The 54,764-nt window shown below is 61.2% G+C and carries 56 protein-coding genes and 5 pseudogenes (1 of these 61 running past the window's edge); 34 read left to right on the top strand and 27 right to left on the bottom strand.

Annotated features, from left to right (window positions below):
• Positions 1-752 carry the 3' portion of a GlxA family transcriptional regulator gene (locus NKJ72_RS22080; RefSeq protein ID WP_352479382.1) on the top strand. The gene continues 250 nt to the left of window position 1, outside the view, so the window shows 752 of its 1,002 coding nt (coding positions 251-1,002); its start codon lies off the left edge, out of view; its stop codon occupies positions 750-752.
• A gap of 601 nt (positions 753-1,353) precedes the next feature.
• On the opposite strand, the gene NKJ72_RS22075 is transcribed toward NKJ72_RS22080, so the two are convergent.
• Positions 1,354-2,412, bottom strand: a complete 1,059-nt coding sequence (locus NKJ72_RS22075; RefSeq protein ID WP_352479381.1) for a LacI family DNA-binding transcriptional regulator — start codon at positions 2,410-2,412, stop codon at positions 1,354-1,356.
• A 160-nt stretch (positions 2,413-2,572) separates the two neighbouring features.
• Between NKJ72_RS22075 and NKJ72_RS22070 the strand changes: the two genes are divergently transcribed.
• The 8 genes and pseudogenes from NKJ72_RS22070 (at position 2,573) to NKJ72_RS22035 (ending at position 9,821) form a co-directional block, all read left to right on the top strand.
• Entirely contained in the window at positions 2,573-3,562 is a 990-nt protein-coding gene (locus NKJ72_RS22070; protein WP_352479380.1) for an autoinducer 2 ABC transporter substrate-binding protein, read from the top strand.
• An 87-nt stretch (positions 3,563-3,649) separates the two neighbouring features.
• The gene (locus tag NKJ72_RS22065) at positions 3,650-5,164 is read left to right on the top strand and encodes a sugar ABC transporter ATP-binding protein (RefSeq protein ID WP_352479379.1); all 1,515 of its coding nucleotides are present in this window, start codon (positions 3,650-3,652) and stop codon (positions 5,162-5,164) included.
• Entirely contained in the window at positions 5,157-6,158 is a 1,002-nt protein-coding gene (locus NKJ72_RS22060) for an ABC transporter permease (RefSeq protein ID WP_352479378.1), read from the top strand. Before NKJ72_RS22065 ends, NKJ72_RS22060 begins: the two co-directional genes overlap by 8 nt.
• Positions 6,155-7,150 (top strand): ABC transporter permease, encoded by a 996-nt coding sequence (locus NKJ72_RS22055; RefSeq protein ID WP_352479377.1) that lies wholly within the window; start codon positions 6,155-6,157, stop codon positions 7,148-7,150. Before NKJ72_RS22060 ends, NKJ72_RS22055 begins: the two co-directional genes overlap by 4 nt.
• A gap of 5 nt (positions 7,151-7,155) precedes the next feature.
• Positions 7,156-8,004 carry a sugar phosphate isomerase/epimerase family protein gene (locus NKJ72_RS22050; RefSeq protein ID WP_352479376.1) on the top strand — a complete coding sequence of 283 codons (849 nt, stop codon included), beginning with the start codon at positions 7,156-7,158 and terminating at the stop codon, positions 8,002-8,004.
• 33 nt (positions 8,005-8,037) lie between these two features.
• Positions 8,038-8,478, top strand: a pseudogene (locus tag NKJ72_RS22045) (alpha/beta fold hydrolase); the annotation flags it as partial.
• Positions 8,479-8,562: 84 nt separating this feature from the next.
• Positions 8,563-9,279, top strand: coding sequence for a pentapeptide repeat-containing protein (locus NKJ72_RS22040; RefSeq protein ID WP_352479375.1), 717 nt, complete (start codon positions 8,563-8,565; stop codon positions 9,277-9,279).
• A 74-nt stretch (positions 9,280-9,353) separates the two neighbouring features.
• Positions 9,354-9,821, top strand: a complete 468-nt coding sequence (locus tag NKJ72_RS22035) for a recombinase family protein (protein ID WP_352479374.1) — start codon at positions 9,354-9,356, stop codon at positions 9,819-9,821.
• A gap of 158 nt (positions 9,822-9,979) precedes the next feature.
• On the opposite strand, the gene NKJ72_RS22030 is transcribed toward NKJ72_RS22035, so the two are convergent.
• Positions 9,980-10,369: a helix-turn-helix domain-containing protein gene (locus NKJ72_RS22030; protein ID WP_352479373.1), complete on the bottom strand. Its 390-nt coding sequence runs from the start codon at positions 10,367-10,369 to the stop codon at positions 9,980-9,982.
• Between the two features lie 1,216 nt (positions 10,370-11,585).
• Between NKJ72_RS22030 and NKJ72_RS22025 the strand changes: the two genes are divergently transcribed.
• Positions 11,586-12,359, top strand: a complete 774-nt coding sequence (locus tag NKJ72_RS22025; protein WP_352479372.1) for a DUF4336 domain-containing protein — start codon at positions 11,586-11,588, stop codon at positions 12,357-12,359.
• 466 nt (positions 12,360-12,825) lie between these two features.
• Here NKJ72_RS22025 and NKJ72_RS22020 read toward each other — a convergent pair whose 3' ends face one another.
• Positions 12,826-13,770 carry a LysR family transcriptional regulator gene (locus NKJ72_RS22020; RefSeq protein WP_352479371.1) on the bottom strand — a complete coding sequence of 315 codons (945 nt, stop codon included), beginning with the start codon at positions 13,768-13,770 and terminating at the stop codon, positions 12,826-12,828.
• A 143-nt stretch (positions 13,771-13,913) separates the two neighbouring features.
• On the opposite strand from NKJ72_RS22020, the gene NKJ72_RS22015 reads away from it, so the two are divergent.
• The 5 genes from NKJ72_RS22015 to NKJ72_RS21995 all read left to right on the top strand — a co-directional run bounded on the left by NKJ72_RS22015 (position 13,914) and on the right by NKJ72_RS21995 (position 18,300).
• Positions 13,914-14,822 carry an alpha/beta fold hydrolase gene (locus tag NKJ72_RS22015; RefSeq protein WP_502901884.1) on the top strand — a complete coding sequence of 303 codons (909 nt, stop codon included), beginning with the start codon at positions 13,914-13,916 and terminating at the stop codon, positions 14,820-14,822.
• A gap of 996 nt (positions 14,823-15,818) precedes the next feature.
• Positions 15,819-16,124, top strand: a complete 306-nt coding sequence (locus NKJ72_RS22010; RefSeq protein ID WP_352479369.1) for a DUF982 domain-containing protein — start codon at positions 15,819-15,821, stop codon at positions 16,122-16,124.
• A gap of 21 nt (positions 16,125-16,145) precedes the next feature.
• Positions 16,146-16,430, top strand: coding sequence for a DUF982 domain-containing protein (locus NKJ72_RS22005; protein WP_352479368.1), 285 nt, complete (start codon positions 16,146-16,148; stop codon positions 16,428-16,430).
• A gap of 354 nt (positions 16,431-16,784) precedes the next feature.
• Positions 16,785-17,423 carry a DUF1326 domain-containing protein gene (locus tag NKJ72_RS22000; protein ID WP_352479367.1) on the top strand — a complete coding sequence of 213 codons (639 nt, stop codon included), beginning with the start codon at positions 16,785-16,787 and terminating at the stop codon, positions 17,421-17,423.
• Between the two features lie 4 nt (positions 17,424-17,427).
• Complete coding sequence (locus NKJ72_RS21995; protein WP_352479366.1) at positions 17,428-18,300, top strand: DUF2182 domain-containing protein; 873 nt, start codon at positions 17,428-17,430, stop codon at positions 18,298-18,300.
• 5 nt (positions 18,301-18,305) lie between these two features.
• Here NKJ72_RS21995 and NKJ72_RS21990 read toward each other — a convergent pair.
• Positions 18,306-18,486 (bottom strand): annotated as a pseudogene (locus NKJ72_RS21990) (multicopper oxidase domain-containing protein); the annotation flags it as partial.
• A 124-nt stretch (positions 18,487-18,610) separates the two neighbouring features.
• Positions 18,611-19,363 (bottom strand): TetR/AcrR family transcriptional regulator, encoded by a 753-nt coding sequence (locus NKJ72_RS21985; RefSeq protein ID WP_352479365.1) that lies wholly within the window; start codon positions 19,361-19,363, stop codon positions 18,611-18,613.
• Between NKJ72_RS21985 and NKJ72_RS21980 the strand changes: the two genes are divergently transcribed.
• On the top strand, positions 19,362-20,237 hold the full coding sequence (locus tag NKJ72_RS21980; RefSeq protein WP_352479364.1) for a class I SAM-dependent methyltransferase: 876 nt from the start codon (positions 19,362-19,364) through the stop codon (positions 20,235-20,237). The genes NKJ72_RS21985 and NKJ72_RS21980 overlap by 2 nt on opposite strands.
• Before the next feature lie 489 nt (positions 20,238-20,726).
• Here the strand turns inward: NKJ72_RS21980 and NKJ72_RS21975 are convergent, their stop codons facing one another.
• From NKJ72_RS21975 to NKJ72_RS21945, 7 genes are all read right to left on the bottom strand, one after another.
• The gene (locus NKJ72_RS21975) at positions 20,727-21,281 is read right to left on the bottom strand and encodes a hypothetical protein (RefSeq protein ID WP_352479363.1); all 555 of its coding nucleotides are present in this window, start codon (positions 21,279-21,281) and stop codon (positions 20,727-20,729) included.
• Positions 21,278-22,066: a DsbA family protein gene (locus NKJ72_RS21970; RefSeq protein ID WP_352479362.1), complete on the bottom strand. Its 789-nt coding sequence runs from the start codon at positions 22,064-22,066 to the stop codon at positions 21,278-21,280. Before NKJ72_RS21970 ends, NKJ72_RS21975 begins: the two co-directional genes overlap by 4 nt.
• A gap of 44 nt (positions 22,067-22,110) precedes the next feature.
• Positions 22,111-22,863 carry an SCO family protein gene (locus NKJ72_RS21965; protein ID WP_352479361.1) on the bottom strand — a complete coding sequence of 251 codons (753 nt, stop codon included), beginning with the start codon at positions 22,861-22,863 and terminating at the stop codon, positions 22,111-22,113.
• Positions 22,863-23,411: a TlpA family protein disulfide reductase gene (locus NKJ72_RS21960; RefSeq protein ID WP_254819350.1), complete on the bottom strand. Its 549-nt coding sequence runs from the start codon at positions 23,409-23,411 to the stop codon at positions 22,863-22,865. Before NKJ72_RS21960 ends, NKJ72_RS21965 begins: the two co-directional genes overlap by 1 nt.
• Positions 23,412-23,418: 7 nt before the next feature.
• Positions 23,419-23,859, bottom strand: coding sequence for a DUF411 domain-containing protein (locus NKJ72_RS21955; RefSeq protein ID WP_352479360.1), 441 nt, complete (start codon positions 23,857-23,859; stop codon positions 23,419-23,421).
• A 28-nt stretch (positions 23,860-23,887) separates the two neighbouring features.
• A complete protein-coding gene (locus NKJ72_RS21950; RefSeq protein WP_352479359.1) occupies positions 23,888-25,324 on the bottom strand; it encodes a multicopper oxidase family protein in 1,437 nt (478 codons plus the stop codon).
• Between the two features lie 139 nt (positions 25,325-25,463).
• Positions 25,464-25,850 (bottom strand): hypothetical protein, encoded by a 387-nt coding sequence (locus NKJ72_RS21945; RefSeq protein WP_352479358.1) that lies wholly within the window; start codon positions 25,848-25,850, stop codon positions 25,464-25,466.
• A 180-nt stretch (positions 25,851-26,030) separates the two neighbouring features.
• On the opposite strand from NKJ72_RS21945, the gene NKJ72_RS21940 reads away from it, so the two are divergent.
• Positions 26,031-26,381, top strand: a complete 351-nt coding sequence (locus NKJ72_RS21940) for a hypothetical protein (protein WP_352479357.1) — start codon at positions 26,031-26,033, stop codon at positions 26,379-26,381.
• Between the two features lie 56 nt (positions 26,382-26,437).
• Here the strand turns inward: NKJ72_RS21940 and NKJ72_RS21935 are convergent, their stop codons facing one another.
• A complete protein-coding gene (locus tag NKJ72_RS21935) occupies positions 26,438-27,106 on the bottom strand; it encodes an ArsR/SmtB family transcription factor (protein ID WP_352479356.1) in 669 nt (222 codons plus the stop codon).
• Positions 27,107-27,176: 70 nt separating this feature from the next.
• On the opposite strand from NKJ72_RS21935, the gene NKJ72_RS21930 reads away from it, so the two are divergent.
• On the top strand, positions 27,177-27,914 hold the full coding sequence (locus NKJ72_RS21930) for an MBL fold metallo-hydrolase (RefSeq protein ID WP_352479355.1): 738 nt from the start codon (positions 27,177-27,179) through the stop codon (positions 27,912-27,914).
• Between the two features lie 78 nt (positions 27,915-27,992).
• Entirely contained in the window at positions 27,993-29,183 is a 1,191-nt protein-coding gene (locus NKJ72_RS21925) for an MFS transporter (RefSeq protein ID WP_352479354.1), read from the top strand.
• An 89-nt stretch (positions 29,184-29,272) separates the two neighbouring features.
• On the opposite strand, the gene NKJ72_RS21920 is transcribed toward NKJ72_RS21925, so the two are convergent.
• Together NKJ72_RS21920 and NKJ72_RS21915 are read right to left on the bottom strand one after the other, a co-directional pair.
• Positions 29,273-29,437: a hypothetical protein gene (locus NKJ72_RS21920; RefSeq protein WP_352479353.1), complete on the bottom strand. Its 165-nt coding sequence runs from the start codon at positions 29,435-29,437 to the stop codon at positions 29,273-29,275.
• 160 nt (positions 29,438-29,597) lie between these two features.
• Positions 29,598-29,854 (bottom strand): annotated as a pseudogene (locus NKJ72_RS21915) (KUP/HAK/KT family potassium transporter); the annotation flags it as partial.
• Between the two features lie 122 nt (positions 29,855-29,976).
• Between NKJ72_RS21915 and NKJ72_RS21910 the strand changes: the two are divergent.
• Positions 29,977-30,621: a hypothetical protein gene (locus NKJ72_RS21910; RefSeq protein ID WP_352479352.1), complete on the top strand. Its 645-nt coding sequence runs from the start codon at positions 29,977-29,979 to the stop codon at positions 30,619-30,621.
• A 167-nt stretch (positions 30,622-30,788) separates the two neighbouring features.
• Here the strand turns inward: NKJ72_RS21910 and NKJ72_RS21905 are convergent, their stop codons facing one another.
• The 10 genes from NKJ72_RS21905 to NKJ72_RS21860 form a co-directional block, all read right to left on the bottom strand.
• Positions 30,789-31,700: an ABC transporter permease gene (locus tag NKJ72_RS21905; protein ID WP_352479351.1), complete on the bottom strand. Its 912-nt coding sequence runs from the start codon at positions 31,698-31,700 to the stop codon at positions 30,789-30,791.
• Positions 31,697-32,797 (bottom strand): ABC transporter permease, encoded by a 1,101-nt coding sequence (locus NKJ72_RS21900; protein ID WP_352479350.1) that lies wholly within the window; start codon positions 32,795-32,797, stop codon positions 31,697-31,699. The genes NKJ72_RS21905 and NKJ72_RS21900 overlap by 4 nt, the downstream gene beginning before the upstream one ends.
• On the bottom strand, positions 32,794-34,317 hold the full coding sequence (locus NKJ72_RS21895) for an ABC transporter ATP-binding protein (RefSeq protein ID WP_352479349.1): 1,524 nt from the start codon (positions 34,315-34,317) through the stop codon (positions 32,794-32,796). Before NKJ72_RS21895 ends, NKJ72_RS21900 begins: the two co-directional genes overlap by 4 nt.
• Before the next feature lie 2 nt (positions 34,318-34,319).
• On the bottom strand, positions 34,320-35,414 hold the full coding sequence (locus NKJ72_RS21890) for a BMP family ABC transporter substrate-binding protein (protein ID WP_352479443.1): 1,095 nt from the start codon (positions 35,412-35,414) through the stop codon (positions 34,320-34,322).
• A gap of 27 nt (positions 35,415-35,441) precedes the next feature.
• The gene (locus NKJ72_RS21885; protein ID WP_352479348.1) at positions 35,442-36,821 is read right to left on the bottom strand and encodes an amidohydrolase; all 1,380 of its coding nucleotides are present in this window, start codon (positions 36,819-36,821) and stop codon (positions 35,442-35,444) included.
• A 1-nt stretch (position 36,822) separates the two neighbouring features.
• Positions 36,823-37,482: a glutathione S-transferase family protein gene (locus NKJ72_RS21880; protein WP_254819361.1), complete on the bottom strand. Its 660-nt coding sequence runs from the start codon at positions 37,480-37,482 to the stop codon at positions 36,823-36,825.
• The gene (locus NKJ72_RS21875) at positions 37,479-38,324 is read right to left on the bottom strand and encodes an aromatic ring-hydroxylating dioxygenase subunit alpha (protein ID WP_352479347.1); all 846 of its coding nucleotides are present in this window, start codon (positions 38,322-38,324) and stop codon (positions 37,479-37,481) included. Before NKJ72_RS21875 ends, NKJ72_RS21880 begins: the two co-directional genes overlap by 4 nt.
• Complete coding sequence (locus NKJ72_RS21870; protein ID WP_352479346.1) at positions 38,321-38,971, bottom strand: aromatic ring-hydroxylating oxygenase subunit alpha; 651 nt, start codon at positions 38,969-38,971, stop codon at positions 38,321-38,323. Before NKJ72_RS21870 ends, NKJ72_RS21875 begins: the two co-directional genes overlap by 4 nt.
• Positions 38,972-39,112: 141 nt before the next feature.
• The gene (locus NKJ72_RS21865) at positions 39,113-39,382 is read right to left on the bottom strand and encodes an acylphosphatase (RefSeq protein WP_352479345.1); all 270 of its coding nucleotides are present in this window, start codon (positions 39,380-39,382) and stop codon (positions 39,113-39,115) included.
• Positions 39,383-40,200: 818 nt separating this feature from the next.
• The gene (locus tag NKJ72_RS21860; RefSeq protein ID WP_352479344.1) at positions 40,201-41,235 is read right to left on the bottom strand and encodes a LacI family DNA-binding transcriptional regulator; all 1,035 of its coding nucleotides are present in this window, start codon (positions 41,233-41,235) and stop codon (positions 40,201-40,203) included.
• Positions 41,236-41,401: 166 nt separating this feature from the next.
• Between NKJ72_RS21860 and NKJ72_RS21855 the strand changes: the two genes are divergently transcribed.
• The 12 genes and pseudogenes from NKJ72_RS21855 (at position 41,402) to NKJ72_RS21805 (ending at position 50,715) form a co-directional block, all read left to right on the top strand.
• A complete protein-coding gene (locus tag NKJ72_RS21855) occupies positions 41,402-42,448 on the top strand; it encodes a sterol desaturase family protein (protein WP_352479343.1) in 1,047 nt (348 codons plus the stop codon).
• Positions 42,449-42,546: 98 nt separating this feature from the next.
• Positions 42,547-43,508: pseudogene (locus NKJ72_RS21850) on the top strand (sugar ABC transporter substrate-binding protein).
• Between the two features lie 134 nt (positions 43,509-43,642).
• Entirely contained in the window at positions 43,643-44,653 is a 1,011-nt protein-coding gene (locus NKJ72_RS21845; protein WP_352479442.1) for an ABC transporter permease, read from the top strand.
• A gap of 9 nt (positions 44,654-44,662) precedes the next feature.
• Positions 44,663-45,655, top strand: coding sequence for an ABC transporter permease (locus NKJ72_RS21840; RefSeq protein ID WP_352479342.1), 993 nt, complete (start codon positions 44,663-44,665; stop codon positions 45,653-45,655).
• 88 nt (positions 45,656-45,743) lie between these two features.
• Positions 45,744-46,538: an ATP-binding cassette domain-containing protein gene (locus NKJ72_RS21835; RefSeq protein ID WP_352479341.1), complete on the top strand. Its 795-nt coding sequence runs from the start codon at positions 45,744-45,746 to the stop codon at positions 46,536-46,538.
• A 138-nt stretch (positions 46,539-46,676) separates the two neighbouring features.
• Positions 46,677-47,681 carry a Gfo/Idh/MocA family oxidoreductase gene (locus NKJ72_RS21830; protein ID WP_352479340.1) on the top strand — a complete coding sequence of 335 codons (1,005 nt, stop codon included), beginning with the start codon at positions 46,677-46,679 and terminating at the stop codon, positions 47,679-47,681.
• Positions 47,678-48,637 (top strand): sugar phosphate isomerase/epimerase family protein, encoded by a 960-nt coding sequence (locus tag NKJ72_RS21825; RefSeq protein ID WP_352479339.1) that lies wholly within the window; start codon positions 47,678-47,680, stop codon positions 48,635-48,637. The genes NKJ72_RS21830 and NKJ72_RS21825 overlap by 4 nt, the downstream gene beginning before the upstream one ends.
• A 12-nt stretch (positions 48,638-48,649) precedes the next feature.
• The gene (locus NKJ72_RS21820) at positions 48,650-48,958 is read left to right on the top strand and encodes a MocE family 2Fe-2S type ferredoxin (RefSeq protein WP_352479338.1); all 309 of its coding nucleotides are present in this window, start codon (positions 48,650-48,652) and stop codon (positions 48,956-48,958) included.
• Positions 48,959-48,963: 5 nt separating this feature from the next.
• Positions 48,964-49,050 (top strand): annotated as a pseudogene (locus NKJ72_RS31020) (hydroxypyruvate isomerase); the annotation flags it as partial.
• Between the two features lie 49 nt (positions 49,051-49,099).
• Positions 49,100-49,924 carry a 3-methyl-2-oxobutanoate hydroxymethyltransferase gene (locus NKJ72_RS21815; RefSeq protein WP_352479337.1) on the top strand — a complete coding sequence of 275 codons (825 nt, stop codon included), beginning with the start codon at positions 49,100-49,102 and terminating at the stop codon, positions 49,922-49,924.
• Positions 49,925-49,929: 5 nt separating this feature from the next.
• Positions 49,930-50,280 (top strand): MurR/RpiR family transcriptional regulator, encoded by a 351-nt coding sequence (locus NKJ72_RS21810; RefSeq protein ID WP_352479336.1) that lies wholly within the window; start codon positions 49,930-49,932, stop codon positions 50,278-50,280.
• A gap of 51 nt (positions 50,281-50,331) precedes the next feature.
• Positions 50,332-50,715, top strand: coding sequence for an MBL fold metallo-hydrolase (locus tag NKJ72_RS21805; protein WP_352479335.1), 384 nt, complete (start codon positions 50,332-50,334; stop codon positions 50,713-50,715).
• Between the two features lie 207 nt (positions 50,716-50,922).
• Here NKJ72_RS21805 and NKJ72_RS21800 read toward each other — a convergent pair whose 3' ends face one another.
• Positions 50,923-51,792, bottom strand: coding sequence for a LysR family transcriptional regulator (locus NKJ72_RS21800; protein WP_352479334.1), 870 nt, complete (start codon positions 51,790-51,792; stop codon positions 50,923-50,925).
• An 82-nt stretch (positions 51,793-51,874) separates the two neighbouring features.
• On the opposite strand from NKJ72_RS21800, the gene NKJ72_RS21795 reads away from it, so the two are divergent.
• Positions 51,875-52,183 (top strand): YjiS-like domain-containing protein, encoded by a 309-nt coding sequence (locus tag NKJ72_RS21795; RefSeq protein ID WP_352479333.1) that lies wholly within the window; start codon positions 51,875-51,877, stop codon positions 52,181-52,183.
• Between the two features lie 10 nt (positions 52,184-52,193).
• Positions 52,194-53,177 (top strand): aldo/keto reductase, encoded by a 984-nt coding sequence (locus NKJ72_RS21790; protein ID WP_352479332.1) that lies wholly within the window; start codon positions 52,194-52,196, stop codon positions 53,175-53,177.
• Between the two features lie 109 nt (positions 53,178-53,286).
• On the opposite strand, the gene NKJ72_RS21785 is transcribed toward NKJ72_RS21790, so the two are convergent.
• The coding region (locus NKJ72_RS21785; protein ID WP_352479331.1) for a hypothetical protein at positions 53,287-54,764 on the bottom strand (1,478 nt) is incomplete at its 5' end.

Below are 54,764 nucleotides of genomic sequence, written 5' to 3'. Positions count from 1 at the left end.
CGATGGTCATCGTCTGCACCGGCATCAACATCGAGCGCTATTCAAACAAGTCGGCCTTTGCCTGGTTGCGCGAGGAACATAATCGCGGTGTTGCGATCGGCGGGCTCTGCACCGGTGCGCATGTGCTCGCGGCTGCCGGGTTGCTCTCTGGCAAACGCTGCGCCATCCATTGGGAAAACCTGCCTGGCTTCGCCGAGGCGTTTCCGAACGCCAACGTTTTTGCCGACCTTTTTGAGGTCGACCAGAACATCTATACATGCGCCGGCGGGACTGCTGCTCTCGACATGATGTTGAAGCTGATCGGCGATGATTTCGACGACACTCTGGTCAGGCACGTATGTGAGCAGGTGCTGACCGATCGAGTACGCAGCCCGAGCGATCGCCAGCGACTTCCTCTGCGAGCACGGCTTGGCGTTCAGAACTCCAAGGTGCTGACGATCATAGAACTCATGGACGCCAATCCGTCCGAACCGATATCGATTGGTGATATTGCCGACCATGTCGGGCTCTCGCGACGGCAGATCGAGCGTCTGTTCCATCTCGAAATGGGTCGCTCCCCGGCCCGCTATTATTTGGATATCCGCCTTGAGCGCGCGCGGCATTTGCTGATCCAGTCAGCCTTGCCCATAGTCGAAGTGGCCATCGCGTGCGGCTTCGTTTCGGCGTCGCATTTTTCCAAATGCTACCGGGAACTCTACGCCCAGACGCCGCAGCAGGAACGATTGAACAGGAAACATCCCGTCGCTGTCTAAAAAGTCACCGGCATTGCCACATCCGCATCCGGTTCGACCAAAAGGGCTTCGACGGCGTGGCCGCACTCAGTCTTGCGATGGGGCGCATCTCAGCCCGCGTGTTTTCGTTGCCGCCTCCATTGCACACCGCACGACGTCCGCAAGTCGCGGCAATAAAACGTGGGCCCTTTGGTCGAGTTGCCATTCACCCGAATGCGATCAGCGGATCCGTGGCATCGAGCCAGTCGCCGGCCAGCACCTCGGCTATGGTGCCGTCGCGTTTGGCATCATCGCTTCGACAGCAGCACGTCGCCAGCCTTCACCGCCCGGCCGCGCGCAACCGAAGGGCGCCGAGACGACGCCAGGTTTCATTCTCAACTTTCTCCTGAGGCTACTCAACAGATAACGAGTCCGGCGAGCTTGCGTATCCAGAGCAAGGACGCGAGCCGATCGGAGCAACTGATCCAGCAGCAATACTGTGAGGAAAGGTTTGCTGCGAGCGCCGAACTTCCCTGCGCGCCACTGTTCCGCTGCCGCCGCTGACTTCCATAAAGACGCTACATGTGCCAGGCGTTGATGCCTGGATGAAGAGAGCTGTGCAAAGACCGGTTCTTGGGGCGCTTCACGCCATATCCTTCAACGTGTCCAGCGGCCCTTTCAGGGCAGACCTGGGCTGGATCAACTCCGGCGCAATCAGGAAAATCTGCGGGGCCGTGGGAGGTTCATTGATCAGTTCGAACGCCTTCGCAATCATCGCCTCAAAATTCTGCCGCACCATGATTACGGGGAAAGGCAGGAAAGAGGCGAAGGGGTCATAGTCGTAGCAACCGACGACAAGCTCGCTAAACATCTCCGCCGGCCGGCCCGCCATGAAACGCAGCAGACCCTCCATATTGATCGACGAATTGATGAACAATGCGCGGGGCAACTTGCCATGGCGTTGGCAAAATGCCTCGAAGGCACGCAATGTTATGTCGGGCGAATAGCCGGAGGACTGTACTCCGTCATCAGGGTCGGCGCCCAACAGTGCCTTTTTGGTCGCATGGAAGGCGGCGATGCGCTCGCGGCTTGCGTGGTCGTTGCGGCCACCAAACAGAAACAGCTCGTCCGGTCGCAGGGGGTCATCATTGCCGAACTGGCGGATGATTGCCTCCGTCAGCATCCGCGCACCCTCATAGTTGTCGCTGATCACCGAATGCGCCTTTGCTCCCGGGAGGTCGATGTTGACATGCCTCAGTCCCGCCGCCTCGCAGACCTCGTGCACGCCGTCGGGATCGGTGGCGCCGACGATGAAGAGCTGGTCGATTGAGTAGGAAATCAGCGTCTCCGCGGTCCGGCGTTCCTCTTCCGGGTCGCGGCTGGCACTGACCACGACCGGGCATTGACCGCGGCTGCGCACATGTCCCTCAAATGTCTGCGCCATTGAGGAGAAGTAGCGATTGTCGTGGATGGGCAGCATCAGGCCGACGAGGCCAGATCGCGACCGTCGCAAGCCTCGCGCCTGCAGATTGGTGGTGTACTGGTGGCGTTCGGCGAGGCTGAGAATTGTTTCCGCCGTACTTTCCTTGATGCGGCGCTTGCGCCAAGTGCCATTCAGCACTGCGCTCACGGTCGACGGCGAACTGCCCGATAGCACGGACAGATCATAGATCGTCGCCTTCTTCTTGACCTGCTGATCCATCTGGCCTCCGGAGGGTCTCTTTAGAGCAATATTCGGTTGGAGCAATATCTCCCTTGACGAGCGCACCCTGATGCAAGATAGTCTTTGCACCATCGATTGTGCAAGCGCAAATCGGTGGCGGAGGTATGTTCCCAAGGGGAACGTTATGGGAGGAGTTCAGATGAAAAAGTTGATGATCGCGGCGCTCGCCGCGACCCTTGTGCTTGGCGGCTCAATCGCTGCCATGGCTCAGCAGGCCGGCAAGGTCGGCGTCGTCGTCAAGATCGGCGGCATTCCCTGGTTCAACGCAATGGAGGCGGGCATCAAGGAGCGCGGCCAGAAGCTCGGCGTCGACGCATTCATGGTTGGCCCGACCAGTGCCGATCCGGCACTGCAAGTTCGCGCCATCGAGGATCTGATCGCACAGGGCGTCAAGGTCATAGGTGTCGTGCCGAATGACGCGAAGGTGCTTGAACCTGTCCTGCAGAAGGCGAAGGACGCCGGCATCATCGTCATCACGCATGAATCGCCCGGCCAGAAGGGCGCCGACTGGGATTTCGAACTCGCGTCCGCGACCGGCTTCGGTGAGGCTCATGCGAAGCTCTTGGCGGACAAGATGGGCGGCAAAGGTGAATATGCAGTCTTCGTTGGTTCACTGACAGTGCCGCTGCACAATGCCTGGGCCGATGCGGCAATCGCGTATCTGAAGAAGAACCATCCGGACATGAAGCTGGTCGGCGATCGTTATGGCGTCGCCGAGGATGTGGACAAGAGCCGCAGCACTGCACTTGACCTGATTTCCGCCAATCCCGGCTTGAAAGGCTTCCTTGCCTTCGGCAGCCAAGGCCCGATTGGCGCTGGTCGTGCAATCGAAGAGCGCCGGAAGGTGGGCCAGATATTCGTGCTCGGCCCATTCTCGCCGGGGCAGGGCCAGAAGCTCATCAAGAGCGATGCGATCTCCGGCGGCTTCATGTGGAATCCAAAGCAGGCGGGTGAGGTCTTCGTCACGCTGGCCGACCAACTCATGAAGGGCAAAGAAGTCAAGGATGGCGATACGATCGAAGGGCTAGGGACAGTCAAGCCCGACTTCGAAAACCATAACATCATCGTCGATCAGCTGGTCCCGATCAACAAGGACACTGTCGACGGCCTCGCGGCGATGGGTCTGTAAAGCCTCCCAAGGCTGTGGCAGCCGGGCTGGCCTCGAGCCTGCCCGGCTGAGGATGTGTTAACGCGATTGGATCCAGGGTTCAACTCCATGGCTGATCAGGCACTCGATGGCGTCGCATCACGGCCGTTGCTGTCGCTCCGCAACGTCAACATGACGTTTGGCGGCGTGAAGGCGCTGAAGAATGTAAGCTTTGAGGTGCTGCCGGGCGAGGTGCATTGCCTGGCCGGCGAGAACGGCTCCGGCAAGAGCACGCTGATCAAGGTCATCACCGGCGTTTACAAGCCCGAGGCGGGCGCCGTGATCGACTATGACGGCCAGAGCTACTCCCACATGTCGCCGGTAGCGGCGCAGGCCGGCGGGATTCAGGTCATCTGGCAGGACCTCGCCCTGTTTCCCGAGATGACTGTCGCCGAGAACATCGCGTTCCAGACTGTCATCGGCCGCTGGCCGCGGCTGGTGAACTATGCCGAAATGCGCCGTGTCGCGACCAACGCCTTGCAACGTCTTGGTATTACCCTCGATGTCGATCTCGCCCTACACCATTTTCCCATCGCACAGCGGCAGATCGTGGCAATCGCGCGCGCCCTCGTCGGCCAGGCGAAGCTCGTCTTCATGGACGAGCCGACGGCGTCGCTCACTCAATCTGAAACCGACTATCTGCTGGACATTGTGCGGAACCTGTCGGCGTCGGGCGTTGCCGTTGTGTTCGTCAGTCATCGCCTGGCGGAGGTTCTCGAAATCTCCAGCCGTGTGACGGTGCTGCGCGACGGCGCCTTGGTTGGCGTCTTTCCGACCAAAGGTCTGACCCAATCGCGCATTACAGAGCTGATGACCGGCAAGACCTTCGACTATTCCGTCCTGCATCGCGATTTGAGCACGAGCCCGGTTACGCTCGAGGTCAAGGGGTTGTCGCGGCCTGGCGAATTCGAGGATGTGTCATTGACGGTCCGCCGCGGCGAGACGCTCGGCGTCACCGGGTTACTCGGGGCAGGGCGCACCGAGCTGGCGTTGACCTTGTTCGGCATGCGCAAGCCGAGGTCCGGCTCTGTTGTGCTGGATGGCAAACCGGTCCGCTTCGGTTCCAACCGTGACGCGATCGCCGCCGGTGTCGCCTATCTTTCGGAAGACCGGCTGTCGCTAGGTCTCATTCAACCCCAGGCAATTGCCGACAACATGGTCATTGCCTCGCTGGACAAGATTCTCTCTGGCGGTTTCATTTCGAGCGATCGCAAACGATCCCTAGTCACTAGTTGGATAAGGGATCTCGGCGTTAGGATCGGAGAGCAGGAAGACGCGGTCTCGACCCTGTCGGGGGGAAATCAGCAACGTGTCGCCATTGCAAAATGGCTGGCGACTGAACCGAAACTGCTGATCCTCGACGGACCGACGGTCGGTGTTGATGTTGGCGCGCGTGCCGGCATATTCGATATCGTTTCCAAGCTGGCCGACAGCGGCCTGTCGATTATCCTGATCTCGGACGAGGTCCCTGAAGTCTATTTCAACGCGGACCGTGTGCTGCATATGGCTCAGGGGCGCATTGTCGGCGAATATGTTCCCGGCGTCACGTCCCTACAGGCGATCGAAGCGGCGGTCTATGCGTAGGTTTGTCCGCTCTCACGCAACGGAGCTGGCTTTGCTCGCCGTGATCGCGGTCATCTGCGCCTTCCTGTCGTTTGCGACAGACCGGTTCTTCACCCTCGGCAATGCGTTTGACCTCCTGAACACAAGCTCGGTCAACATCATCTTCGCCGTCGGTCTGCTCGTCGTGCTGATTGCCGGCGGCATTGACATCTCCTTCGCGGTTGCAGCCTCCGTCGTGCAATATCTGACGGCAATCGTCCTTGGCTGGATAGGCGGCGGGAATTGGATTGTCGGCCTCACCATCGCTGGCGCATTGGGCATCGCGTTGGGCAGCATCAATGCTTTCCTGATCCACAGGTTCAGGATCATCTCGATCGTCGCCACGATTTCGACTTTCAACATTTTCTTCGGCTTGCTGATGTTTTTCACAGGCGGCGTTTCAATCTACAATCTGCCGGACTGGCTCACCGCCCGCGTGGTCCTGTTCGAGCGCGAGATGGCTGATGGCACGTGGGCGGAGATCACCCTACCCGTGCTCATTATGGCGATCTGCGTATTCGCTACCTGGGCGTTGATCACGCGCACGACCACTGGTCGCCAGCTCTACGCTTTCGGCGACAATCCGGAAGGCGCGCGCCGCTTCGGCATCAATGTTGGGGCCATGCAATTTATCGCGTTCGGCTGGCTTGGCCTGATGGCGGGCATCGCCGGTCTCGTCCAAGCGCATTACGCGCAGGAAGTGGTGCCCAACGCCCTATATGGGCGCGAACTCGACGTCCTGGCAGCCGTGGTCCTTGGCGGTGCACGGCTTGGCGGCGGCAAAGGCAGCGTGCTCGGCTGCATCCTTGGCGTTCTGTTGGTCTCGATCACCCAAAACGGACTTAATTTGATGGGCGTGTCGCCTTTCGCGTTCAAGATGATCGTCGGCACCATCATCCTGGCCGCCATTACCCTTTCGAACACCAGCATTGAACGGCTGCTGCCGTTCCTGAAAAGCCGGCGGATGCCTTCATGACGGTTGTGATTGAACGCGTCCGCAACTTGCTCGGCCCCGAACTGGCAGGTCCGCTTGCCGCGTTTGCGGTAGTCATGATCGTGTTCGGCATTGCCGCACCGAACTTCCTTTCCCGGGCTACTTTTGGCTCCGTCGCCTACCAACTGCCGGAGCTCGGCCTGCTCACACTCGCCATGCTGCTCCCGATCCTGACCGGCGGCCTGAACCTGGCCATCACCTTCACGGCCAACATCGCCGGGCTGACGCTCGCTTGGATCCTTCAAAGCCAGGGCGGCGTCGACGCGGGCATCGGTGCCTTTTTCCTTGGCTCGATCCTTGCCCTTGCGGTCGGAGCACTTAGTGGACTGATCATGGGGCTCGTCATCGCCTACACCAAGGCTCACCCGATCCTGGTCTCGCTGTCGATGATGATTTTCCTGCGCGGTCTTGGTGAGTTCCTGACCCACGGCGGCGACGTGTCCGGCTTTCCCAGTTTCCTGGCGCCGATCGGCTACGGTTCGATTCTTGGGATCCCGGTTCCGTTGCTCATATTCATCGCGTGTGTGCTGATCTGGCACCTCCTGCTGACGCGCATGAAGCTGGGCTTCAACACCTATATGATCGGCTCCAACATCGAGGCCACGCGCTACTCCGGCATCAATACGCGCAAGGTGCAGGTTCTGGTCTACACATTGTCCGGTGCGATGTGTGCGGTCGCCGGCATCATCATGCTGGCCCGCTTCAATTCGGTGCGTGTCGGACACGGCGAGTCCTACCTGCTGATCACTGTGCTTGCCTGCTTTCTTGGCGGGGTCAATCCATTCGGCGGCTTCGGTCGCGTGATCCCTGTCTTCGTCGCGCTCGTGGTGCTCCAGTTACTGTCCTCGGGACTCAATCTGATGGGCGCCAACCAGCATCTGGCGACGGCGGTCTGGGGCATTTTGATGATCACGGTGATGATCCTGCGCTGGCTTGCCGGGCGCCTAAAGTTCCTGAACACAAACAAAGGGTGAGTTAGATGCATGGTTTTGGGGTCCACACCTCGATGTGGACGATGAACTGGGATCGGGCCGGCGCAGAGAAGGCGATCGCCGCTTCTGTCAAATACGGCATGGACTTTATCGAGATCGCGCTACTGAACGCGCCGGCGGTCGATGCCGCGCATACGCGCGCCTTGCTCGAAAAGCACAATCTTCCAGCTGTTTGTTCGCTTGGCCTGCCGGAGCGGGCCTGGGCCTCGGTGCGGCCGGATGCCGCTATCGAACATCTCGAAGTGGCGATCGACAAGACTGCAGAGATGGGCGCGCTGGCGCTTTCCGGCGTGATTTTCGGCGGTATTGGCGAACGCACCGGCCTGCCCCCCACCGAAAAGGAATACGACAACATCGCGCATGTGCTGACCGTCGCTGCCAAGCACGCCAAGATCCGGGGCATAGAGCTCGGAATCGAGGCGGTGAATCGCTACGAGAACCACCTTATAAATACTGGCGCGCAGGCCGTCTGGATGCTCGAGAAAGTCGGCGCCGACAACATCTTTGTTCATCTCGACACCTACCACATGAACATCGAGGAGAAAGGGGCCGCCAATGGTATTCTGGCCGCTCGCGATCACCTGAAGTATATTCACTTGTCAGAGAGCGATCGCGGCACCCCGGGCACCGGCAACTGCCCCTGGGACGAGATCTACGCAACGCTCGCGGCGATCGGCTTCAAGGGCGGACTTGCCATGGAAAGCTTCATCAACATGCCGCCGGAAGTCTCCTACGGCCTCTCCGTCTGGCGGCCAGTCGCGAAGGACGAGGCCGAAGTGATGGGCAATGGCTTGCCATTCCTGCGCAACAAGGCTCGCCAATACGGTCTGATCTGACCCAATGGATGACGGGCTGGAGGCGGACGGCGCCTTGCGAAAGGCAGCCGCGGGCCCGACTATCCGTTCGCCCTGACCGCCGCGCAATACGATCTGTGGAGGCAACGGCTGCTCGCCAGCTGGGGTGGGCCGGCGGAAATCGAAACTTTCGGCTCGAGCCTGGCCGCAGACCGCCAGGCGCAGATCTGGTGGGCTGGGTTGCTGAGGGCAGCCTCCAGTCCCGACGCGGTCGCGGGCCTACTGGAAGCGCTGCGTGATACCGATGTCCGTCATCTCCTTGCAAAAGTTTCGGTAAGGACGATGGTTCTGCATCGTTCCGGCGACCGCGCCGTTCGCATCGAAGCCGGGCGCTTCCTCGCGGCCAACATCCCAGGCGCGAAGTTCATTGAGGTCGCCGGTAACGATCATTGGTTCTGGGTCGGCGGCCAACAGCCGCTGCTTAAAAGCATTGGCGCGTTTGTACGACGTAGCTGATCGCTCAGCCAAAACGCAGTCGCTTTCGAGTGTCAGCAGATGTGGTAAGGGTGAGTGTCGGCGAGTAGCAGAGGTCCAGCAACAATGACTTTGAGGCGAACCAGAGCTTACGGCACATCCGGCTTGGTTCTAGCGGTTTGCACTGTGTTTGCTTGGCAGAACGCCGCTGCCGCTCAAAATTGCGACGCAGCCGCGACACCTGGCGTCAATTGGCAAGAGTGTGACAAGAAGCTTCTCATCCTAGATGGACAGGACCTGAGCGGGGCGAACCTGTTCGGTGTTGATTTCACTTCGACCGACCTCAGGAACAGCAATCTCGTTGCCGCAAATCTTGAGAAGGCAACGCTTGTGCGTGCTTCACTGGCCGACTCGACCGCCAAAGGCGCCCGGTTCGACAGAATCGAGGGCTACAGGACCGACTTCAGCCGTATGGACGCGCAGGGCGCTGTGTTTGCGAGCGCGGAAATGCAGCGTTCGAATTTCCAGGACGCCAATCTGACCAATGTTGATTTCACAAAGGCAGAACTGGGGCGTGCGCAGTTCCATGACGCCGATATCAGCGGCAGCCGCTTCTCGTTTGCCAATCTCGCACGGGCGGACTTCCGAGGAGCGACGTTCACCGCGCCGATAGACTTTGACCGCGCCTTTTTCTTTCTGACCCGTATCGAGGGCCTCGACCTTTCCAATTCGGTGGGTCTGTCCCAGTGGCAGCTCAACATGGCTTGCGGAGACGCCCGGACCGAGTTGCCTTCTGGCTTGACGAGGCCTGAAGATTGGCCCTGTCAATTCCAGCAGGAATAGTTGTCGGCAAGCCTGCGATGATCCTGAGACTCGCCGCTCGTTCATCGGAGAGGCTATTGGACATTGGAGAGCGGATGCAGGTCCGCTACGCACGAACTTCAACAGAAGAGCAGGTCGCGGAACTGGAGGCCCAAATACGTGACCTCAAAGCCCCTGGTTGCGATGAGGTCTTTTCAGAGCAGGTATCAGCCCTGGGGGATCGGCGGGAACTCGATCGTACGCTCAAGTTCCTCCGCACTGGCGATACGCTGATGGTCACCAAGATCGATCGCTTGGCGCGTAATACGCGGACCCTTGGTGATATTGTCGATGGCCTGCATGGACGTGGTGTAGGTCTGAAGGTCTTACAGTTCGGCAAGGAGGTGCTGGACACGACCGGGGCGTACGGTCGGCTGATGCTGAACATGTTCGCTGCTCTCGCGGAGTTCGAGCGGGGCCCAATAAAAGAGCGACAGAAGGCATCGCGAAGGCGAGGGCAGACAAGAAATACAAAGGGCGGAAGCCCACGGCGCGAGCAAAGGCCGGCGAAGCAGTCGTCTTAGCCGCTGGAGAAGTTAGACGCTCGAAGGACGTCCGGACGGTCGGAAGAGGACCAGCTTCTTCGATCCGCCAGGAATCGAGGTGGACACAACAGCCGGCGGGTCGCTTGCCGGGAAAGAATCCTCCAGACCCGCCTGCAACTGAGCAACAGAAGTCCGTGTCAGAAATCGCCGCATCCCTGGGCATCGGCTGCTGGCCTCAGATAGCCCACGGCCTGCAAATGTGTCCCGGAATTTCCGGGCCAATGACTGCTAATCCTCAGCGGATCGATGGCCTCGATCTGGTGCAAGACTTCATAGGGATCGAACCCTACCACCTTTGCCAGATCGAGAAACTCAATGAGATCCACGCGACGATCGGCGTTCTCTATGTTTGCAATGAAAGGTTGATGACGACCGAGAGCTTTGGCGACCGCTGCCTGCGTCAATCCTGCCAGCTTTCGCTTCTCGGTCAGCAGCTCAGCAAGTCGCCTATGGCGGTCCGAATGCAGGGTTTTGGCCATCCGCTCGTCGAGCATTTTGCACTTCGACGTTGCGGTTCCGAATTTCATATTATCCAAAAATTGGATTTCGTTTTACTCTCACCTGTGTGGATCTGGCAGCAATGTGAGGTTGGATGAGGCAGCGTTTGGCAACACCGGTGGCCGCACCCCCAAGGGACATGGAGTCGCGGCGATCATGCTGCTGTTTGTCGCGGCTGGCCCGGTACTAGGCTTCTCGGCTATTACCTCGAGCTGCCGATTGTGTTCTGGATCGGCGTGATCTCGGCAATTGCGAACCTTGGACCTCGCATCGGGGGTTATGGACTTTCCCTTGATACCGTTGGTGTTGATCGTGATCTGCGTGGGCATTCTTTCACCGTGGTGGTATGGCGCCGCCATCGGCGTCTTGGCATGGTCAGTGTTGGGCGGTTCGGCATGCTGCTGGCCAGAAAGTAAGCCGGGCCGTGGGCTGGTCAGTCGGAATCTGACGTCCGGCCCTTCTCTACAGATGGACCGGAAATGCTTAGCGCCCCTTCGTTTAGCCGTGAAAGCTGCATCGATGCCTCGTTTCACTCCTGAGCAAAGGATCAGACTGGCCAAGGCCCACAAAATTCGGGCGGAGAATGGCAAGGGTCTCACCTCGGAGCAAAGAGACCAACTTTATCGCTCGGCGCATAACCTGCTCGCGTTGAACGCTATGGAGAGCGCAAGAACCATTCGAAGCCCTCGGCAGATGGACTCGCAAGCATATTCGATCAAGCTGCAGAGCTAGCCTGGTCGGAGGACGTGCGCGAGGAGCTCGGCTACCGTCTTATGATACACTTAGCCGACGTGTTCGAGGGATGGAGCATTCGACAGCCGAATGACACCTGAAAGGACGGCCAAGCTTTCGTGATGGGCAGGGTCAATGCGCACCTTGGCGGAGGGAGTCGGGGCGACTTGGGAGCCGCCAAGACCAGCGGGTTCACTCTCCCTTGTCGGATTTGTTGGTCGTAGCCTGATGGAGGAGTAGAGGAACCGGTTCGAATGTATGCCTTCGGCCTGCCTGGTGGTGACAGTGGTCCCGTGTCCGCTTTGCGCCTCATGTCTGCCGTAGGGTCAGCTTTGCCGCTTCCTGAAAGCAGACATTGTCGGCGATACGCTGGAGGTCGAGGGTGCGCCATTTCCTGACATTCATGGCGCTCCTCCCTTGCGGTCGTTCACGCGGCGACCTGATGCGAACCCTATACGGACGTTCGGCAAATGTAGCCAGCCTGTGCGAAAATACAGTAGGTTCGGCGCCAACATGGGCGCCTCTCTTTACGAGCCAATTAACGTCTACAAGCCGCTCGCGCCGGACATTGGTATTGTCGATGGCCCATTCGAATATTTGACGGTGGGCGGAACCAGGCTGCCGCTTCCGTTCACGACGCGAATGACGGTGGCGCACCTGTCAAACGGTGACCTATGGCTTCATTCGCCGATCAAGTTCGATGAGAAATTGGCCCGGGAACTGCAGGGGTTGGGGAGGGTCCGGCATCTCGTGTCGCCCAACCAGTTCCACTATGCGCATATCGGGGAATGGGCGAGGGCGTTTCCCGAAACGATCGCTTGGGCATCACCACGTGCGCGCCAACGAGCAAGGGCACGGCACATCGAAGTCAACTTTACTAGGAACCTAGATGCGAACGCGCCGGCAGAATGGTGTGAGGAAATCGACCAATTCCTTTTTCCCGGCGGCTATTTCAAGGAGTTCATTTTCTTCCACAGGGTTTCGAAGACGCTGATCCTCACCGACACAATCATCAACCTCGAGCTGGACAAGATTTCCGAGCCATGGCGAACGGCCACTAGGCTCACCGGAATGTACCATCCTTACGGCCAAATATTCTTCGGCATGCGGCTGCCGCTGCTCCTCCAGCGACGAAGGGCGAAGGAGGCGATAGAGAAGATTTACTCGTGGCAGCCACAGCGAATTGTGCTCAGCCATGGACGCTGCTTTGATGCAGATTCCGATGAGGTCATCCGAAGGATATTCGGAGGACCGCCGGTACCGCCCATTGAAGACCGTTTGTCATGACGCGCGTTTGTCCTTCTACGCGGGCTCAACATTCGGATGGAATGGTCCGCCTTCCACCCCGAGCGGGACCTTTGACGCTCACCTCGGCATTCAGAGTAGCCGAATTGCGCGCCGCCCAGGTCGCGCCAGTTTCGGTCGTTCCGGAAGGCGCGTTTGAATGGCCGCTTCGGGCCGAAGTTGACCGGCAACTTCTGGCGTCCGAAAAACGATAGCGGACATTCGGACGGCCGCGATGCGTGCGAACGGCGACCTTGTCGCCTATTGTCGTGAACGTCACGAAATGGTGCGTTCCGCTGGTTCAAACACCTGAGCCGCAGAACGCCCGATATGAGCGTCGAAGGACTGGCTGTACTAGTTTCGCCACCATAGCTCCACCGCAAACGCTTGTTGGAGGTATGGAATGCGCACGCGGCTCTTCAATACAAGATTGCCGGCGGCACATTCCGGCGCGACGGTGACGGTTCTTCTAAGCTTCAAACGGCGGACGCGTGTTGCGACTCGGCGATTGGTCGGACGCTCGGTCCCAATAAGGCGGATCGCCGAAGCTTCGCCGCAGACTTTCGATGAGCGCGAGCACCTTGGCTGACGCACTGCGCTCACGCGGATAAGCGATGAAGAGCTCTGCGCCTTCGGCCTCTACACCAATGTCGATTCGGGCGAGGGCCCCGTCTGCAAGCTGGTCGTGGACGAAGAAGGTAGGCAGCAGCGAAATGCCGAGGCCGGCGACAGCGGTGTCGCGCATGACCACGCCGTTGTTGACACGAAGCGCCGCACGAGGGCGGATCACGGTCCAGTTCCCCGGACTGCCGAAGCGCCAGTCGGCACTGCGGTTGGCATAGAGGATCCCACAATGGCTCTCGATCTCCGCCAACGATCCCGGTGTGCCATGCGCAGCGAGATACTCGGGGGATGCCACTAGTATCCGGCGGCTTGTTGCGAGGCGTTTCGCCACCAGGCGATTGTCACCGACTGGCCCGTGTCGCAGCACCGCGTCAAACCCATCGGCTGCGGCATCGACGAAACGATCGTCCAGTTCGAGCGTCAGATCGATCCCGCGATTCTCCCTCAGGAAGGTGGTTAGCGCTGGCCCGAGATGCAGGATGCCGAAGCTTACCGGCGCCGAGAGCCTCAATGGGCCGACAACCGTGCCCCTCCGCTCGGCGAGTTCCGCGGTGGCTTCGGCTGCCTCACTCAGGATGCGTTGCGCCCGCGGCAGGAAAGTCTGCCCATCCTCTGTCAGCGACAGTTTTCGAGTCGACCGTTGGATCAATCGGGTGCCGAGTCCACGCTCCAAGTCGGCGAGTCGTTCGCTGGCTACAGATTTGGCGAGACCGAGCCGCTTGGCGGCCGCGCTGATCGAGCCCGCCTCCACGATGGCCACAAAGGCAGCGACGCTGTCGAGCTTCATCATCGTCCAGGTTTTCCGGAATCTAGATCCGCCAGTTGCAGCCTAATCCGGACGAAGCAAAGATGCTATGTATGGTTGATGCAGCGGGGTGACAGCGCCGGTCGATATGACCGCCTCCCGATGGCAGGAGATCTACAATGTTTAGGATGTTGATTGGCGTTCTCGGAGCACTCGCAATCGCAGTGCCGGCAGCGGCTCAAGTGCAACCCTTTCCAGCGTCATTCCGCACAGAGCAAATCGAGACTAACGGCACGACCATTAATGTTCGCGTCGGCGGCACAGGCCCGGCGGTCGTGCTCCTCCACGGTTATGGCGAGACCGGAGACATGTGGGCGCCGATGGCCGAAGATCTCGCGCGGGATCACACGGTGGTTGTGCCCGATCTGCGTGGGCTTGGACTATCCTCCAAATCTTCCACCGGATACGACAAGAAGACCCAGGCCGGCGACGTGGCTGGCGTCCTCGATGCACTCAAGATCGATCGCGCCGATCTCGTCACCCACGACATCGGCAACATGGTGGGCTACGCCTTCGCTATCCAGCATCCGCAGCGGACAACGCGCTTTGTTCTCATCGACGCTCCGGTGCCGGGGGTTGGGCCGTGGGAAGAGATTCTGAAGAACCCGCTGTTGTGGCACTTCCGTTTCGGCGGACCCGACATGGAACGCCTCGTCGCCGGTCGCGAGCGCATTTATCTCGATCGCTTCTGGAACGAGTTTTCCGCCACCCCGAGCCGCTTCACCGAGGCCTCGCGCGTGCACTACGCCAAGCTGTACGCCCTGCCTGGCGCGATGCATGCCGGTTTCGCGCAATTCGCGGCATTCGATCAAGATGCGCTCGACAACAAGGAGTTCATCGCCACCAAGGGCAAGCTCGCCATGCCGGTGCTGGCAGTCGGTGGAGAGAAGTCGTTTGGGCCGATGATGGCGACCGTCATGCGCTTTGCCGCCAGCGACGTGACTGAAGGGGTGGTTCCCGACTCCGGCCACTGGATCATGGAAGAGAATCCAAAGGCGACGATCGTCATCGTCCGCGACTTCCTCAATTCCAAGTGACCTCAACCCGACGTTTGGAAGAAGCTTGCCCGTTCGGTCCGCTACCCCGCGTCCAACGGTTCCACAGCTCAGGTGCTACCCAATCCCATTGTTTAGCTGTCTAGCACCGGCTTTGTTGTGCGGATCTGAGCCTTATGGTCGGCTCATGGACGCGAAGCGGTCGTCAGGCGGCAGGGCTCTGGACGTCGTGTTCGGGTCATCAGTGCCGGTTGCCGCGAATGTCGGGTATCGGGCAGCGAAATGGGCTGATGAAGGGCGGCTTCGGGTCACATCGAGACCACCTTTTGAGCACAGCGTACGTCCGCTTCCGCTCTTCCACGGCGGAAAACTGCTAGTCTGTTTGCGGGCCCCCATGCGGTCATTCTGGAGCATGGCTCCGAACGTTCGTAAACGAGGTTAGCTAGAGTGGACTGTATGGCGTCACGGGAGCATACGGAACGATACGGGAAGATTTCTGATTTTTGCCCACGAAAAAGTGAATAAAATCAACGATTTCAATACGCCCTCCGGGCCCACCATTGGCTCCTGCTGCCATTGCCCGCCGGTGCGCAGGAAAGCTCGGCCTCGAGCTCCGGCAGCGGCGGCAATTCGACCACAACCGGCTGGCTGGACACCTTGCTTTTGTCTGTCTTGCACGGCTTGATCCGGATCCACTTCTCCACGGGTCGGACTGCCCAGTGCGGCAAAAGGGCGGCTGCGGCGTGAAAATAGGACAGGAGAAGAGGCCGATCTCGTCCGCGTTCTGCGCAGAGGGTGAGCGTGTGCCATAGACCAAGCGAGTGACGTTCGTTCAACCCACCGGCTGGACCGAGCGGGCCGTCGCCTGAGTAGCACTCACCGTGTCCGTCGTAACGGACGACTTTTGTCTGATAGTGCACCGGCTTCATGCGGTCTTGACGTCGAAAATCGGCCTTCACATATTTTCCGCAGGTTGCTGCCGATTGCTGGGGCGACCATCCTCAACCACCTGAAATCGTTCAAAGATTGGAGGTTTCGATGAGCGAGAGAACATTTGAGAGTCCCGTGTTCGTGAGAGCCGCGGAAGGTCTCATTCAAGAGATCGCCTGTCTTGAGGATGCTTTCGATTTTCTCGACGAATGGCCGAAGCATCGGCGAGGCGTGATCTACGAAACGGCAAAGCGCGCGTGTCACCGCGCCTACGACGGTCTCATACCGTTAAAAGTCGCGCGGGATGCGTTCGCCGGCTTTGCCCGCTCCGTGAAGATCCTCGAGGACGTCGCAACGGCGATGCCTTGGGTGGCAGCCGCAAAGTCGGGCGAGACGGGCGGCGTTGCCGCCTGACCGTTTCGGAGGGAGGAAATCATGCTTTCTCAGCCCTTCGAAAAGCCCGTTCGCGTCTGGGTCGGACTCGGATTCCCGAGGCAGCTGAATTCGGTCGTGGATGCCTACCAGTTCGTCACCGACTGGTGCGGGAACAGCCCTGAACAAAGGGCTGCGATCCGCGCCTGTAAAGCCGCATTGGCCGGCGAGATCGACGCGGAGACGGCGCGCGGCGTTCTCGTGCAGTTCGCCAGGAAGAAAGACATCCTGGTCGAAGACGGAATGATGCCGCCGGTCACCACTACCGGGCAGGTTCTGCAAGCTTGATCCGCGGGCGGTTTCAGAGGCGGTGGCCATCGGGCCGCCGCCCAAAAGGTGCGCCGTGCGAAAACGCGCGCGTCGATGCGCCGGCAGAGTTTGCTGGCGGTTTCTATGTGCACCGCACTCCACTGGGTTGGGCGATGAGCAAGGTTAAGGTCACAAGCTGTCAGACGTTGCGCCTGTTTCGCTGACTAGATGGGGTAACGGACCGCCAAGCAACCCGCGAGCGGAGCGCGCCACCCAAGCGCCGTAGCAAAGTGAGCCGCCCGCTTAGCGGCCCATTACCCCGCCTAGGTAAGACGTGGCGCCGCGAGCGCCGATGGAGTAATCTTGCCCCATCAGTTCTCGGGAGTAAGAGCCATGAACGCAGTTCCTCGATGGCGGCTCGCAGGCGACTGGTTCGACATCTGCAGCTGCGACATCCCTTGTCCTTGCGAATTTGCACAGCGGCCGACCGGCAATCACTGCCAGGGCGTGCTCGCCTGGCACGTGCGTGAGGGCCAATACGGCGACGTGAAGCTCGACGGCCTGACGCTGGTGGCGCTCGGAGAGTTCGAAGGCAATCTCTGGGCCGGCGAGGCAAAGGCCGTCATGGGCATGTACCTTGATGAGAAGGCCAACGAGAAGCAGCGCGAGGCGCTGCAGACCATCTTCGGCGGGCAGGCCGGCGGCTGGCCGGCGGGCTTTGCCGCCAACATTGGCGAAATGCGCGGCATGGAGTTTGTGCCGATCGCCTTCGAGGTGGCGGGCGACCTCGCCACCTGGCGGGTCGAGATCCCTGGCCGCGTCGTCGGGCGTGCGGAAGCGCTTTCGGGGCCGACTACCCCACCCGGCAAACGCGTGCAGACGATCAACCCACCGGGCTCCGAGGTCGGTCCCGGCCAGGTTGCCACCTGGGGCCGTTCCGTCGAGGTCAGCACCAAGGGCTTCGGCCTCGACTGGACGGGCACTGCCCGCTCGAGCAAGCACATACCGTTCGAGTGGACCGGCCCGAGCTAAGGCGGTGGCAGACCCACGCGCCATCGGCCGGTTCTCCTTGCCGCCGCTTGTCAGAAGGCAGGGCGGCGTGCCACTCGGCCTGCTTGCTTCCCTCGCCCTCCTGACGGCGGCAGCCTGGGCGGTGACGCTCTACCAAACCCTCAGCATGAACATGCCGATGGGCATTGCCGTGCGCGGACGGATTGGAGGCGTGGAGGGTATGGCCGGCATGGCGATGGGCGGCATCGCCGCCGAGCCTTGGTCGATCGGCAACGCCGCCGTGTTTCTCGCGGTATGGACCGTGATGATGGCGGCGATGATGCTGCCTGCTGCTATGCCGATGATCTTCATGTTCGCGTCGGCACAGTCAAGGCGCGAACGCCGCCTTGCAGTTCCGACCTGGATCTTCGTCGCCGGCTATATCCTCGTCTGGGCTGGAGCCGGCTTTCTAGTGTATGCGCTGGTCCAGCTCGGCAGCGATATCGCGATGAGCTTCGATCCGCCTCAGCGTTCGCGTTGGGCGCCGCTCGCGCTCGGCGCGACGCTCGCAGCGGCTGGGCTCTACCAGTTCACGGCGGCCAAGCACATCTGCCTCGGGCACTGCCGCTCGCCACTGGCCTTCATTGCCGAGCACTGGCGCGACGGGCGGATCGGCGCCCTTCGCATGGGGCTGCGGCACGGCCTGTACTGCCTCGGCTGCTGCTGGGCGCTGTGTGCCGTTCTGGTCGCGGCCGGTGTCATGAGCCTCGCCTGGATGCTGCTTTTGACGCTGGTCGTCTTCGTCGAGAAGCTGTTGCCGCGCGGCCACCGCTTCGAGGCGACGGTGGGGATCGCGTTGCTCGTGCTCGGTATCGCGGTGGCGAGCGGCGCGGTGGCGATGCCATGGATGGCAGGGTAGCGCCGACGACGGCTCGGCCCGACGTTAACGGCGTCGGCAAGGAAGCGGGCCGAAGGGAAATCGTCTCTCCGTCGCGGGCGACCACCTCGAAGGGTCCGCCATGGATGTGCATGGGTGGATGAAGCCGTTGTCGGTGCCGATGAAACGCACTTTCAGGGTCTCGCCGACCTTCACGCGGATCGTCTCTGGCGCGAGCCGCTGGAGTGGAGCTTCTCGCCATCGGCACTTCGGCAAGTCCAGCCCGATAAGTAAGTACTCCTCGCGGCCGCTATCAGGCGCCACGTCTGCCGCCGCCAAGGCCAATCCCGTTTTACGAATCGGAGCCTGATATATCCCAGGCGCCGACACCGTTTCCCGCCATTCCCTGGAACAGATCATCCGCTTGCGCCGGTGAAAGGCTCGTGTCGGTGGCGACCCACCAGGTGAGGACCGCAAGAAATGCGCCGGCGATGAACTGGACGGCGAATTCGACGGGCACTCCACCTCCACCGACCCGCTTTTCGACAAGTTCTGCTCGGACAGCGCGGCGGATACGCTCGCGCAATTCGTCATGGATCGTGTCGCCGCTGCTCGCAAGCAGCGCGTGGTGAAGCGACCGGAACGCAAGTGCGTGTTCGAACATGGGAAGGCTAAATGCAAACAGGCGAGTACCAATCTCCTGACTTGCCGACATGCGCCCACGGCTTAGCGACCCCAGATGCGCCTCGATGGTCGCGCTGCGTAGAGCATCCTTGTCTGCGTAGTGGGTATAGAAGGTCGACCTGCCGACATTTGCTCTCTGGCAAATGTCGTCGACCGTGATGGCCGCATATGCGTGCTCCGGGATCAGGGCAATAAGCGCATCCTGCAGCAGCGCGCGCGTCCGCGCGACGCGGCGATCGATGGTATTTGAGTCGCTCGTCCGGTCGATTTTTATGGTCATCGCCACGTTCGGCGCCTGCTTCTGGACATTCAAAGGTCTGGTGTCCGGAATCTCATGCTGGACATTGTGTCCAGTATGATACGCCAAGTCCAGAAGCTCAAATCGTATATTGGACAGGCCGCAACGGAAGGTCGCCGACATGCACTTATCTGGTCACCGCGCCGGCAACGGACGGCATTCGCGCAAGGGCGTGATCGCGATGGCCCTGCTTGCCAAACTGTCGCTCGTCGCCGGCTTCCTCTTTGTGGCCAATTTTGGCATGGGCTACATCGGCGCCGGCGCCTGGGTGGCGGCATTCCACGGCCTTATCCTAGCAGCAATCGCGATCGTATTGCTGTGGGGCTTCCTTTCTCGCATAGGCCTCGGCGGAAAAGGCACGCACAGCACGAGCGACAGGGGGATCGGCATCGTCCTGCACCGGGCGGCGGGCTATGACTGGCTTGCGCGCGTTCTGACCTTCGGCTGCGAGGGGCGGTTTCGCGAGCACATGCTTCGCTTGGCGAAGCTCCGGCCCGGCGAAGCGGTGCTTGATGTCGCCTGCGGAACGGGAACCCTTGCGATTGCCGCGAAGCGGCTAGTGGGTTCTGATGGAAGCGTCACAGGCGTCGATGCATCGGCTGAAATGATCGAGAGGGCGCGCGCCAAGGCCAAAAGGTCTGGCCTCGATCTGACTTTCGTCAACGGGACGGCGCAGAAGCTTCCCTTCAAGGACGCACGGTTCGACATTGTGATCGGCACACTGATGCTGCATCATCTGTCGAAGCCCGTTCGATCGGCCTTCGTCCGCGAGGCAGCACGCGTCTTGAAGCCCACTGGCCGGCTGTTGCTTATCGATTTCGGCAGGCCGGTACGCAAGTCCAGATTGCCGAGACTTCATCGACATGGTCACGTGGACATGAATGGGATCGCCTCGTTGTTGACCGAGAGCGGATTCAAGGTCGGCGACATCGGCGCCGTCGGAACCAAGAACCTGAACTATGTTCGCGCGACGACGGACAAGGTCCGATCAGCGTGACCGAGGCATGCAACAGCCGCCAGACTTAAGCGTCGCCCCGAAAAGTCACGCGACATGGAGCCCGGGCCTCGAAGGCGTAGCAGTCTGGCGGGTCGTGCGAACTGAGCGCCGGCCTTGCCGACTCGTGGCAGGGTCGTCGACGTGGGTCGTGACGGCAAGCCCCTGATCCGCATGTCGATGCTGATCTCGGCCGAAGCCCGCCGCGGCGGCCAACGTCTCGGCGCTTCAATCGGTCAGCGTTGTAGATATTTGACGAGCGCCGCGATCGCGAGCACGAGGGCGACCAACACCAGGATCCAGATGAGGCCAATCCCACCCATCAACCACATGCCCTCTGACCCATCCATCATGGAAATGATCCTCTAGCGCGAAGGCTGAGTTCGCCGCCCACGATTGGCGAGTGCAAGCTAAGTTAAGTCGCCGGCAACCTCCGCCAAGACAACGGTGATTCCGGTTACAGAACGGGGAAAGATGCATACTCCGGCAATTCTACATTCCCCCGCCGCAGCCGTCGGACAGGTCCCATACATTCACAATTTGCCTGCCGTCAAAGCCGTGTTCGTGGATCAGGTATTTCGCCAGTCCGCCATACACTCTCCAGCGCCAGCACGGGCAGCAGCAGGGGCCCTTCTCCTCGGAATTGGCCATCGCGTAATCGTAGGCCTTCTGCTCGTCCCCGGTGAGCTTCAGATCGTAGTAAGGCAGCATCTGCTGCGCGGTCGCCGCCGGTATGTCGTACGGGTCGCTGGGGATCATCGGGATGGCGCGATATTGGGTAAGCCCATTTACCTGCTCGCGATAGCGTTTCAATTCCATCGGGCTGCAGCACGAGCCCTTGATGCGCGCCATCGCGGGCATGGTCGCGATCGACTCGGTAAACTTGGCCGAGCAGGTGCTGTTGCCGCTCTCGCTAAGATCTTTGAACCGTTTGGTCAATTCGGGATCGTCGGCAGCGATTGCCAAATCCGGTGCGAGAAAGCCTGCAGCCGCGGCGGCGCCGAAGACGCCGAGAATGACGGTGCGTCGGTTTGGGGTCCTTGTCATTTGCCGCTCCTCGCCTGCTCGATGAGCTTCTTCAGCGTCGCAAGATCGGTGGCGCCGGGAAAAATCTGGTCGCCGGCGATAAATCCCGGCGTTCCCGTTATTCTCAGCGCCTGGGCCAGTTCCATGTTGCGGTCGATCAGCGCCTGGATGTCCGGCTGCCGCATATCGCCCTTCATGCGCTCGACGTCCAGCCCGGCCTCGGCGGCGATCTTGAGGACGGCCGCCTCGGTCACCCTTGTCTTGGACCCATAGAGCGCCTTGTGAAACGCTGTGTATTTGCCCTGCTTGTCGGCGGCGAGCGCCGCCTTGGCCGCGAACACCGAATCTGGGCCGAGGATGGGGAATTCCTTGTAGACGATCCTGAGTTGCGGATCGTCGGCCGCAGCCTGTTCCATGACCGGCGCCATCTGCCTGCAATAGGGGCAATTATAGTCGAAGAACTCGACCAGGGTAACGTTGCCCTCGGCGTTGCCGCCGACTGGACTTTGCTTGTCACGGAAGATGTCGTCCGCCCGCGCCTTGAGCACCTGCCTGGCCTGGGCTGCATCTGCTTCACGCTGGCGCTGGTCCAGGCTTTTCAGCGCCTGCACGAGAACCTCCGGATGCGCCAGGATATAGTCGTGTATCCGCTGGTCGAACTGATCCTGGGACATTTCGCCTGCAGCATTCGCCTGTATGGCTTGAAAGCCAGGATTGAGCAGGAACCATCCTGTCAGGCCGGCAAAGAGCAGGGCGCGGGCGATGCCGCTGCAATACCTGGCTGCATCTCTTGGCTTGGTGAACATGCGCGTCTCCCTTTCTTGTCGTCGAGAATGTCGGTGCCTCTCCGTCAAAAGAGGCTCTTCAATTTTGCCAGCCAGCCTTCGTCCCGTTCGTGGTGCGTGCGCTCGACATTGTTGGTGAGCGCGTTGACGAAGGTGACGAGATTGACGGGCGCGAAGTTCAGGCCGTGGAAATTCGCCCGCCAGCGGCCCTCCTTGTCGATCACATGCGTGACGATCCCGTGCATCTGGTAGCCATCATTGGCCAGGCTGAATTTGTGACCGAAGGCTTCCGCCAGATTGCGGGTCATATCCTCCGGCTGGCCCGGGGCAGTGGTCAGGAACAGCCAGTTGACAGGGTCGAGCCCATGCGCCGGTCCATAGGCATTGAGCACATCGGGCTTGTCCTTTGTGGGATCGGTGGTGATCGTCACGAAGGTGACCTGATCCTTCATCGGCGTGCTATTCACCATCTTCTGGATCTCGGCGATCTTCTCGGCATGCAGCGGGCAGACGTCCGGGCACGATGTGTAGATGAAATGGAGGACGACGACCTTGCCGATGAGGTCGGCCGGCCGCACGATGCGACCGTCGGCGGTGCGCAGCGTGAAATCGGGCGTTGGGCTGTCGATCTGCTGGAAATATTTCTCGTCGTTCTGCAGCATGGCGTCGACTTCGTCCATTGAATGCGCCGGCGCTCCATGCGTGAAGCCGGCGATCAGCGCGGTGAAGACGATCAGGCCGCACAACAGACGCCTCCATTCGTTCCAGGCGGATGAAACGTCCCGAACCGCCGGCTCGTCCCGGTTTCTGGCAAGCATCAGCCTTTTCCTTTCGGGCTAGCGGCAATACGGCTGCGGATGAAATCGACCATGTCGGGAGAATCCCATTCAGCCGGCCCGATCAGCCGGCCGATCTCCTTGCCGTCGCGGTTGATAAGCACGGTCATCGGCAGGCCCACCGCGCCGAGCGTGAACATGACTTTGGCTGAGGTATCGATGTTCAGCGCAAGGTGTGTAACGCCGGTCTCGGCGAAGAATTTCTTCACGGCGTCGGGACCCTTCCGGTCCATCGACAGCGCGACGACCTCGAAATCCGGTCCGCCGAGCTTGGCCTGCAGCCGATCAAGCGTCGGCATTTCCTTGCGGCAGGGCGCGCACCATGTCGCCCAGATGTTGAGCAGAACCACCTTACCGGAGAAATCGGCGAGCGTTTTCGGCTTGCCGGTGCCGTCCTCGAAACTGATTTCCGGCACGGCGGCGGGCGTATCGAGCAGTGTGAAGTTCTCAGATGCCCCCGCTGCCACGGAGGGCGGCGGAAACGCCAGCAGCGAGCAGACAAGGAAGATAGCCCATTTGCACTTGATCACGGTGCGCTCACTCGGTCGCATAGACGGTCGGCGCCTTGCCGTCCTTGGTGAAGGCGTAGATCGTCCAGGTCTCGGACTTCTCGCCGCCCATGCCGGGCGCGCCTGCCGGCATGCCGGCCAGCGTGATGCCGCTAATGGCTGGCCGCTCGGTCAACAGCTTCTTGACGATTTCGACTGGCACAAGGCCGTCGACGACATAGCCGTCGACAATCAGTGTATGGCAGCCCTCAAGGTCCGCCGGCACGCCGGCATCGCTGCTGATTTGAGAGAGATTGTTGACCGGCTTGATATCGACCTTGAAGCCATTGTGCTCAAGATAGTTGGCGTAGGATTCACAGCAGCTGCATTGCGGGTTCTTGTACATGACGGCGTTGATCGTTGCGGCGAAGGGGGGCAGCGGCGTTGCGATCAGCAGGGACAGTGCGGCAAGGCGGTAGGTCAGTTTCATTGCAGTTCTCCTTGGTTGGATAAAACTTTCAGGTCACGCGGAACACTGTCATCAGGCCGGCCATCTGGTGATCGGCGACATGGCAGTGCAGCATCCAGTCACCGGGATTGTCGGCAACGAAGGCGCATTCGATTGTGTCCTTGGGGGCGAGCAGCACCGTGTCCTGCCATTGCCGGTGCGGTACCGGCAAGCCGTTGCGCGAAAGCACCGACAGGCTGAAGCCGTGAACGTGCATGGGGTGCCACCAGGCGGTTTCGTTGCGCACAGTGAGGTGGCAAGTCACGCCGCGTTTGAGCGTAAACTGCGGCGCCATGCCGGCATGGCCATCGCCAGTCATCGACATGCCGTTGATTGCCCAGGCGGCGGCGCCGTTCATGCCGGGCATCGCCATGCCCATCATGCCGCCGACGCCGGCCAGCTTGCCGCCGCCCATCATGCCGCCTTGCAGGACGATCTCATGCTGTTCAGCCTTGGCCAGGTCGGGGGCCGGCAGCGGATTGGCGGGCAGGCGACGCGGAGCATCGAGAAGATGGTGGCGCAGCGGCGGCGCCTTGTCATAGGCAAGCGTTGTCAGCGTGTAGACGAGGCCGTCATAGAAGTCGTCGACCACCGCGTGCCTGCTGCCGGGACCACCCTGCATGTCGAGCATAATGTCGATGCGCATGGCCGGTGCCAGCACCAGGCGGCCGTCTTCCGGTTCATGCGGGTCGCAGGGCTGGCCGTCGACCGCGACGATCACCGGACGGTGACCCTCGAAGCGCAGCGCCACCATGCGGGCAAGGCAGGCATTGGTGAGCCGCAGTCTGACGCGCTCACCTGCCGTCACGCTCAGGTCGGCCGGCGCCGCGCCATTGATGGTGACGGCATTGCCGACGCGGCCCGACATCGACGCATCCATCATGCTGCCGAAGCCGCCGGCGATCTGGCCGTCGCTGGTGAGCCGCCAGTCCTGCAGCAGCCAGAGGAGATCGCGGTCGGCGGCGACGGGTTCACGTTCCTCAACGATCAGCGGGCCGGCGAGTCCACGGCCGATCTGCACCAGGCTGTCGGCATGCGAATGGTACCAGAAGGTGCCGGCATCTGGCGGCGTGAACTCATAGACGAAGTTCTCGCCCGGTCCGATCGGCCTCTGGGTCAGGCCCGGCACGCCGTCCATGGCGTTCGGCAAACGGATGCCATGCCAATGGACGGTCGTGTCTTCGTCTAGTCCGTTCTCGACAGTGATGCGGACCGGCTGGCCCTGCCGCAGGCGCAATGTTGGGCCGGGGGTGGTGCCGCTATAGGTCCAGACTGCGGTAGACGGACCGTCGGCGCCATTGAGCAGCGCCTGGCCCGGGCCGGCCTTGATCCTGCGCTCGTCCTCGGTCGAGGCGCGTGCAGGACGCAGCGAGCAGGACACGGCAGCGCCCGCCGCGGCCGCAAAAAACCCGCGGCGCGATATCGAATGACTGAAATCGTATTTCACCCTGCTTGCCCTTTGCGATCTCGATCGATGGCGAGCCACTCGGCATCGAACTGGAATGCTGTATGCGCCCGCGCGCGCAACGATGCGCAACACAGGCGATCAGGCGCCGGGAATCAGCCGCGTCACGGCTGAAACGGCGTCAAGCGCTGAGTCGGGGAGGGTATGGGTCGGGTAGGGAACTTCGTCCCTGCAGGAACGGGGCAGCTTGCGTCGATGGCTGCTGCACGTGGAGAACTGCCGTCACCGCGAGGTCTTGCGGCAGCACCGTCAGCACCGGTGCGATGCAGGTCGGCGGACAATGCATCGGGTTGCCACTGTCGCCGATGTCTTTGAGGCACGCCCTGCAGTCGCCGTTCATGGAAGCACCGGCCAAAGTGCCTGTGCTGGCACCGGTGGACATCGCCATAGCGTCCGCCATCTTGGCCGACATGACGCTGGCCTGAGCGGCAGACAGGCTGAACCCGGCGGTCAGGAAGACCGCTATTAGCATGACGAGGAGATGCTTTGGCGACAGCCGGGCCATCATCCGCCTAGGCTGGCCGCAAAATGCAGCTTTTGCAAGTCCCCGATGCTGCGACATCAAGACTTACGCGATAAGCTCCGGATTGGCTTCGGTGAATTCAGCGTGCGGAACGAATGATGGCTAGTTCCTTCATCGCGAAGGGCCCGGTCGATCAGCACGAAATAGGGCGGTGGTCCAAGCACCGTGATCTGGCCGGCCGAGGTGATGCTGATCAGCAGGCGGCACCCCGACGCGAAAAGCTGCTCGGCGACCGGCACGGCGAAGGAGGAGCCGACCGCACAGCCAAATGATGCCAAGCGTCTGGCCATCCAGTTCGAACTCGTGAAGGACGGTATGATAGCAGGCCCAGCCCGACGATGGGCGGGCGCGGCCTTCTTTGCGCAACCGGCGCACTATGTTGCCGTCCGGATCAAGGACACACACAGAAGGCATGCGTTCCGGCGACAGGTCTTTTTGCCGCCGCGCCTCGCGAAGCATGCTTTCAACCTGAAACACGGACTCGGCCGAATAGTCCTTCAGCTCGAGCAGCGGTGATCGCGGAACTGGTGGCGTCATGTTGTTCGACCGAAGACTTTTGGCTGCGGGACCACTCAGGCCGCTGCCTCAATTGGTAGGCCTGCGGCCTTCCAATCGGGATACCCGTCCTCGAGCCGGTGAGCGACATACCCTCGCGCCCGCAATGCCGCGACAGCCTCGAACGAGAGAACGCAATAAGGGCCGCGGCAATAGGCAATGACCTCCCGGTTCGCGGGAAGTTCCGCCAGCCGGTTTTCAAGTTCAGCGAACGGGATGTTGAGCGCTCCCGGTAGATGTCCGAGCGCGAACTCGTCCTCCGACCGGACATCGAGAACCGTGACAAGGCCATCACGCAACCTTGAGACAAGCTCTTCACGCGACACAGCCTCCAAGGCGTCGCGAGCCTGGAAATAGTCGGTCATGACGCGGTTGACCTCGGCGACGTTCCGCTCACCCACGCGCCCCAGAGCCTTCATTAATTCAACCACCAGAACATCTCCTGCAAGGCGATAGAGCATATGCTTGCCCTGCCGCTCGGCCTCGACAAGTCGCGCGCGTCGAAGGATTTGAAGGTGGCGCGAGGCGTTCGCAAAGTTGAGGCCGGCCCGGGCCGCAAGTCCTTCGACGCTGCGTTCACCCTGTGCGAGGTGCTCCAGCAATTCCAGCCGGTGCGCATGCCCGAGCGCCTGAGCCACCTCGGCAAGGCTGGCGAAAATCGCCTGTTTTGGTCCAACGCTTGACACGACTGTCCCTCGGTGAAACATTCAGCAGAATAATTGAATATTACCGCAGGCGAGGTAGGGAGCGCAAGCCATGATCCTCCGTCAATTCCTCCATTCCGATCCCGTCGCCGCATCCTACCTGTTCGGATGTGGTGGAAAATCGGCCGCTGCGGTGGTCGATCCGGTCGGTGACATTGCGCCTTACCTTAGGGTCGCCGAGGCGACGGGCATGCGCATCCTCTATGTGGTCGACACGCACATCCATGCCGACCACATTTCCGTCGGGCGGGCGCTCGCTGCAGCGTCCGGCGCGGAATACCTGCTCTTCGAAGGCGCGGAGGCCGGGTTCCCGTTTCTGCGCGCCAAGGACGGTGACGTGCTCGAACTCGGCAATGTGATGATGGCCGTCATGCACACGCCCGGGCATACGCCGGAGCACATTTCGCTCTTGGTCACCGATCGGACACGCGCGAGCGAGCCGTGGTTCGTGCTGACAGGCCACACGCTGATGGTTGGCGATCTCGGGCGAACCGAACTGGCAACCGACGCCGAGGCCGGCGCGCGGACGCTGTTTTCCAGCGTGCGCCGTCTCAAGCAACTGCCGGATCACGTCGAGGTGCTGCCCGGCGCATATTCCGGCTCGGTCTGCGGGCGCTCGCTCAGCGGCAAGCCGACATCGACGATTGGCTTCGAGAAGCGCTTCAACAAAGCATTCCGCATTGAGGACGAGGGCACCTTCGTCGCCACGATGGTCGCCGACATACCACCCCCGCCGCCGGATGCGGCGCGCAACCGAGCCACCAATGCCGGGTTGGTCGCCGCGGCCTGACCGATGGGCGTTTCGCGGTCAGCAGGCTCGACTGTCAGACTTGGGCTTAGGGAAAACTGGCGGCAGTTTGCTCTCCTGATGCTGGTGAATGCTTTTGTCGGCGGCATGGTCGGGATCGAGCGAACGGTCGTGCCGCTCATCGGATCGGAAGAGTTCGGCATCACGTCAACGACACTTGTCGTCTCCTTCATCGTGAGCTTCGGCGTGGTCAAGGCGCTTGCCAATCTCGTCTCCGGCCAACTCGCCGATAGCTGGGGGCGCAAGCGCGTTCTCGTCCTCGGCTGGCTTGTCGGCTTGCCGGTTCCGTTCATGATCATCTGGGCTCCGAGCTGGGGATGGGTGATTGCGGCCAATGCACTGCTCGGCATCAATCAAGGACTGGCCTGGTCGATGACTGTGGTCATGAAGGTCGATCTCGTGGGTCCGAAATCACGCGGCCTTGCAGTCGGCCTCAATGAGTTTGCCGGCTATCTCGCCGTCGGCGTAACGGCATTCCTCACGGGCTATCTCGCTTCGCGATACGGCCTGCGCCCGGTGCCCATCTATCTCGGGATCGGCTACGCCATCGTCGGCACCGTATTGTCGGTGCTGCTAATCCGTGACACGCGCGACCACCTCCGGTTGGAAACATCCGCTCACGCAATGCAATCCGTGCCGATCAGTTTCCGGGAGGTGTTTGCGCTGACCTCGTTCCGGAATCGCAATCTGTTCGCGGCTTCGCAAGCCGGCCTCGTCAACAACCTCAACGACGGCATGAGCTGGGGTATTTTCCCATTGTTCTTCGTGTCCTTCGGACTTGGCATCGAGCGCATCGGCATCCTGAAGGCGGTCTATCCCGCAACATGGGGAATCCTGCAGGTCGTCACCGGCCCCTTGAGCGATCGCTGGGGCCGCAAGGGCCTGATCGTCGCCGGGATGTGGACCCAGGCCGGCGGTCTGTTTCTTACCGCCGCCACGGGCCGGTTCGAATGGTGGCTCATCGGCAGTCTTCTGCTCGGCCTTGGAACGGCAATGGTCTATCCAAGTCTGATCGCTGCCGTTTCCGACGCCTCGCATCCCAGCTGGCGCGCCCGCTCGCTCAGCGTCCATCGGTTCTGGCGCGATCTCGGCTACGCGATCGGCGCGCTCTCAGCAGGTCTCATCGCCGATCGCTTCGGGCTCTCGTGGGCGATAACATCGATCGCCGCATTGACGTTTGTCTCTGGCGCAATTGTTGCCATCGCGATGCAGGAGGCCGCCAAAGGTTCGCGCCAACCTTCCCGCAGATAGTCGATCCGGGGGGTCGGCCTGATATCCGATGGCACTCACGGACTCGCTCACGCTCATCCTACGGTACATTGGTGTTGCGCAACTGGCCATCATTGCCGGCCCTGGCCGTTCGTGATCTGCGCTTCAGTCTCGTCGGGTACCTCGTTGCGGTGTTCTGCTTTGGGGTCGCCTCCAGCACCAGATTGCGAGCCTGCCGGCTCGGCAATCCTTAGCGTGTAGTATTCGATCGGAACGCCCCTCGTACCGACGCGCATCAGCTTGTTCCTCGCTAAAGGAACGCGTTCAGGCAGTATGCTCGCATGGGTTGGATAAATCCATATGATGCCGACGCGAGCCAATGCGCCTGTGGGCTCACGTGGGTTGACGGATGGGCAGGTGCCAAGTCGGACCAGCGCCTACTGTATATGCAGAAGCTTAGACAGCCACCTGGGTTCCGATCTCGACCACACGTCCGGTCGGAATCTTGCAATATTCAGTCGCATCAGCCGCCGTGCGCGCCAGCCCGGTGAACAGCTTGTCCTGCCAGACCGGCATGCCGGAATTGGGCGATGTCTTGAGCGAGCGCCGCGACAGGAAGAAGGATCTCGTGATGTCGAACTTCCAGCCTTCTTGCGGCAGATCGCCAGCGCGCGGGGGATGTTGGGCTGCTCCATATAGCCGAAGGTCAGCGTCCCGAAAAACCTTAGTCAAGCAACGGGGTAGAGCCCTCCAATTTCTGGAGCAGGGAACTTGCTTCTTCACGGGAAACACCGGAGGAATGATGATCAACTGAGAATTGATTCGGAGCTTGTGCATGCGCGGGGTGCAAGCGGCTTTGGCTGCACTGATTCTGACCGGTTCCTTCACTTCCGCCCTCGCCGACAACAGTTCTCCCTTCATCTATTTTGCAACCGAAGATCCTTTTGCTGCCGGTCAACCGACGAAGAACGACGTCTATGTTTTTGGGGGCGTCTTTGTGACCGGGTCCTTCGGGGATACTATCAACGTCTTCGGGGCCGACTGTACGAACAATTACATGATCGGAGCTGCTTACGGCCGTGATTTCGCCGATGTTGGCGCGGGTTTTGTCCTTGGCGGTGTGACTGGGGCTGCCATAAGGTTTGGCGAGGACGACGATACATCCGGAGAGCTTTGGGCCGGGATGCGGCTTCGCCACCAGGGCCTTGTCATCGGCGATCTGGCGATTGCGCCAGCGCTGACGGCCGGTGTCAGTGCCGTTACAGGCGTCACCGAGATCGAGCACGCCCGCGAAATCCATTACGATGGCGATGCATCCTTCCTGGGTTTTATCGGCGCGGAGCTTTCTTTCAGACTAAGGCAAGCTCCCAACGTCGAGCTTGTCTATCAACTCCATCACAGATCCGGCGCCGGTGGCACGTTTGGAAACATGGGAGAGGGTTCCAACGCGAATGCTGTTGGAGTGCGTTATCGCTTCTAGCTGACGCCTGAATGCTTCGGGTCGGGGCTGACATTCTATGAAGGTGCGCCGGTTGCCGCCGCCCGTAGGCGACGAGCGGGGCCGAGTCGGCGCGCTGGATGGCGTCAGAGCGCGGGGCGCAATCCACCATTCTTCACGGGATCCTTGATGGGCCGTACCAAGCGACACTATCGTTCGAAAGGTTCTCCCAGCGAAGCCACGCCGTTGAGCTTGAGCAGACGGCGGTTCGAAGAGATGATGCCGAGCACGATCACGGTCACGAGATAAGGCAAGCTCGATAGAAGTTGCGAGGAAACGTCCAGCCCTGTCGCCTGGGCCGCGAGGCTTGCGAGGGACACGGCGCCGAAGAGGCACGCACCGAGGAAGATACGGCTGGCAAGCCAAGTGCCGAAGACGACGAGCGCAATCGCAATCCAGCCGCGCCCTGCGATCATGCCATCGGCCCAGAGCGGAGTGTAGACCACGGATGCGTAGGCACCGGCGAAACCTGCCAACGCGCCGCCGAAGGCGACCGCGGCGAAGCGCACGGCGATCACCGGATAGCCGAGCGCACGGGCCGCCTTGGGGTTCTCGCCGATGGCGCGGACGACGAGGCCGGTCTTGGTGTAGGCGAATATCGCCCAGATGGCGACGGTCGCGGCAAGCGAAAGCCACACGACAACGTCTTGGGCGAACAAGCCGCCGATCACCGGGATATCCGAAAGCCCGGGCAATGAAAGCTTCGGAAGCCCCTTAACCGTGAGGCTCTCATAGCTCTTGCCGAACAGCGCCGAGAGGCCTTGGCCGAGGATGCCTATGGCAAGGCCTACCGCAACCTGGTTTGCGCGAAATCCCAGCGCGATGACGGCAAAGACCAGGGAAAGAGCCGCGCTGGCGAGGCCCGCGGCGAGGAAACCGAGGAGATGCCCGCCGCCTTGATAGACGATAATGAAGGCGATGACGGCGCCGAGGGCCATCAGTCCCTCCACCCCGAGATTGAGGACGCCAGCCCGCTCGGCCACCAGTTCGCCGAGCGCCGCAAGGAGAAACGGCGTAGCCGCCGCCAACATCCCGGCGATGATGAACTCGACGGCGTTCATGACGTGCTTCCGTGGGCGGCATGGCGCCATTCGAGCCGGTAGCGGACGAAGGCGATGGCGACGAGATAGGCGAGCAGCAGGCTGCCCTGGAAAACCCTGACCGCAGCGACCGGCAGATTTGCCGAGACCATGGCGTTATCGCCGCCGATATAGAGGGCCGCCATGAGCAACGCGGAAAAGGTGATGCCGACCGGGTGAAGGCCACCGAGATAGGCCACGATGATGGCGGCATAGCCGTAGCCGGTCGAGATGGAGCGCTGCAGCTGGCCGAGCGGCCCGGCCACCTCGGCCGCTCCGGCGAGGCCTGCCGCGAAACCGCCGATGAGCAGGGAAAGCCAGATCGCCCGTCCTTCGTTGAAGCCGGCGTATCCGGCCGCGCGCGGCGCGAGGCCGCCGACCTGCAGCTTGAAGCCGGCGAAACTCCTCTGCATGAAGATCCAGGCCGCAAGGGAGAGCGCGCAGGCGATAAGCAGCGAGACGTTGACGCGGGTGCCGGGGATCAGGATCGGCACCATCGCGTCGGACTGGAACATCACCGATTGCGGGAAGTTGAAGCCGTTTGGGTCCTTCCAGGGGCCGAGAAGCAGGTAGTTGAGCAGTTGCGCGGCAACGAGCGCCAGCATGAGCGATACGAGAATCTCGTTGGCATTGAGCTTCACGCGCCAGAAGGCGGTGAGGGACGCCCACAGAGCGCCGCCCAGCGCACCGATGACAAGCATGGAGGGCCAGATCCATTGGCCCGTTGCCTCTGGGAACCAGATGGGAATGGCCGATGCGAAGATCGCGCCGAGGATGAACTGGCCCTCGGCGCCGATGTTGAAGACCTTTGCGCGAAAGCCGATCGCAAGCCCCTGCGCGATCAGCAGTAGCGGCGCGGTCTTAAGCAGGACTTCCGAGAAAGAGGCCCAGGACAGGAAGGGCTCCAGAAGCATCGCGTGGAAAACGGCTACCGGATCGCGGCCCATAAGGAGGTAGAGCCCGAGATTGAGAAGCGTCGCCAAGGCGAGCGCGACGGGCGGAGCGATCAGTTTGACGGGAAGCGAGGCATGCTCCCGGCGAACGAGAACAGGAAGGAGCGGCGCGGACAGAGCGCTCATGCAGGGACCTTTTTGGCCGTCGAATGCGCGCCGATCATGTAGCGGCCGATCTCCTCGGGTCTCGTGTCGCGCGTCACCAGCGGCGGGCTCAGCCGGCCTTGATGGAGCACCTGGATCGAATCGCAGAGTTCGAACAGTTCCTCCAGTTCCTCCGAGATGACGAGGATACCCATGCCTTCGTTGCGCAGGGCAACGAGGCGCCGGCGGATGGCGGACGCGGCGCCGATGTCGACGCCCCAGGTGGGTTGCGCCACGAACAGTAATTGCGGGGACAGCATGATCTCTCGGCCGACGATGAACTTTTGCAGATTGCCGCCCGAAAGCGAGCCGGCCTCCGCTTCCGAACCGGGCGTGCGCACGTCGTATTGCCGGATGCAGTCCTCGGTGAAAGCCTTCACCTGGTTCGTGTCGACGAGGCCGCGTTTCAACAGGCCGAACGGATGGGCGGTCAGAAGGCTGTTGAGGACAAGCGACATTTCCGGCACGGCGCCGCGGCCAAGCCGTTCCTCGGGAACGAAGGCGAAGCCCAGTCGGCGGCGGGCGGCCGCGTCGAGCGCGCCGACATCCTTTCCCATCATATAGATACGGTCGGACTGTTCGCGCGGCAGCACCGTTTCGCCTGAAATCAACGCTGCGAGTTCACTCTGCCCGTTGCCCGATATGCCCGCGATCCCGAGGATCTCGCCGGCCCGGACCGTCAGGCTGACGTCGGAAAGCGCCACCGCGAAGGGATCGTCCGGCCGATGGTCGAGGCCGACGATTTCGAGGCGCTTTTCGCCGCCGGAATGCGCGAGCGCCGGCATGGGCTGCGGCATGTCGCGGCCGATCATCATCCGGGCAAGGTCGTGCGCGTCGTGGTCGCGCGGGTCCACGCGGCCGGTGATGCGCCCGCCGCGCAGGATGGTCGCGCGGTCGCAGACCGCGCGGATCTCCTCCAGCTTGTGCGAGATGAACAGGATGGAGACGCCGCGGTCGCGCAGCCGCCGTAATGTCTCGAATAGCTTGTCCACCGATTGCGGGGGCAGGACGGAGGTCGGTTCATCGAGGATCAGGAGTTGGGGTTCGGTCATCAGGCAGCGGATGATTTCCACCCGCTGCCGCTCTCCGACAGAGAGCGCGTGCACATGGGCGAGCGGATCGACTTCGAGTCCGAACTCGCGGCCGAGCATGCGGATGCGATCCGCAAGATCCGATTTGCCCCTGGGCACGACCAGCCGGATGTTCTCCACCACCGTCAGCGTCTCGAACAAGGAGAAATGCTGGAAGACCATGCCGATCCCCTTGCGCCTCGCATCCGCCGGGGAAGCAAGGGCCAGGGGTTCCCCTTTCCAGGTCGCCATTCCGGCGTCCGGCTGCTCGACGCCATAGATCAGCTTCATCAGCGTCGACTTGCCCGCTCCGTTTTCCCCGAGGATCGCATGGATCGAGCACGGAGCCACATCCAGATCGATGTCTCTATTGGCATGGATTTGGCCGTAGCTCTTGGAGATGCCGCGCAGCGACAGGAGCGGGGTGGTCACGGTCACTTGGGCAGCGGCGTGGTGACACCCTTGACGTGCCAGTCCGTTGCGACGATCTCGGCATCGGTCATCGTTTTTCCCGCGGGGACTCCCTCGCTGCCGTCGGCCTTGGCGACCGGACCGGCAAAGGGCGAGAAGCTGCCGCCGGCGATCTTGGCTCCAACCTCTTTGATCCTGTTCATCATCTCGGCCGGGATACCCGGGTTCCAGTCGACGACCTCTACAACCTTGTCGCCGACACCCAGGAAAGCGTTGGCGCCCTTGAACTTGCCGGCGAGGTGGGCGTCGACCGAGGTTTTGAAGAAGGGTGACCAATCGGTCGCCACGCAGCCGAGATAGGTTTCAGGCGCGTATTTCTTCATCGACGAATTGAGGTTGAAGGCAGGGACGCCGGCCTCCTCGCAGGCCGACACGACGGAGGGCGTGTCCTGCGCGTTGGAGAAGATCACGTCGCATTTCTGCGCCAACAGCGCCTTGGCGGCTTCCTGCTCCTTGGCCGGATCGAACCAGGAGTTCACCCATACGACCGAAACCTCGACATCGGGTTTCACCGCTTGCGCGCCCAGCGTGAAGGCGTTGATGGAGGTGATCAGTTCGGGAATGGCGAAGGCGGAGACCGAGCCGAGTTTGCCGGTCTTTGACAGCGCGGCGGCCGCCATGCCCATCAGGTAGGTACCCTGGAAATATTGGGCCGCGAAGGGCGAGAAGTTCGGCGCTACCTGGAAACCGGAAGCATGCAGCACGGTGACGTCGGGGTTCCGGCGCGCGATCTGCAGGGCACCGTTCTGGTAGCCGAAGGAGCCGGCGATCAGGAACTTGTTCCCGTCGGCGACCACCTTGTTCATGATGCGGTCGGCATCGGGTCCTTCCTGTATATTCTCGATGATGGTGACCTTCACCTTGTCGCCGTAGGCTGCCTTCACCGGCTCGAGCCCGTCGGCGAGCGCACGGCCCCAGCCGACATCGCCGACCGGCGACGGGACCACGAGCACGATGCCCAGAGGTTCGTCGGCAGCAAGCGCGCGGCCACCCACCGCTGCGACGAGGCCGGAGGCGGCCGCGCCCTTCATCAATGTTCTGCGGGTAAGATTTGTCAGCATGTCGGTTCCCCTTGTTTTCGGTTTCTAGAATTCCACGGTCGCGAGCGCCGCCTCGGCTTCCGCGAACAGCCGTGCCTCGTCGAGCCCCGGGAACTCGCCCTTGGCCCAGACGATGCGGCCGTTGATCATGGTCATGTCGGTCGGCATGCCGATGCCCACCTTGGCTAGCAGGCTCAGCGGATCGTGCCGCGTGCCAACATAGTCCATGCGCCGCGTGTCGATGGCGAAAAGGTCGGCAGCCATGCCAGGCGTCAGCCTGCCGATGTCGCCGCGCCCGAGCAGCGCCGCGCCCCCGGTCGTCGCATAACCGAGAAAATCGGCCGGCGGCGGAACGGGATGGTCGCGTGTCGATGCCGACAGACATTGCAGCATGTAGGCGGAATGGATGCAGTGCATCAGGTTGGAATTGTCGTTCGAGGCGGCACCGTCGCAACCTAGTCCTATGCTGAGGCCGAAGGCCGACATCGCCGGGATATCGGTGATTTCAGCGCCGACGAGATAGACCGGCTCAGGGCAATGCGAGACGCCGGTACCGCTTGCGGCCATCTTGCGCAGCTCGTCGTGGGTTAGCTCCCAGCAATGGGCATAGAAGGCATCCGGCCCGCAGAAGCCGATCTCCGCGCAGTAATCCACCGTCCGCATGGCGTGACGGTCCTCGATGACCGGGCTTTCGCCCTCGCCGACATGGGTATGCATACGCACCCCGCGATCACGCGCTAGCGCCACCGATTCCACGAAGGTCTCGCGATAGCAGTTGACTGGCTGGCAGGGCGCGACGGCCACCTGGCGCATGCTGAAAGGACCGGCATCATGATAGGCGTCGATCAGCCGGGCGCAATCGGCGATGAACTCGTCCGTCGTCTCCAGCATGGCATCGGGGATGGTCGAGCCTTTCGATTTCGGTAGCGTGTTGCCGCCGCGTCCGGCATGGAAGCGCATACCGAGGAGTTCGGCTGCTTCGAACTGCCGGTCGACCAGCCGCTTGCCGGCCTTCCACGGAAAGCAATACTGATGGTCGAATGCGGTCGTGCAACCGTGCTTTATCAGCTCGGCCATCGCCGTGACCGAAGCGTGGTAGAAGCATTCCTCGGTCAGCCGCGAGAAAATGGGATAGATGCGGTCGAGCCATTCGATGACCGACAACTTCGTCCAGTCCAGATCGGCGCGGTTGCGCACGAAGCATTGAAAGAAGTGATGATGGGTGTTGACGAGGCCGGGATAGACGAACCAGCCGGCGGCGTCCTGCGTGACGGTCCCGACGGGCAACTCTCCCTTGTCGAGGCCTTCGCCGATGGCCCGTATCGCCGGGCCGTCGGTCAAGAGATCGACATTGCGCCGGATGTCCGGACCGTTGCCCTCGTCCACGATGACCGCTGCGCAGTTCTTCAGCAAGTGGCCCGCCAAGTCACGCCTCGCCGGCTTCGAGGACGGGCTCGGGCTTCAGTTCGTGCAGCCGGTGGATACCGGGCATCTCGATGAAGCCCTCGAGACTGCGGATCGCCCGCGACCAGAGCCGGATCGCGGGATAGGGGTCGAGCGAAACGCCGCCGTCCGGCGCCAGCGCCACATAAGGAAAGCAGGCGACGTCCGCGATCGTCGGCCTGTCCGACGCGAGGAAGCGCTGGCCGCGGATATGCTGTTCGACGAGGCCGGCTTCCAGCTCCCGCAGGGCCGCTATCCCCTGCCCATGAAGGGTGGCGATATCGCCCGGACGCAGCAGCATCTCGTGCAAGCGCGCCGCCCCCAGGCTGCCGGTCAGCCGATGCGAGAAGGAAAGCCATTGCTGGACGCGTGCCGCCTGCAGAGCAGTATCGTTGCCCAGCCATTGCGGTGCGGCCTTCGCGGCAAGATAGACCAGCATGGCCGAGGATTCGGTCAGGACGAGGTCGCCATCCTCCAGGATCGGGATCGAACCCGCCGGATTGAGCGCCATGAGTTCGGGACCGCGATGCTCGGCGCCGGGATGGAAATCGACGGGGCGGATGTCAAGCTTCACCCCGGTCAGCGCCGCCATCAGGCGCGCCTTGTAGCAACTCGGGGACAGCACGTAGTCGTAGAGCTTCATTGCGCCACCAGTTGCGCGCCGTAGGTGTAGCCGTGGCGTTTCAGCCAGCGCCGGTAGGCAACCGATGTCAGGTCCGCCCTTGTGGGGATCTCCATGCCCGGATCGAGCGGCAGCAGCCTCGGGATCTGGTTTTCGAGAATCGACCGGTCCTGAAGGAAGATCGTCTGCTGGAAATGGATCAGGTCTGCCATCGATGTTTCGTCGTCGAACAACGCCATCCACGGCCAGACGTCGCACAGGTCTTCGGCAAGCGGCTGCACGAAAAGCGTGATGACGTCCCATTCATCCGGGCGCGGCGGGCAGGTCTTGTAGAGGATCGAGCAGGTCGGCGCAGGCACGCGATACATGTATTCGGTGGTTATGCCGCCTTCCGCCGACTTGGCGGCCTGCGGCTGGTAGAACTTCACCTGGGTCGCCCAAACCTCGTCTTCGTCCTCCCGTATCTCGACCTTGTAGTTTGGGACTTCCGTGTGCGGCTCGGCCCCTAATATGTCCGTATGCACGAAGGGGAAATGCGCAATGTCCAGGAAGTTCTCCACCGCGCGCAGCGGCGAGCAGCGCACGCGCACAACCCCGACATCGACGAGCCGGCGGCCGGGCTGATCAGCCTCGGGGATGGCAAAGAGCGCCTTTTGCGGGTCGCCGAGCGACGACCAGACATGGCCGTAGCGGATGCAGACCGGCAGGGCACGTCCGTTGCTGCCCGTGACCTTCGCGTTTCCGTCTGCGCCGAGCCTCACCCCGATCGGCTCGCCCATGAGCGCCGTCTGGCGCTCATGCGTGTCAAGCCGGCCGGCAAGGCCGACCGGATACCATTCGTCGATCATCGCGTTGCGGGTCATTGGGCGACGCCACCGCGCAGAATATCCTCGGCGGTCCGCCGTAGCGTCTCGGCTGCCCTCGACGCAGCGATACGCTTGGCCGGACCAGTGCCTTCGTCGACCAGAACATGCATCAGCGTCCGCGCTTTCCCCTGGGGGGTGAGCAGCAGCCGTAGGGTCTGGGCATTTTGCGCGTAGTCGAGCAGGCCTCCGTCGGCCTTCGTACCGGCGGCCGCCTCCAGCGCGGCAATGCCCGCCTCTACTATCATGGAGCGAAGAGGGGCTAGGCCGTCGAACCGCGGCGGCCGAGCGGTGGGTTCGCCTACGGAAATCCATATGATTCCGCCGCTGTCCTCGACGGGCTGTGTTGCGACACCAATCGTTTCCGGCGGCGTCAGGCCCGGATGGGCCGGAATGCGCAAGCAGTTTCCGGCCTGGGCATAGCTCCAACCGTGATAAATGCAGGACAGGGCCTCACCGCGCACGAAACCACGGGAAAGGCGCATGCCGCGATGAGGGCATCTGTCCGCGAAGGCCGCCGCGCGGCCGGACCGGCTTCGCCAAAGGGCAATCGGTCCGACCGGGGTTTGCGCCGGCATTACGGTTCCCGCTGGCAAGTCCGCGGAGAGGGCAACTGGCATCCATGAGCCGGAGGGATAGGGCAGCATGCATCAACCTTCGAACGACATCGACCCATCTTCCCAAATGCAGATTCGCGGTCAAGACATGACGATCAGTCCGATCACGTTTGCACAATATTTTCGCACTGGCAACAATGCCCAAAAAAGAGGCAGAGACCCTGTCCCAACCTAGCCTGTTTCGTTTTCTATCGGCGTCCGACGAATGGCCTCGACCCAGACATCGATTGGTCCAAGAGAGCACCCCATCTCCATCATATCGACCAGTTCCGCAGGACCGACAACGTCGAGTTCGATCCGGTCGGCACCGGCAACGAATATTGCCGGCGCGAGGCCGAGCTTGGCGGCATGACGCTCGATCCATGGAAGAAAGGATGCCGCTTTGACATCGCCGAGGATTGTCATGCGCTCGCGCGTAAAACGTCGATCTTGCTCGTTCATGAAGGACCTTAGCAACGAAATTGATATACAGATACGTCGTATCCAATCACGTGGCTAAGGGCGTGAAAAGGCGGGCGGATCTTTCGCCGACAAGAACGCTCGTCATCCTCGCCGACCGGTCAAGACCGGTCGCTGCCGTCCCGATGCTCCTTGGTAAGCGACAGACCTTTGACGGGCCATGTCCGGTAGCCCGTCATCGAGGGATCGGTTCGGAACTGCGTCGCAAGATCGGTCATCCGGCTCCAGGACTTTCCTAAAAGCGTATTTTCGGGAAACCAAGCCAGACGGCACCTGCGGAATAGTGGCGCCGGGGTCGCGGAACCATACGGAACGATGCGGGAAGATTTCTGATTTATACGAAAGGAGTACAATTCATTGAGGTTGGCAAGGAACCACCGACGGCTGGCGGTTGGCCAACTCCTGAAGGGCTCACGCAAAGGGCTGTATCGATGGCCACAGCGTTGGTTGTTCAAAGCGCTGCAGCCGGGATTGCTCGGCGCCGGAGATGGCGCGCAGCTCTTCGTGGATGATGCGAAGCAGGCATTTGGTGTGGCCAATTTCAAAGCGTCCGGTGGGGGCGGAACGATGCGAGACAATACGGGAAACTCTCTGATTTAGGCCCCACGAAAAAGCCAATAAAATCAATAGTTCGAGGACGTCCTCAAACAGTGCGCGACGGTGACCGTCCTACCAATGATGAATGGTGCCTTTAAATTGTTCATCCAGTCTCGATGAGGTTCGGAACCAGCGATCGGCAGCCTTGGCCGGACCAGCCCGATCCGCAAAGCACCGCTTGAATCATCGCCGAGATAAATGCGTCAGATGTTTTCCGGCGTGACTATTTCAAAAGGTATAGACCGCTGAAGGGTCGCGACCGGTGCTTGCGGTCCAATCACGTCAATCATCGTCTGCACAAGGAGGGCCGAGGTCGCCTCGAGTGGATGACAAAGAGCTGCAGTGATCATTCCCTCGGACAAGCCTTTTCGCGTATCGGGGCCAATGTCACGGCAAACCAGCTTGATGCCCGCCCGCCTTTCGGCAGGGATCTCTCGCAGCGCACGGAGCACTCCAGTTATTCCGCCGCCCACGATCAGAATTCCTACGAGATCCTCAGTCGTCTTCAGGAGTTCGGCCACCATACGGTAAGCCTCGCTCGATTCCTCATGAGTAGGGCGACTTTCTTCCACTGTGAGCCGCGGAGCGTGTTCGCGCAAATACGAACGGAAGCTGGCATCTGAAACGTCTTGGCATTGATATCGGTGATTTCCTATGAAAACCGCAATGCGACCCGGACCTTGGGTGGTTTGCGCAATCAAGAATGCCGCCGTACGCCCCAGCTTCCAGTTGTCCGTTCCCACATAGGCCGCTCGTTCCGGCGCGGATTGGTCCGTAATGTAAGCAACAACGGGCTTCCCCATTTCCTTCAGTGAACGGATTGCCTGTCCTATTATAGGGTGATCTGGTGCGATCACCGCGACTACGTCGCAGGTGTCGCCGAGCGCCACGAGTCGGCTAGAGATAGTCTCCGGTGTCAGGAGATCCACAAACTCAACGACGGCCTCAACAATTTCGTCGCGACGATCGCGACAAGCTGCGATGATTTTCTTCCCGAACAGTTTGTAGAGTTCACGGGTCGATTGCTGCAGCAGGAAACCAAATCGGTGATGCGGCGACAGTTTCTTGGCCCGGTCGTCGATCGCCCCGATCCCATAGAACCCGATTTCTTCGGCTGCGCTTTGTACTCGTTGCACGGTCTTTGGGCGAACGGAAACCGTCCCGCTGAGGATTCTGTTCACAGTCGCCACTGATACGCCAGCGGCTTGAGCGAGGTCGCGAATGGTAGGCCGCCTCATTGATCCTCCGCTGCTGTATCATCATGATTGACACTAAATGATACGAATGCGACCTAAATACTATTTTTGTGTTCCGACGATATCAAGCCTCCGATATGAATCGCCTCTGCATTGAAGCCCGAACTGGTCCAAGGCCGGTTGGATGGTCGGTCAGGAGGCTATTAAGATGGATGACCTTCAGTATGGAACGCGCGACAAACGCGGAAACTGGGTCCCGCACCGCCGCGCCGAGCCGGTGCCGATCTGGCATCGCCCGTTCAACGCCAAGAAGGTACTGGCTTGGTTTCCCGAGTTTCTGTGGCCTTGGAACGCCTTCCACATGGCCACGGCAATCATCTGGGTCAACTTGCTCATTCCGAGCTGGGACAGCCTGGCAACATTTTCGCTGCTCAACTACCTTTGGCTGTACGGCCTGAACGCAGGGGGCATTTTTCTCTTCTACGGGTTCTTTGAGCTGCGCTATTACATCCAGCGCAAGCAAGAGACGCGCTTCAAGTATAATCCAAAATTCCCCTCCGACGCGCCGTCCGACGTCTTCTGGTTTCAGAGCCAGAATATCGACAATTTCAGCCGGTCGTTTTTCATCACTATACCGCTGTGGACCGTGGTCGAAATCGTGATGCTGTGGGCCTACGCTAATAGCTGGGCGGTCTGGCTGCCCTGGACGACGAATTGGCTTTACCTATCGTTCCTCGTCATCATCGCGCCGGCCGTGCATGAGATCTATTTCTTCTTCCTGCACCGCGCCATCCATTGGCCGCCGCTCTACAAATGGGTGCACTCGGTTCACCACAACTCGATCAACCCCAGTCCGTGGTCGTCGCTGTCCATGCATCCGGTGGAAGGGTTCCTCTACCATGCCGAAGCCTGGCTGCACCTGCTGATCCCATCCAACCCTGTCTGCGCGTACTTCACACTGCATGGGGCCGGCTTCGGAGCGGTGAATGGCCATCTTGGGTTTGAGACCTTCGAACTCACGGACAAGATCAAGCTCGATAGCCATTCCTATGTCCACTACCTGCACCACAAGTATTTCGAGGTGAACTACGGCGGTGACGGTCTGGTTCCTCTCGATAAGCTTTTTGGCACTTGGCACGACGGTAGCAAAGAAGCTGACGAGGCTATGAAGGCGCGCTTCCGCAAAAAGAAAGAAAAGCTGCGCGCGCAGCAGGAAGCCCGCGGCGGCCCGGCCACTGGAATGCCGGCGGAATGACGATCAGACGCTGTCTCGACTAAGCCCGAGAGGAGCGGGTGCGGGGCAGCCAGGCTTTTGTTGAAACCCCGCGGGGCGGGTAAACCGGGAGGAAGACTATGAAGCTTTTCAAGATACTTGTGTCCACAGCAGTGCTGGCTGCGTACAGCACCAGCAGCACGCTCGCCGCCGACATCTTCGTTATCGGCGGCAAGCCGGACGATCCATTCTGGTCAATCGTCAAGCGTGGTGCCGAAGACGCCGGTAAGGTGGTCGAAGCTCAAGGTGGTAAAGTCACCTGGCTCGGGCCGCAGAACTACGACAATCTGGGTGTGGACGCGGCCGAACTGATCCGCCAAGCCATCGACCAGAAGGCCGAGGCCATTGTCGGTCCGGACTGGGTGCCGGAAGCCATGGATCCGGCGTTCAAGGCGGTTGTGGACGCTGGCATTCCGCTTGTTACAATGCCGGCGGTTTGCAGGCGGCTGATCGCCTCGGCGCTATGAACTATGTCGGCTCGGACGATTACAAAGGTGGCGTCGCCGGCGGCGAGTATCTCGCTAAGGCCGGCAACAAGAAAGGCGTCTGCATCAACACACTGCCGGGTGCGGCCAATATCGAGGCCTACTGTGGTGGCTTTAGGGAAGGGATGAAGAACGGCGGCGGCGAGGCCGATGTGTTGCCGTTGCCAGCTACCTCCTTCGGCTCGGCAACAGCAGTGGCGCAGGCGGTGAAGGCCTATCTGCTGCAGCATCAAGCCGTGACCGCGGTGTTCACCATCGGCAATGTCGACGCCAATTCGGCCATGAACGGTATTACCCAGGCCGGCAAGGCCGGGCAGGTTCAACTCTGCGGCATCAACTTTGACGAGACCATCCTGAACAACATCAAGGATGGAAAACAGGCCTGCGCGATCGACCAGCAGGGCTACTGGCAAGGCTACCTCGCCGTCTCAATCTTGAATGGCAAGGTAAACTACGGGCTGACTGTGCCGACGCGCGAGATCCTCACCGGTCCTGGGATCATCGACAAGAACACTGTCGAGCTGACCATTGCCGGCGTGAAGGCCGGCGCGCGATAGGTGTCCTTACGGCCGCCCGTCTTGTGAGGCGGGCGGCCAGTGCATTCTACTTCCATAGCGACCGCAATTTTTGGCGCTCGATAACTCGCGGATTACCCATGACGGCACATCCCGTGACATCCACCCGAACGCCGATGGCAAATCGCGGCCGTTCTGGACTGGCCCTGGGTCGTCTGGCGCGGCGGCCCGAGACGGGCTCGTTCCTGGGCATGGTCGCAGTCTTTCTGTTCTTCGCCATATTCGGAGGCAGTGGCTTTTTGTCAGCAGCCGGTACGGCCAGTTGGCTGAGCATCGCCTCCGAGATCGGCATCATCGCTCTGCCGATAGGGCTGCTGATGATCGCTGGTGAGCTGGACATCTCGGTCGGCGCCGTGATTCCCGCGGCCTCTCTAACGGCCGCGATCATATCCGGCTACTATGGCCTGCCTGATTGGCTCGGCATCACGGCCGCCCTTGGGCTCGGTCTTGCCATCGGCTTGATCAACGGCGTGTTCGTCACACGAACCACGATCCCGTCCCTGATAATTACAATAGGAACGATGTTCGGCACAATGGGCCTGACGCTGGGCCTTACGGTGATGATCGCCGGCAGCACCGGTGTCTCGCTGGTGCCCGACGAACTCACGAAGACGCTTCTCGGCCAATATCTCGGGGGCATGTTCCAAGTGACGATTCTCTGGTGGCTCGTCTACATCGCCGCCCTTCTGTGGCTCCTCCACATCTCGCCCGTGGGCAACTGGATCTATGCACTCGGGGGCGACAAGGAGAGCGCGCGCAACGCGGGCATCCCCACCAAGCGGCTTACCATCGGTCTATTCATGCTTTCGGGGTTTTCCGCCGCGTTCGTCGGAGTCAGCCAGGTGATGGTCTACCAGAGCGCTCAGGTTCTGGCTGGGCAGTCCTTCATCTTCAATTCGATCATGTGCGTGGTCATCGGGGGCGTTCTGCTTACCGGCGGATTTGGCTCGGTCGTAGGTATCGTGTTCGGCACGATCACCTTCTCTATCGTAAACCAGGGCATCTACTTCACGAGTATCGATCCCAACATGGGAAGCGTCATCATCGGCGCGCTTCTCCTGATCGCCGTACTCACCAACGACACCTTTCGGCAGCTGGCGCTCAGCTACTCATCGAAGAAGGTTTGAGGGACCGCCATGACTGAGGCAATCAAATCCTTGTTGCGCCGCCCGGAAGCAGGCTCGATCCTCAGCCTGATCGGGGTGGTGCTGTTCTTCGTATTTTTCGGTGGCGTGGACCTGGGTACACTCCTTGGGGCGGCGAGCTGGGTGAATTTCGCCGCCAATCTCGGCATTGTCGCCATTCCGGTCGGTCTGCTGATGATCTCGGGTGAACTCGACATCTCCATCGGCGCATTGATTCCCGCGGGCTCTATGACCACCGCCATCCTTAGCGGCTACTATGACCTGCCCATCGCGGTGGGCATGGCCGGCGCCCTGGCGGTCGGTGTGGCGGTCGGCCTTGTCAATGGTTTGCTGACGATCCGCACCTCGGTGCCTTCGTTGATCATTACGCTCGCCACCCTGGTTGCGATGCAGGGCTTGGTGCTCAGTGGGTCCGTGTTGCTAACTGGCAACGCTAGCGTTGCCGTCACCGCGCCCGAATGGGCCAAATTCCTGTTCGGACAGCTTATCGGTGGAAGCCACCAGGTCATCATCGTCTGGTGGGTAGTGTTCGCTGTCATCATTGGCTTCGTGCTGCACAAGACCCGCTTTGGCAACTGGCTGTTTGCAATGGGCGGCGATCGCGTCAGCGCCCGCAATGCAGGCATTCCGACAAACCGCATGACCATCGCACTGTTCGTGCTGTCCGCCGTCAGCGCCACATTCGTTGGCATGTGCCAGGCGATCCTGTTCAACTCGGCCCAGGTTTCCGGCGGAATGAACTTCATCTTCAACGCAATCGTGTCCGTGGTGGTCGGCGGCGTGCTGCTCACGGGAGGGTTCGGCTCGGTCATCGGCATCTTCGTCGGCACCATCACGTTCGCCATTGTCAGCCAAGGCATCTACTTCACCCAGATCGACCGGAACTGGTCGAACCTGATCATCGGCGTGATGCTTTTGACGGCGGTGCTGATGAATCAGGCATTCCGGGAACTGGCTCTGTCTTACCGGCGAGGTTCGAAATAAAGCGTGCCGAGGGCACCCATACAGCACTGAGCGATGCGGCTGCAGTTGCGATCAGCGACTGCTTGGAAGGACGAAAGATGCGACAATTATGAGCGAAAAACCTGCCATTCTCGAACTGAAAAATGTCAACAAGTCTTTCGGCCCGATCGACGTGTTGCATAACATCTCGCTGCAAATTCGCCGGGGTGAGGTCTTGTGTCTCCTCGGCGACAACGGCGCCGGAAAGTCCACTCTCATCAAGGTGTTGGCAGGCGTCCACAAGCCGACCAGCGGCGAGATCCTGATGGACGGAAAGGCGGTCAGCTTCGACCGTCCGAGCGCTGCGCAGGAGCGGGGCATTGCCACCGTGCACCAGTTCGGCGGAACGTTCCCCTTAATGAGCATCGGCCGCTCCTTCTTCGTTGGATTGGAGCCGACAAAGGGTTGGGGTCCGTTCAAGATCTACGACCGCAAGCGCGCCAACGAGATCGCGGTGAAAGCGGTGCGGGATTTCGGCATCACGCGTATCGACGACGGTGACCGGCTTGTTGGTGGCCTGTCAGGCGGGGAACGCCAGTCTTTGGCCATTGCCCGCGCCGTGCATTTCGGCGCTCGCGTTCTGATCCTCGATGAGCCGACGGCAGCGCTCGGCGTCAAGCAGGCAGCTCACGTGCTGCGCATCGTCAATGAAGCCAAGCGGCGCGGTCTCGCGGTCATCTTCATCACCCACCAGGTGATGCACGCGATGGCGGTGGGAGACCATTTCGCCGTCCTCATTCGCGGTGCGATCGCCGCCGATTTCCGGAAGCGCGAGAAAACCCGCGAGGAGATCACCGACCTGATGGCCGGCGGTGAAACCATGGCTGACCTCGAGGCGGAAATCGAGCATGAATTGCATGCATGATCACAATGAAAATGCGCCGCCTCTCGAGCTGGATGGGCGGGCGGCCCGATCGTTTTCCTCGGGAAACCTCTGCCTTCGACCGGCCCTGATGACCCTTGGCGCCACCAGCCTCTTCACGTCGAACAAAGCAGAAGAAATATGACAATACGGATCGCAGTGATCGGTGCCGGTGTGATGGGCGCCGACCACGCCAGGATAGTGGCGGAAGACCTTCCCGGAGCAAGCCTTCAGCTGGTGTGCGACATGGATGAGGCGCGTGCCCGCACTGTTGCCGACACCTTTGGTGCGCCCGACATCTCCACCGATCCAGAAGATGTTGCCGCGCGGAAGGACGTGGACGCAATCATCGTGGCGAGTCCCGATACCACGCATGCGCCGCTGTCGAAGGCCTGTATTGCCGCCGGCAAGCGTGTGTTGTGCGAAAAGCCCCTCTCACAAGCGTCCGCTGACTGTATCGCGGTGATGGAGGCCGAACAGAAGTCGGGCGCGAAATTCGTCCAGCTTGGTTTCATGCGGCGCTACGATCGCTCCTACGAAGAGATTAAGCGGGCGCTCGCAGACGGCCGCCTTGGCCGGCCCCTGATGATGCACAATTTTCACCGGAATGTCGAAACGCCGGCTGCAGATTTCACCGGCGCAATGGCTATCACCAATTCGGCTCCACACGAGTTCGATGTCGTGCGCTATGTGCTCTCGACGGAATATGCGTCGATTTCGGCCTTCCAGCCGAAGCGCTCAGATGCCCGGGTCGCGCCTGTCTTCATGGTGCTGGAGACGGTCGATGGCCAACTCGTCAACATCGAGATCAACAACAATGCCGCCTATGGTTACGATGTCCGTGCCGAGCTGATCGGCGAGCGGGGCACCGTTGCGATGAACAACGTCGCCTACACTCGCATCGATTCTGCGCTTACACAGAGCACGAGCTACGACTCCGACTGGCGGACCCGCTATGCCGATGCCTACCGTCGGCAGAACCGCGACTTCCTACGCTTCGCCATGACTGGTGAGTTCCCGGCAACCGCTGCGAATTGCTGGGACGGTTATTGCGCCGCCGTCGTTGCCGAGGCGGGCGTGAAGGCGTTGCACGAGGGCCGCCGCGTACCCGTCCAAATGATCGCAAAGCCGGAGTTTTACGCGTGAAGCTGGGTTTCGTTTCAGACAGCCTCGGCAACCTGCCCTTCGAAACGATGCTGGATCATGCGAAGCGCATGGGTGTCTCCGGCGTCGAGGTGAACACCTGTGGCTGGTCCACCGCGCCGCATTTTCGGCTTTCGTCCATGCTGGGCAACAGGGAAGGCCAGAAGCGCTTCGTTGGCGCGTTCGAGGCGCGCGGGCTAGAAATCATCAGCCTCAACGCAAACGGCAATCCGCTGCACCCGACCGACCCGGCCCAGGGCGAAGGGCTGAAAACCACTATTCGCGTCGCGGGCGAAATGGGCATCCGGACGGTCTGCACCATGAGCGGCCTCCCGGCCGGCAACGCTGCAGATACAATGCCCAACTGGGTCGTCTCGTCGTGGCCGCCGGAAACACAGGCCATTTTGAAATACCAGTGGGAAGAGAAGCTGATTCCCTTCTGGACCGAGATCGTGGCGTTGGCTGAAGAGAACGGCGTGGAGCGCATCGCGCTTGAACTCCACGGCAACCAGTGTGTCTTCAACGTGCCCTCGCTTCTGAAGTTGCGACAGGCGGTCGGACCCGTCGTGGGGGCGAATCTGGACCCTTCGCATCTGTTCTGGATGGGTGCCGACCCGCTGGCGGCGGCTCAATCTTTGGGCGAGGCGGTATATCACGTTCATGCCAAGGACACGATGCTCAACGCACCAGTGCAGGCGACGACATCTCTGCTCGAGAATGGCAGCCTGATGGATCTTCCAGCCCGGTCATGGAGCTACATCACGCTTGGCTTCGGCCATGGCGAGGAGTGGTGGCGGCAATTCTGCTATCGCCTCAAGATGGCCGGCTATGACGGCTGGCTTTCCATCGAGCATGAGGACGTGCTCCTGAACTCTCTGGAGGGACTCGAAAAGTCCGTGGCGCTACTGCAGGGGGTCATGCCGTCCGCCCCCGCCGACTACAAACCGCAAGCCATCTGAAGGAAGGTTTCCATGCCTTGGATCGACGCCTGTGCCGCCGCCGACATCGAAGCCGAGGAAGCCAAGCGCTTCGATCATGGCGGTCGCACCTTTGCGATCTTTCGAAATGATGCGGACGAATTTTTCTGCACCGACGGGCTTTGCACGCACGAGAGTATTCACCTCGCTGACGGTCTCGTAATGGGGAATACAGTGGAGTGTCCTAAACACGCATCCGTTTTCGACTTCACGACTGGGGACGTAGAGACCCCGCCCGCTTGCGAGAATCTCAAGACGTACAAGACGAAGGTCGAAAATGGCCGCGTCATGATCGAGATCTGAGCCATATGGACCAGCCGTTCCAGCTTGCAGCCTGCGCCGAGATGCTCTGGCGCGACCGCCCGATTACTTGGCGCGCCGAAATGAATTGGCCATTCATCGCCAGGCGCTGTTTGACTGCCTGATCCCCTGCGGAGGCTGATTATGGGCATGTATCACAACCGTCCTCATGTCGAGGACATCCGCAAGATGAAGAAGAGCGGACAGAAAATCTCCATGCTCTTCGTCAGCACCCCGGATGAGGCGGCTGCCGCAGCCGCCGCCGGCATCCATATGCTCTCCATCGAAGGTCGATATTTCGATCCGGAAATGCGCCAAGCAGCCGGCGATTGTTTCGTACAAGTCGGTTTGCCATATGGCAGCTATGGGAGTTTCGCGGGCCGCCCGCTCGCAACAGCGGAGGACTATCTGCGTGCAGCGTTCCACTTTGCCGGCACAGGCGGCGACGCCTTTTATTGTGCGGCGTCATACGACATCCAGAAGACGTTATGCGACAACTACATTCCTGTCGTTGGCCATATCGGCCTAGTGCCGTCTTATATCACCTGGACGGGTTGGCGCGCAGTCGGCAAGACCGCGGACGAAGCAGTGCGCATTTGGCGACACACCCAAAAGCTGGAGCAAATAGGAGTCTTCGGCGCGGAGCTGGAAGTCGTCCCAGATCGCGTCGCGAAATTCCTCACCGAAAACTCCTCGCTTGTCATGCTAGGCATGGGCGCTGGCAAATATGCCGATGCGCAGTACCTCTTCACAGAAGACGTTTGCGGTTACGGCAAGAACCATAAGCCGCGACACGGAAAAGTTTATCGAAACCTTGGCCCTGAGCTGGAGAAGATTCAGGACGAGCGCGTCGCTGCCTTTAAGGACTACAAGGCAGACGTCGATTCAGGCAGATATCCCGGTTACGAGCACACGGTTCCGATTGTGGATGCTGAGTTCGATATCTTCATGAAGATAGTTAAAGGTTGAGAACTATGTCTGTGGGCTCATCTTATCCCTCACGGACATGCGGTCGACAGCGCGTATCAGTTGACAACCGACGAGCGCCATCGCTTGACGAGCTCAAAGCGCTGATTGCCAAAAGGGAACTGACACTTCCGGAGAAGTCGGAGGCTGTCGCCCGGGTGATATTTGCGGAGCCGGATTACGTGGCTTTCGAAAATGCCGCCGCAATCGCGCGCCGATGCCATGTATCACCCGCGACCGTGTCCCGACTTGCATCGCGTCTCGGGTTTGGGTCGTTTGTGGAAATGCAGAGCTGCTTCCGAAATCATATACTGCATCGATTCAAACTTCAGGAAGAACACGTGAAGGCGAACTGCTGAGGATCATGTGCACGGACTTTTGACCCCGACAGCCGAGTGCTCTTTCCAAACTTGACGGCGATCGTAATTCCCGAGGCGGCTGTTGGGAGCTTTTTCGCTTACGCCCACCTTGCGCAGTTCCGGCCCCTGCTGAAGCCTGTCGAGAATGGCGACCTGGTGGGTGAGCGATTGAGGGCGGTCGCCCTGCCGGGTCATGCTCCCGGTCATACCGGCTACGCGTTCGACACGGACGAGGACCGTTTCCTATTCTTCGGGGACGTCGTTCATGTGCCGGCCTTGCAGTTCGGCAATCCCGCGTTCAGTTGGGGCCATGACGACGATCAGCCGACGGCGCGCGCAACCCGCCTGAAGGTTTTCAGTGACGCGGCCAAGGCGGGGGACGTGGATCGCCGGCGCGCACCTTGGCTGGCCGGGCATCGGTCGCGTGGTGCGTAAGGGCGAAGCATACGGCTATGAGCCGGCAGGAGGACGAGTGACCGGATAGGCGGCCCGGTGCTGATCGGTTTATACCGCTCTCTTCGCCCAAGGCAAGGATCTCGACGAGCAGCGCGCCTCACTCCGGCGTCCTCAACGGCGGGCACATCGTCCGGCCCACAAAATATCTGATTCTTGATCCACTGGCGGCCGATCGACGCCTGAGGTTTACCGGATCGGCGTCGCGCCGCGAAACAGCGGCTGGTGCGCCCGCACCAAGGCGGCAATCCGGTCGGCGACCTTTCGTACCGGCGGGGAGTGACGTTCCTCGTGATGGGTGACGATCCATTGGTCGGTTTTGAGCTCGGGGATAGGTTGAGCGACGCGAACCAGCCGCGGATCGCTGTCACCGACGAAGCACGGAAAGACCGAAAGGCCGGCGCCGGCGGCCACCAGTTCACGCACCGCATGGGTGTTGTTGCCGCGTACGGCGATGCGGTCGCCGTGATGGGCTTGCAGCCAGCGCGCCGATGCAACGTTTGCGCCTTCGCCGGTGACGCCGACGAACAATCCAGCGGCGATGCCGTTGATCAGGTGACGTCCGGAATAAATGGCGTGAGCGACTTTGCCGCTCTGACGGCCGGCCAGCCACTGCTCGGTCGGACGCTCGCTGCGGATGCCGATGTCGGCGGCACGGCGGCCGATGTCGACCCGCTCGGTCGTGGTGACAAGCTCCACCCTTATGCCGTCATCGACCGTCCAGATCTCGCCAATATGGGCGGAAACGAAGGCCGACGTCCATGGCCCGGCCGAGACGCGGACAATGCGGTCGGGCAGGTTTCCCTCGCGCCAGCGGGTCAGCGACTGCATTGCTGCCTCGACGTCTTCGGCGCGCCGCAGCAGTTCTTCGCCGACCGGAGTCAGCCGGTAGCCGGTCTGCTGGCGCACGAACAGAGGTTCGCCGATCTGCTTTTCCAGCGCGGTGACGCGTCGTCCAAGGGTGGCTGCGCTGAGGCGCGTGGTTCCCGTCGCTGCGCTCAAGCCACCCAGCCGCGCAACGTCGAGAAACAACCTTAGATCGTCCCAGCCGATATCCATTTTGCAGAAATGAAAAACTCCTTGCGACCGTGGCTGTAGCGCGAAGCGGGCATCATGCGCAAGTATGCAGGCGTTGGACGCGTTGGACAATCTTGCTTGGCGGGAAAGTGACAAGCGCCTCGGCTGGCTAAGAAGCCACCGCAATCTTTTCGATCGCGCATGCGCTTCGCGCCGATGCTTTGCGCTTTCGACCAACCCAGGCGCGCGGGCATTCTCCACGCCAAAGGAGACGATCATGTTGGATGAACTTCGACACCGTTTCGCCCGCTGGATTGTCTATCGCCAGACGCTTGCGAGCTTGAGGCAGGCCCGGGACAGCACACTGGCGGATGCCGGCATTTCTCGCGAAGAGATACGCGAACGTGCCCGCCACGCCAGCCTGCGTCGTTGAGGAACCGGGCATGCAGATGATTGAGCTTTGGGATGGCCGCTCGGTACCGCGCATTGGCATCGGCACCTGGGCGGCGGGTGGCCCCGCGCGTTGGCGTGACACGGCGACAACCTATGGCGAGGTCGACGACATCAGGTCGCAAGCCGCGCTGGCGATGGCCTATGAGATCGGCGCGCGGGTGTTCGACACGGCGGCCGCTTATGGCGCCGGCAATGCCGAACTGATCCTCGGGCGAGCGTTGAAGGGTAAGGACGAAGCCGTCATCGTCACCAAGGTCGGCTATTTCGGCGATCCCGAAACGCGCAAGATTGCTCCCGAGGATGCCTCTGCCGCGGCGATCCGGGCATCGATCGACAATTCGCGGCAGCGCCTGCAGCGCGATTGTATCGACGTCGTGCTGCTACATATCAACGAGTATCCGATCGAGCGCGCCGGCGAGGTGTTCGATACGCTCGGCCTGTTGCGCCAGGAGGGCAAGATCGGCGGCTTCGGCTGGAGCACCGATCACCGCGAACGGCTTGCCGCCTACGCGCCGCGCGAGGGCTTCGTCGCCGTAGAGAACGACTTCAATGTGTTTACCCCGGCGAACGGGCTGATGGCCGTTGCGGCGCGCGAGAACCTCGTCTCGTTCAGCCGGCTGCCGCTGGCAATGGGGTTGCTCACCGGCAAATACACGCCGGCCATGCGGCTGCCCACCAACGATGTGCGCGGCGGCAATGCCGAATGGATGGTATTTTTCAGGGATGGCGCCGCCAACCCGCATTATCTGTCAAGGCTCTCGGCAATCCGCGACCTGCTCACCTCGGGCGGACGCACGCTTGCGCAGGGCGCGCTCGGCTGGATCCTCGCCAAGTCGGCAATCGCCCTGCCGGTTCCCGGCTTCACGCGGCCCGAGCAGGTCGAGGACAATCTCGGTGCGCTGGAAAAAGGGCCGCTGCCGGCAGCGGTGATGGCCGAGATCGACGCCGTGCTGAAAATTGCCGAGACTGCTTAGGGTGTGGCGAATCCGAAATTCGCATTGGCGATAACGCGGCCTTCAGTGGCGCAATAGACAAAGACGGAGCGGCGGACACGCTCGAGTTGAAGGTCCGCCGCTCCGGTTTTCAGATCAAAGAGTGATGCTGCCACGGGAGATGGGTGGCGAGCTGCGCTTGAGCTGCGCCGCCGACCGCGTCGCTGTCGAGAGAGAGCGACCCGGTTGAGCTGTCAAAGATGATGTGGTGGGAACCATCATCCGTGGCCGTACCAGCAGGAGACGCATGCAATGAAAGCCCGCCCGACTTAAGCTCGGCAAGAGCGGCTTGATCGAGGTGGAGCTTGTCCTGAAGCTTGCTGAAGTCGAAGGCATCGTTGCCTCCGTGACCCGACATGATCTCGGCGGCGGCGCCGTTCTTTGCCTGGGCCCCGACATTTTCACCGCTCTGGACGGTCTGGGCGAACCCATGGCCGGTCAGGTTGGTTGCCGTTCTGTCGGAGTGATTGTTGGTGGCGAGAAACTCCGAGCCGGCAGAAAGAGCATGGCTCAACACAGCCAGCACCCGGTCAACGCCGCTGCCCAAATCGTCCATCTTGTTGCCGCCAGTGTCGACATGGGAGGTGTCGTTGCCGCTATGGCCCGCCATTTCGTCGGTGCTTGCACTTGCATGGGAGGCATCACTGGTGGCCTTTCCGTGACTGGCCGTGCGGTGGGAAGTCGCAGCTCCAGCAGAATTACTATCGCTAGTGCTGGCGTCGGAAGGGGCGATGGCGGTAGCAGTCGCAGTAGAAGTGCCATGGCTGGTCTTGGAGTCGGAGGCGGCCACAGTAGAGCTATTATCGGCAGCGGTGGCAGTGGAAGGCACAGTTGCAGTGGAACTGCTATCGCCCGTCGCGGCTTCGGAAGAGGCCGCGGCAGTCGAACTGCTATCGCCGGTGGCGTCATGGGAAGGGGCCGTGGCAGTCGAACTGATATCGCCGGTGGCGTCATGGGAAGGGGCAGTCGCAGTCGAACTGCTATCGCTGGCGGTGGCGTCGGAAGGGGCCGTAGCAGTCGAACTGATATCGCCGGTGGCGTCATGGGAAGGGGCAGTCGCAGTCGAAGTGTTGTCGCCGGTGGCGTCATGGGATGGGGCAGTCACAGTCGAACTGCTATCGCTGGCGGCGGCATCGGAAGGGGGTGTCGCGGCAGCGCTGCCGTCGCTGGTGTCGGAAGGTTCGGCCCCGGTGGTAGCGAGGTTGTGCTCCCGGAAAACGGCTTGCAATTCGGAGGAGCTTTCAAGCGCGGTGTCGCCGTTCTGCGTTCCCCATTTGTAGGTGTAGTCGAAGCCGGGCGTCGGAACCAATGCGGCCCAATGATCGATCATGGTTTGCATCTGTTCGGGGGTGGGCATGACATGTCTTCCGCCATCGGAAGTCTCCCAGTTACCGCCGCCAAAGGCCTGATATACCGGAACGATGTTGTTAGCCGGGATGCCCGACTTCACCGCTGCAGCCACGGCTCGATCGATCATGTCGTAATCGACCGTGTCCGTTCCCGTGCGCACCGGATAGGGGTCTATTCCGAAATAGTCGATATGCGTGTTGGCCGGATTGTAGGTGTTCG

Origin of the sequence: Mesorhizobium sp. M0045 (assembly GCF_040323385.1) — a bacterium.
Lineage (GTDB): Bacteria > Pseudomonadota > Alphaproteobacteria > Rhizobiales > Rhizobiaceae > Mesorhizobium.
The sequence above is the reverse complement of the archived record's forward strand: the minus strand, read 5'-3'. Positions and strand labels throughout refer to the sequence as shown.

What these genes read in the sequence shown, in the direction of transcription:
- NKJ72_RS21925 (WP_352479354.1), top strand. Translation starts at nt 27,993, where the DNA reads ATGCTGGTGAATGCTTTTGTCGGCGGCATGGTCGGGATCGAGCGAACG.
- NKJ72_RS22060 (WP_352479378.1), top strand. Translation starts at nt 5,157, where the DNA reads ATGCGTAGGTTTGTCCGCTCTCACGCAACGGAGCTGGCTTTGCTCGCC.
- NKJ72_RS21800 (WP_352479334.1), bottom strand. Translation starts at nt 51,792, where the DNA reads ATGGATATCGGCTGGGACGATCTAAGGTTGTTTCTCGACGTTGCGCGG.
- NKJ72_RS22025 (WP_352479372.1), top strand. Translation starts at nt 11,586, where the DNA reads ATGGGCGCCTCTCTTTACGAGCCAATTAACGTCTACAAGCCGCTCGCG.
- NKJ72_RS21860 (WP_352479344.1), bottom strand. Translation starts at nt 41,235, where the DNA reads ATGAGGCGGCCTACCATTCGCGACCTCGCTCAAGCCGCTGGCGTATCA.
- NKJ72_RS22040 (WP_352479375.1), top strand. Translation starts at nt 8,563, where the DNA reads ATGACTTTGAGGCGAACCAGAGCTTACGGCACATCCGGCTTGGTTCTA.
- NKJ72_RS21975 (WP_352479363.1), bottom strand. Translation starts at nt 21,281, where the DNA reads ATGACAAGGACCCCAAACCGACGCACCGTCATTCTCGGCGTCTTCGGC.
- NKJ72_RS21810 (WP_352479336.1), top strand. Translation starts at nt 49,930, where the DNA reads ATGTCTGTGGGCTCATCTTATCCCTCACGGACATGCGGTCGACAGCGC.
- NKJ72_RS22065 (WP_352479379.1), top strand. Translation starts at nt 3,650, where the DNA reads ATGGCTGATCAGGCACTCGATGGCGTCGCATCACGGCCGTTGCTGTCG.
- NKJ72_RS21880 (WP_254819361.1), bottom strand. Translation starts at nt 37,482, where the DNA reads ATGAAGCTCTACGACTACGTGCTGTCCCCGAGTTGCTACAAGGCGCGC.
- NKJ72_RS21980 (WP_352479364.1), top strand. Translation starts at nt 19,362, where the DNA reads ATGCACTTATCTGGTCACCGCGCCGGCAACGGACGGCATTCGCGCAAG.
- NKJ72_RS22050 (WP_352479376.1), top strand. Translation starts at nt 7,156, where the DNA reads ATGCATGGTTTTGGGGTCCACACCTCGATGTGGACGATGAACTGGGAT.
- NKJ72_RS22020 (WP_352479371.1), bottom strand. Translation starts at nt 13,770, where the DNA reads ATGATGAAGCTCGACAGCGTCGCTGCCTTTGTGGCCATCGTGGAGGCG.
- NKJ72_RS21790 (WP_352479332.1), top strand. Translation starts at nt 52,194, where the DNA reads ATGCAGATGATTGAGCTTTGGGATGGCCGCTCGGTACCGCGCATTGGC.
- NKJ72_RS21845 (WP_352479442.1), top strand. Translation starts at nt 43,643, where the DNA reads ATGGCAAATCGCGGCCGTTCTGGACTGGCCCTGGGTCGTCTGGCGCGG.
- NKJ72_RS21870 (WP_352479346.1), bottom strand. Translation starts at nt 38,971, where the DNA reads ATGCTGCCCTATCCCTCCGGCTCATGGATGCCAGTTGCCCTCTCCGCG.
- NKJ72_RS22010 (WP_352479369.1), top strand. Translation starts at nt 15,819, where the DNA reads ATGAGCGAGAGAACATTTGAGAGTCCCGTGTTCGTGAGAGCCGCGGAA.
- NKJ72_RS22075 (WP_352479381.1), bottom strand. Translation starts at nt 2,412, where the DNA reads ATGGATCAGCAGGTCAAGAAGAAGGCGACGATCTATGATCTGTCCGTG.
- NKJ72_RS21985 (WP_352479365.1), bottom strand. Translation starts at nt 19,363, where the DNA reads ATGTCGGCGACCTTCCGTTGCGGCCTGTCCAATATACGATTTGAGCTT.
- NKJ72_RS22070 (WP_352479380.1), top strand. Translation starts at nt 2,573, where the DNA reads ATGAAAAAGTTGATGATCGCGGCGCTCGCCGCGACCCTTGTGCTTGGC.
- NKJ72_RS21965 (WP_352479361.1), bottom strand. Translation starts at nt 22,863, where the DNA reads ATGCTTGCCAGAAACCGGGACGAGCCGGCGGTTCGGGACGTTTCATCC.
- NKJ72_RS21930 (WP_352479355.1), top strand. Translation starts at nt 27,177, where the DNA reads ATGATCCTCCGTCAATTCCTCCATTCCGATCCCGTCGCCGCATCCTAC.
- NKJ72_RS21910 (WP_352479352.1), top strand. Translation starts at nt 29,977, where the DNA reads ATGCGCGGGGTGCAAGCGGCTTTGGCTGCACTGATTCTGACCGGTTCC.
- NKJ72_RS22030 (WP_352479373.1), bottom strand. Translation starts at nt 10,369, where the DNA reads ATGAAATTCGGAACCGCAACGTCGAAGTGCAAAATGCTCGACGAGCGG.
- NKJ72_RS22000 (WP_352479367.1), top strand. Translation starts at nt 16,785, where the DNA reads ATGAACGCAGTTCCTCGATGGCGGCTCGCAGGCGACTGGTTCGACATC.
- NKJ72_RS21820 (WP_352479338.1), top strand. Translation starts at nt 48,650, where the DNA reads ATGCCTTGGATCGACGCCTGTGCCGCCGCCGACATCGAAGCCGAGGAA.
- NKJ72_RS22015 (WP_502901884.1), top strand. Translation starts at nt 13,914, where the DNA reads ATGTTGATTGGCGTTCTCGGAGCACTCGCAATCGCAGTGCCGGCAGCG.
- NKJ72_RS21815 (WP_352479337.1), top strand. Translation starts at nt 49,100, where the DNA reads ATGGGCATGTATCACAACCGTCCTCATGTCGAGGACATCCGCAAGATG.
- NKJ72_RS22005 (WP_352479368.1), top strand. Translation starts at nt 16,146, where the DNA reads ATGCTTTCTCAGCCCTTCGAAAAGCCCGTTCGCGTCTGGGTCGGACTC.
- NKJ72_RS21865 (WP_352479345.1), bottom strand. Translation starts at nt 39,382, where the DNA reads ATGAACGAGCAAGATCGACGTTTTACGCGCGAGCGCATGACAATCCTC.
- NKJ72_RS21855 (WP_352479343.1), top strand. Translation starts at nt 41,402, where the DNA reads ATGGATGACCTTCAGTATGGAACGCGCGACAAACGCGGAAACTGGGTC.
- NKJ72_RS21920 (WP_352479353.1), bottom strand. Translation starts at nt 29,437, where the DNA reads ATGCGCGTCGGTACGAGGGGCGTTCCGATCGAATACTACACGCTAAGG.
- NKJ72_RS21945 (WP_352479358.1), bottom strand. Translation starts at nt 25,850, where the DNA reads ATGATGGCCCGGCTGTCGCCAAAGCATCTCCTCGTCATGCTAATAGCG.
- NKJ72_RS21830 (WP_352479340.1), top strand. Translation starts at nt 46,677, where the DNA reads ATGACAATACGGATCGCAGTGATCGGTGCCGGTGTGATGGGCGCCGAC.
- NKJ72_RS21970 (WP_352479362.1), bottom strand. Translation starts at nt 22,066, where the DNA reads ATGTTCACCAAGCCAAGAGATGCAGCCAGGTATTGCAGCGGCATCGCC.
- NKJ72_RS21840 (WP_352479342.1), top strand. Translation starts at nt 44,663, where the DNA reads ATGACTGAGGCAATCAAATCCTTGTTGCGCCGCCCGGAAGCAGGCTCG.
- NKJ72_RS21900 (WP_352479350.1), bottom strand. Translation starts at nt 32,797, where the DNA reads ATGAGCGCTCTGTCCGCGCCGCTCCTTCCTGTTCTCGTTCGCCGGGAG.
- NKJ72_RS22035 (WP_352479374.1), top strand. Translation starts at nt 9,354, where the DNA reads ATGCAGGTCCGCTACGCACGAACTTCAACAGAAGAGCAGGTCGCGGAA.
- NKJ72_RS21875 (WP_352479347.1), bottom strand. Translation starts at nt 38,324, where the DNA reads ATGACCCGCAACGCGATGATCGACGAATGGTATCCGGTCGGCCTTGCC.
- NKJ72_RS21835 (WP_352479341.1), top strand. Translation starts at nt 45,744, where the DNA reads ATGAGCGAAAAACCTGCCATTCTCGAACTGAAAAATGTCAACAAGTCT.
- NKJ72_RS21905 (WP_352479351.1), bottom strand. Translation starts at nt 31,700, where the DNA reads ATGAACGCCGTCGAGTTCATCATCGCCGGGATGTTGGCGGCGGCTACG.
- NKJ72_RS22055 (WP_352479377.1), top strand. Translation starts at nt 6,155, where the DNA reads ATGACGGTTGTGATTGAACGCGTCCGCAACTTGCTCGGCCCCGAACTG.
- NKJ72_RS21955 (WP_352479360.1), bottom strand. Translation starts at nt 23,859, where the DNA reads ATGAAACTGACCTACCGCCTTGCCGCACTGTCCCTGCTGATCGCAACG.